This window comes from Micromonospora sp. NPDC049836 (genome assembly GCF_044465125.1).
Classification (GTDB): Bacteria; Actinomycetota; Actinomycetes; order Mycobacteriales; family Micromonosporaceae; genus Micromonospora.
On the sequence record NZ_JBITLH010000014.1, the window covers coordinates 110,646 to 158,823 of the forward strand.

The 48,178-nt window shown below is 72.2% G+C and carries 39 protein-coding genes, 2 tRNA genes and 1 pseudogene (1 of these 42 running past the window's edge); 27 read left to right on the plus strand and 15 right to left on the minus strand.

Going from position 1 to position 48,178, the window contains the following annotated elements:
• On the plus strand, positions 1 to 623 hold the 3' portion of the coding sequence (locus tag ACIBPB_RS28700) for an inositol-3-phosphate synthase (protein WP_046563083.1). Its footprint begins 457 nt before the window's first position; 623 of the gene's 1,080 nt are visible here — the last part of the coding sequence; its start codon lies off the left edge, out of view; the stop codon is at positions 621 to 623.
• Between the two features lie 61 nt (positions 624 to 684).
• Here ACIBPB_RS28700 and ACIBPB_RS28705 read toward each other — a convergent pair whose 3' ends face one another.
• The gene (locus ACIBPB_RS28705) at positions 685 to 1,164 is read right to left on the minus strand and encodes a methylated-DNA--[protein]-cysteine S-methyltransferase (RefSeq protein WP_396842603.1); all 480 of its coding nucleotides are present in this window, start codon (positions 1,162 to 1,164) and stop codon (positions 685 to 687) included.
• A 72-nt stretch (positions 1,165 to 1,236) separates the two neighbouring features.
• Here ACIBPB_RS28705 and ACIBPB_RS28710 point away from each other — a divergent pair, with 72 nt between their 5' ends.
• The 4 genes and pseudogenes from ACIBPB_RS28710 to ACIBPB_RS28725 form a co-directional block, all read left to right on the plus strand.
• Entirely contained in the window at positions 1,237 to 1,749 is a 513-nt protein-coding gene (locus ACIBPB_RS28710) for a SigE family RNA polymerase sigma factor (RefSeq protein ID WP_396842563.1), read from the plus strand.
• The gene (locus ACIBPB_RS28715; protein ID WP_396842564.1) at positions 1,746 to 2,834 is read left to right on the plus strand and encodes a TolB family protein; all 1,089 of its coding nucleotides are present in this window, start codon (positions 1,746 to 1,748) and stop codon (positions 2,832 to 2,834) included. Before ACIBPB_RS28710 ends, ACIBPB_RS28715 begins: the two co-directional genes overlap by 4 nt.
• A 39-nt stretch (positions 2,835 to 2,873) precedes the next feature.
• Positions 2,874 to 3,395, plus strand: coding sequence for a hypothetical protein (locus ACIBPB_RS28720; RefSeq protein WP_396842565.1), 522 nt, complete (start codon positions 2,874 to 2,876; stop codon positions 3,393 to 3,395).
• Between the two features lie 18 nt (positions 3,396 to 3,413).
• Positions 3,414 to 4,925: pseudogene (locus ACIBPB_RS28725) on the plus strand (flotillin family protein); the annotation flags it as partial.
• Between the two features lie 67 nt (positions 4,926 to 4,992).
• On the opposite strand, the gene ACIBPB_RS28730 reads toward ACIBPB_RS28725, so the two are convergent.
• Positions 4,993 to 6,453, minus strand: coding sequence for a CCA tRNA nucleotidyltransferase (locus tag ACIBPB_RS28730; protein WP_396842566.1), 1,461 nt, complete (start codon positions 6,451 to 6,453; stop codon positions 4,993 to 4,995).
• 128 nt (positions 6,454 to 6,581) lie between these two features.
• Here ACIBPB_RS28730 and murJ point away from each other — a divergent pair, with 128 nt between their 5' ends.
• The 7 genes from murJ (at position 6,582) to ACIBPB_RS28765 (ending at position 15,022) form a co-directional block, all read left to right on the plus strand.
• On the plus strand, positions 6,582 to 8,321 hold the full coding sequence (murJ, locus tag ACIBPB_RS28735) for a murein biosynthesis integral membrane protein MurJ (protein ID WP_396842567.1): 1,740 nt from the start codon (positions 6,582 to 6,584) through the stop codon (positions 8,319 to 8,321).
• Positions 8,322 to 8,754: 433 nt separating this feature from the next.
• The gene (locus tag ACIBPB_RS28740; RefSeq protein ID WP_396842569.1) at positions 8,755 to 10,368 is read left to right on the plus strand and encodes a protein kinase family protein; all 1,614 of its coding nucleotides are present in this window, start codon (positions 8,755 to 8,757) and stop codon (positions 10,366 to 10,368) included.
• Positions 10,369 to 10,411: 43 nt separating this feature from the next.
• The gene (gene sigM, locus ACIBPB_RS28745) at positions 10,412 to 11,143 is read left to right on the plus strand and encodes an RNA polymerase sigma factor SigM (RefSeq protein WP_396842570.1); all 732 of its coding nucleotides are present in this window, start codon (positions 10,412 to 10,414) and stop codon (positions 11,141 to 11,143) included.
• Complete coding sequence (locus ACIBPB_RS28750; protein ID WP_396842571.1) at positions 11,140 to 12,141, plus strand: hypothetical protein; 1,002 nt, start codon at positions 11,140 to 11,142, stop codon at positions 12,139 to 12,141. The genes sigM and ACIBPB_RS28750 overlap by 4 nt, the downstream gene beginning before the upstream one ends.
• A gap of 180 nt (positions 12,142 to 12,321) precedes the next feature.
• On the plus strand, positions 12,322 to 13,275 hold the full coding sequence (gene trxB, locus ACIBPB_RS28755; protein ID WP_396842572.1) for a thioredoxin-disulfide reductase: 954 nt from the start codon (positions 12,322 to 12,324) through the stop codon (positions 13,273 to 13,275).
• A 38-nt stretch (positions 13,276 to 13,313) separates the two neighbouring features.
• Positions 13,314 to 13,637, plus strand: coding sequence for a thioredoxin (trxA, locus tag ACIBPB_RS28760; RefSeq protein ID WP_357319100.1), 324 nt, complete (start codon positions 13,314 to 13,316; stop codon positions 13,635 to 13,637).
• Positions 13,638 to 13,861: 224 nt separating this feature from the next.
• Positions 13,862 to 15,022 carry an N-acetylmuramoyl-L-alanine amidase gene (locus ACIBPB_RS28765; protein WP_396842573.1) on the plus strand — a complete coding sequence of 387 codons (1,161 nt, stop codon included), beginning with the start codon at positions 13,862 to 13,864 and terminating at the stop codon, positions 15,020 to 15,022.
• 93 nt (positions 15,023 to 15,115) lie between these two features.
• Here the strand turns inward: ACIBPB_RS28765 and ACIBPB_RS28770 are convergent, their stop codons facing one another.
• A complete protein-coding gene (locus ACIBPB_RS28770) occupies positions 15,116 to 15,784 on the minus strand; it encodes a GNAT family N-acetyltransferase (protein ID WP_357319107.1) in 669 nt (222 codons plus the stop codon).
• A 300-nt stretch (positions 15,785 to 16,084) separates the two neighbouring features.
• Between ACIBPB_RS28770 and ACIBPB_RS28775 the strand changes: the two genes are divergently transcribed.
• Both ACIBPB_RS28775 and ACIBPB_RS28780 read left to right on the plus strand, forming a co-directional pair.
• Positions 16,085 to 17,398 (plus strand): PLP-dependent aminotransferase family protein, encoded by a 1,314-nt coding sequence (locus ACIBPB_RS28775; protein ID WP_396842575.1) that lies wholly within the window; start codon positions 16,085 to 16,087, stop codon positions 17,396 to 17,398.
• 7 nt (positions 17,399 to 17,405) lie between these two features.
• Complete coding sequence (locus ACIBPB_RS28780; protein ID WP_396842576.1) at positions 17,406 to 18,404, plus strand: D-alanine--D-alanine ligase; 999 nt, start codon at positions 17,406 to 17,408, stop codon at positions 18,402 to 18,404.
• A gap of 391 nt (positions 18,405 to 18,795) precedes the next feature.
• Here ACIBPB_RS28780 and ACIBPB_RS28785 read toward each other — a convergent pair whose 3' ends face one another.
• From ACIBPB_RS28785 to rpmH, 9 genes are all read right to left on the minus strand, one after another.
• On the minus strand, positions 18,796 to 19,848 hold the full coding sequence (locus tag ACIBPB_RS28785) for a hypothetical protein (protein WP_396842577.1): 1,053 nt from the start codon (positions 19,846 to 19,848) through the stop codon (positions 18,796 to 18,798).
• 3,131 nt (positions 19,849 to 22,979) lie between these two features.
• On the minus strand, positions 22,980 to 24,002 hold the full coding sequence (locus tag ACIBPB_RS28790) for a ParB/RepB/Spo0J family partition protein (protein WP_396842578.1): 1,023 nt from the start codon (positions 24,000 to 24,002) through the stop codon (positions 22,980 to 22,982).
• A 27-nt stretch (positions 24,003 to 24,029) separates the two neighbouring features.
• On the minus strand, positions 24,030 to 25,382 hold the full coding sequence (locus ACIBPB_RS28795) for an AAA family ATPase (protein ID WP_396842604.1): 1,353 nt from the start codon (positions 25,380 to 25,382) through the stop codon (positions 24,030 to 24,032).
• A gap of 244 nt (positions 25,383 to 25,626) precedes the next feature.
• Entirely contained in the window at positions 25,627 to 26,382 is a 756-nt protein-coding gene (rsmG, locus tag ACIBPB_RS28800) for a 16S rRNA (guanine(527)-N(7))-methyltransferase RsmG (protein WP_396842605.1), read from the minus strand.
• An 898-nt stretch (positions 26,383 to 27,280) separates the two neighbouring features.
• A complete protein-coding gene (locus ACIBPB_RS28805) occupies positions 27,281 to 27,886 on the minus strand; it encodes a protein jag (protein ID WP_396842580.1) in 606 nt (201 codons plus the stop codon).
• Positions 27,887 to 28,102: 216 nt separating this feature from the next.
• Complete coding sequence (yidC, locus tag ACIBPB_RS28810) at positions 28,103 to 29,098, minus strand: membrane protein insertase YidC (protein WP_396842581.1); 996 nt, start codon at positions 29,096 to 29,098, stop codon at positions 28,103 to 28,105.
• The gene (gene yidD, locus ACIBPB_RS28815; protein ID WP_156312959.1) at positions 29,099 to 29,338 is read right to left on the minus strand and encodes a membrane protein insertion efficiency factor YidD; all 240 of its coding nucleotides are present in this window, start codon (positions 29,336 to 29,338) and stop codon (positions 29,099 to 29,101) included.
• Between the two features lie 41 nt (positions 29,339 to 29,379).
• Positions 29,380 to 29,793, minus strand: coding sequence for a ribonuclease P protein component (gene rnpA, locus ACIBPB_RS28820; protein ID WP_396842582.1), 414 nt, complete (start codon positions 29,791 to 29,793; stop codon positions 29,380 to 29,382).
• Positions 29,794 to 29,827: 34 nt separating this feature from the next.
• The gene (gene rpmH, locus ACIBPB_RS28825) at positions 29,828 to 29,965 is read right to left on the minus strand and encodes a 50S ribosomal protein L34 (protein WP_074478258.1); all 138 of its coding nucleotides are present in this window, start codon (positions 29,963 to 29,965) and stop codon (positions 29,828 to 29,830) included.
• A 571-nt stretch (positions 29,966 to 30,536) separates the two neighbouring features.
• Here rpmH and dnaA point away from each other — a divergent pair.
• The 5 genes from dnaA to ACIBPB_RS28850 all read left to right on the plus strand — a co-directional run bounded on the left by dnaA (position 30,537) and on the right by ACIBPB_RS28850 (position 37,301).
• A complete protein-coding gene (dnaA, locus tag ACIBPB_RS28830) occupies positions 30,537 to 32,339 on the plus strand; it encodes a chromosomal replication initiator protein DnaA (RefSeq protein ID WP_396842583.1) in 1,803 nt (600 codons plus the stop codon).
• A 1,125-nt stretch (positions 32,340 to 33,464) separates the two neighbouring features.
• The gene (dnaN, locus tag ACIBPB_RS28835; RefSeq protein WP_396842584.1) at positions 33,465 to 34,598 is read left to right on the plus strand and encodes a DNA polymerase III subunit beta; all 1,134 of its coding nucleotides are present in this window, start codon (positions 33,465 to 33,467) and stop codon (positions 34,596 to 34,598) included.
• A gap of 40 nt (positions 34,599 to 34,638) precedes the next feature.
• Complete coding sequence (gnd, locus tag ACIBPB_RS28840; protein WP_357319136.1) at positions 34,639 to 35,511, plus strand: phosphogluconate dehydrogenase (NAD(+)-dependent, decarboxylating); 873 nt, start codon at positions 34,639 to 34,641, stop codon at positions 35,509 to 35,511.
• A gap of 16 nt (positions 35,512 to 35,527) precedes the next feature.
• Entirely contained in the window at positions 35,528 to 36,661 is a 1,134-nt protein-coding gene (recF, locus tag ACIBPB_RS28845; RefSeq protein WP_396842585.1) for a DNA replication/repair protein RecF, read from the plus strand.
• Positions 36,651 to 37,301 carry a DUF721 domain-containing protein gene (locus ACIBPB_RS28850; protein WP_396842586.1) on the plus strand — a complete coding sequence of 217 codons (651 nt, stop codon included), beginning with the start codon at positions 36,651 to 36,653 and terminating at the stop codon, positions 37,299 to 37,301. The genes recF and ACIBPB_RS28850 overlap by 11 nt, the downstream gene beginning before the upstream one ends.
• Here the strand turns inward: ACIBPB_RS28850 and ACIBPB_RS28855 are convergent.
• The gene (locus ACIBPB_RS28855; protein ID WP_396842587.1) at positions 37,292 to 37,528 is read right to left on the minus strand and encodes a hypothetical protein; all 237 of its coding nucleotides are present in this window, start codon (positions 37,526 to 37,528) and stop codon (positions 37,292 to 37,294) included. The genes ACIBPB_RS28850 and ACIBPB_RS28855 overlap by 10 nt on opposite strands.
• Positions 37,529 to 37,626: 98 nt before the next feature.
• Between ACIBPB_RS28855 and ACIBPB_RS28860 the strand changes: the two genes are divergently transcribed.
• Positions 37,627 to 38,112, plus strand: coding sequence for a MarR family winged helix-turn-helix transcriptional regulator (locus ACIBPB_RS28860; protein WP_396842588.1), 486 nt, complete (start codon positions 37,627 to 37,629; stop codon positions 38,110 to 38,112).
• On the opposite strand, the gene ACIBPB_RS28865 is transcribed toward ACIBPB_RS28860, so the two are convergent.
• Positions 38,097 to 38,651: a hypothetical protein gene (locus tag ACIBPB_RS28865; protein ID WP_396842589.1), complete on the minus strand. Its 555-nt coding sequence runs from the start codon at positions 38,649 to 38,651 to the stop codon at positions 38,097 to 38,099. The genes ACIBPB_RS28860 and ACIBPB_RS28865 overlap by 16 nt on opposite strands.
• Before the next feature lie 535 nt (positions 38,652 to 39,186).
• Between ACIBPB_RS28865 and gyrB the strand changes: the two genes are divergently transcribed.
• The 6 genes from gyrB to ACIBPB_RS28895 all read left to right on the plus strand — a co-directional run bounded on the left by gyrB (position 39,187) and on the right by ACIBPB_RS28895 (position 46,702).
• A complete protein-coding gene (gene gyrB, locus ACIBPB_RS28870) occupies positions 39,187 to 41,133 on the plus strand; it encodes a DNA topoisomerase (ATP-hydrolyzing) subunit B (protein ID WP_357319153.1) in 1,947 nt (648 codons plus the stop codon).
• A gap of 130 nt (positions 41,134 to 41,263) precedes the next feature.
• Complete coding sequence (gene gyrA, locus ACIBPB_RS28875) at positions 41,264 to 45,055, plus strand: intein-containing DNA gyrase subunit A (RefSeq protein WP_396842590.1); 3,792 nt, start codon at positions 41,264 to 41,266, stop codon at positions 45,053 to 45,055.
• Positions 45,056 to 45,058: 3 nt separating this feature from the next.
• Complete coding sequence (locus tag ACIBPB_RS28880; RefSeq protein ID WP_396842591.1) at positions 45,059 to 45,997, plus strand: DUF3566 domain-containing protein; 939 nt, start codon at positions 45,059 to 45,061, stop codon at positions 45,995 to 45,997.
• 342 nt (positions 45,998 to 46,339) lie between these two features.
• Positions 46,340 to 46,413, plus strand: a tRNA-Ile gene (locus ACIBPB_RS28885).
• A 41-nt stretch (positions 46,414 to 46,454) separates the two neighbouring features.
• Positions 46,455 to 46,583 (plus strand): DLW-39 family protein, encoded by a 129-nt coding sequence (locus tag ACIBPB_RS28890; RefSeq protein WP_357319161.1) that lies wholly within the window; start codon positions 46,455 to 46,457, stop codon positions 46,581 to 46,583.
• Positions 46,584 to 46,626: 43 nt separating this feature from the next.
• Positions 46,627 to 46,702: transfer RNA gene (locus ACIBPB_RS28895), tRNA-Ala, on the plus strand.
• A gap of 15 nt (positions 46,703 to 46,717) precedes the next feature.
• Here the strand turns inward: ACIBPB_RS28895 and ACIBPB_RS28900 are convergent.
• Positions 46,718 to 46,888, minus strand: a complete 171-nt coding sequence (locus tag ACIBPB_RS28900) for a hypothetical protein (RefSeq protein WP_396842592.1) — start codon at positions 46,886 to 46,888, stop codon at positions 46,718 to 46,720.
• A 164-nt stretch (positions 46,889 to 47,052) separates the two neighbouring features.
• On the opposite strand from ACIBPB_RS28900, the gene ACIBPB_RS28905 reads away from it, so the two are divergent.
• Positions 47,053 to 47,469 carry a carboxymuconolactone decarboxylase family protein gene (locus ACIBPB_RS28905; protein WP_396755719.1) on the plus strand — a complete coding sequence of 139 codons (417 nt, stop codon included), beginning with the start codon at positions 47,053 to 47,055 and terminating at the stop codon, positions 47,467 to 47,469.
• The last annotated feature ends 709 nt before the right edge of the window (positions 47,470 to 48,178 follow it).

Genomic DNA, 48,178 nt, shown 5'->3' on the forward strand with positions numbered 1-48,178 from the left:
GCTGCGCGTTCGTGAACGCCCTCCCGGTCTTCATCGCCTCCGACCCGGAGTGGGCGCAGAAGTTCACCGACGCCGGTCTGCCGATCGTCGGTGACGACATCAAGAGCCAGGTCGGCGCGACCATCGTGCACCGCGCCCTCGCGAAGCTCTTCGAGGACCGCGGGGTCGAGCTGCTGCGCACCTACCAGCTCAACTTCGGCGGCAACATGGACTTCATGAACATGCTGGAGCGCAACCGCCTGGTCTCCAAGAAGATCTCGAAGACCCAGTCGGTGACCTCGCAGATCCCGCACGAGATGCAGAAGAGCGACGTGCACATCGGCCCGTCCGACCACGTGCCGTGGCTGGACGACCGCAAGTGGGCGTACATCCGGCTGGAGGGCCGCTCCTTCGGCGACACCCCGCTCAACGCCGAGCTCAAGCTCGAGGTCTGGGACTCGCCGAACTCGGCCGGCGTCATCATCGACGCCGTCCGGGCCGCGAAGATCGCGCTGGACCGGAAGATCGGTGGCCCGATCCTCTCCGCCTCCTCGTACTTCATGAAGTCCCCGCCGCAGCAGTACGCCGACCACGACGCGCACGCCGCCGTCGAGGCGTTCATCGCCGGCGAGGTCGAGCGCTGACCCGCTGACGAGCAGGAAAGGAGGCCGGGTCCGCACGGACCCGGCCTCCTTTCTCGGTACGTCAGGACCAGGCGCGCCGCAGCGCCACCCCGGCCTCCAGCTCCAGCAGGGTCACCTTGCGCGGCAGGCCGCCACCGAAGCCGACCAGCTTGCCGCCCGCCCCGACGATCCGGTGACAGGGCACCAGCACCGGCACCGGGTTGCGGTTGCAGGCCACCCCGACCGCCCGGGCCGCGCCCGGCTCGCCGACCGCCTGCGCCACCTCGCCGTAGGTGAGCGTCTCGCCGTACGGGATGCGGGTCATCTCCCGCCACACCGCGCGTTCGAACTCCGATCCGCGGGAGACCAGCACCGGCACGGTGAACTCGGTCAGCTCGCCGGCGAAGTAGGCGCGCAACTCCGCCAGCGCCAGCCGGGCGACCGGGTCGCCCGGCCGCTCGGTGGCCGACTCCATCCGGCCGAAGTGCGCCGCCCGGACGGCCGCGCCGTCGGTGGCCACGGAGAACTCCCCGATCGGCGAGTCGAGCACGGTCCAACGCATGGTTTCCATTCTTCCTCGCGCGGAGAGGCAAAGTTTCCACCGCCCCGGGCGTCTGAGCTACGGAGGTGGACGGTGACAGAGGTCATCGACGGGGAGTTCACCGCGTTCGTCAACGAACGGGGTGCCGCCCTGCTGCGCGTCGCGTACGCGCTCGCCGGCGACCAGCACGCGGCGGAGGACCTGTTGCAGAACGCGCTGGCCAAGGCGTACGCCCGCTGGCCCCGGATCCAGGGCGACGCCGAGCCGTACGTGAAGCGGATTCTCTACCACGACCAGGTCTCCGGCTGGCGACGGCGGGCCCGGCGGGCGGAGGTCCCGGTCGCGGAGCTGCCCGAGCGGCCGGCGGCCGGCCCGGACACCGACCTGCGGCTGCTGCTGCGCGACGCGCTGCGCGGCCTACCGCCCCGCCAGCGGGCCGTGCTGACCCTGCGCTACCTGGAGGACCTCAGCGTCGAGCAGACCGCCGCCCTGCTCGGCTGCCGGGCCGGCACGGTGGCCAGCCAGACCGCCAAGGCGTTGACCCGGCTCCGGCAACTGGTGCCCGGCCTGGACGAGTTGACCAGCCGTACGGAGGTGACGCGGTGACCAGCCTGCTGGACGAGACCCTCCGGGCGGCGGTGCGGGACCTCGCGGGCGGCGCACGTCCCGCGCCGGACCTGGCGGTCCGGGCACTGGGCCGGGGGCGCCGGCTGCGCCGCCAGCGGCGGGTCGCGGTCGCGAGCGCCGCGCTGGTGGCGGTCGCCGCGATCACCCTGCCGTTCGTGCTGCTCCGGCCCCGGCCCGCCGCACCGCCGGCGACACCGGCCCCGCCGTCGCCGTCGCTGCTCGCCCCGCCCGGGGCGGACTGGACCACCAGGCCGCTGGTGCTGCCCGGTGGGTGGGTGCTCACCCGGGCCCAGGCCAAGGGCGGTTCGGGCAGCGGCTTCCTGCTGGACCGGGGGCGGGGTCGCTACGTCACCACCGACCGTTACGACGGCATCTACCCCGCGCCCACCGGCTCGCTCGTCGCGGTCCACGACGACGACCGGCCCAAGGACGTCGGGCTGATCGACCTGGCCAGCGGGAAGACCCGGTGGTACCGGGTGGACGGGGCGCTCTCCCGGCCGCGCTGGTCGCCGGACGGCCGGCGGCTGCTCTTCACCACCCACCGGGTCGACCACTTCGGGTTCATCGTCCTGGACGCGGCGGACGGCGCCAAGCAGACCCACCTGGTGGGCCCGCTGGGCTGGTCCTGCTCCGACTTCTGCGACTTCACCTGGACCCGGGACGGGCGGCAGGTGGGACTCACCCTCACCAAACAGCGGGCCGGTGAGCGGGGGCCACGGGACCTCGCCAAGGGGGTGCAGCTCTTCTCCGTCGACGACGGCCGGCCCACCCGCCTCGTCGAGATGCCCGGTGCGCCGGCCGGCCCGGACGCCTGGTCGCCGGACGGGAAGCTGGTGGTGGTCCAGGGGCAGCAGGAGCCGCTGCTGGTCGAGACGGCCACCGGGCGGGTGGTGAACCCGCTGCCGTCGGCCGAGGTGGCCTGGGTCTCCGACGACCGGCTGCTCTACCGCCGGCCACTCGGCGCCGGAGACTTCGTCCTCGCCGACCCGGCCGGCCGGGAGTTCGTCCGCCAGCCGCTGCCCAGGGAGCTGGTCGGGCTCGAGGTGACCGTCGCGCCGGGTTGACCGTTCGGCCGGGCCGCAACGTTGCACGATGTCGATACCGTGCAGGTCGTGGCCACGGGGACGCTCATCTTTCTGATCATCGGTGGGGCAGGGGTCGGCGTGCTGGCCCTCGCCCTCGTCGGTGCCGGGCTGCTGCACATCGGGCACCCGGACGTCGACGGTCCGGTGTCGCTGGAGGCGGTCGCCGGGTTCACCGGCGCCTTCGGCTTCGGCGCGGCGATCGTCAACGAGCTGCTCGGTGGGCGTACCCCCGGAATGATCGCCGGGGCGGCGGCCGGTGGGGTGGTCGCCGCCGTGCCCACCGCGTGGCTGGCGGCCCGGCTCAGCCGCGCCGCCCGCAACATGCGCACCGACGCCACCCCCACCCGGTCCCACCTGGTCGGCGCGACCGGCCTGGTGGTCACCCCGGTGCCGGCGAGCGGCTACGGCGAGGTCCGGGTACGCCTCGCCGGCCAGCCGGTCAAGCTCAACGCCCGGGCCGACCGCCCACTCCCGGTCGGCGCCCGGATCTTCGTGGTCGAAGCGCTCAGCGAGACCAGCGTGCACGTCGAAACGTACTGATCCCCCCTTCCACAGACGGGAACACCCATGCCCCTGCTCGTCGCCATCGGCGGCGCGGTTCTCCTCGCCGTCCTCCTCGTCCTGTTCGTGCTGTCCCGGATCAAGGTCGCCGGCCCGAACCAGGCGTTCATCGTCACCGGCCGCAAGGGCCGGACCACCCAGACCGCCGACGGCGGCCGGTCCACCGACATGTCCGGGCAGAAGGTCGTCCTCGGCGCGTCGGTCTTCGTCCTGCCCGTGGTGCAGAAGTTGCAGTCGCTCGACCTGTCCAGCCGGCGGATCGACGTCGGCATCAAGGGCGCGGTGAGCAAGCAGGGCATCCGGACCGACCTGCACGGCGTCGCCATCGTGAAGGTGGGCGGCACCGAGGACGCGATCCGGGCCGCCGCCCAGCGCTTCCTGAACCAGCAGGAGGAGATCGACAACTTCACCCGCGAGGTGCTGGCCGGTGCGCTCCGCTCGATCGTCGGGCGGCTCACCGTCGAGGAGATCATCCGGGACCGGGCGGCGTTCGCCAGCGCGGTCGCCGAGGAGGCCGAGCACTCGATGACCAACCAGGGCCTGGTGCTGGACACCTTCCAGCTCCAGGACATCCTGGCCGAGGGCTCCTACCTGCAGGACCTCGGGCGGCCGGAGGCGGCCCGGGTGCTCAAGGACGCGGCCATCGCCGAGGCGCGGGCCCGCCAGCAGGCCGAGCAGGAGCGGCTGCTCGCCGAGGAGGCGATCGCCGAGGCGAACCGGAACCTGTCGCTCAAGCAGGCCGGCATCCAGGCCGAGATCGACGCCGCGAAGGCGAAGTCGGCGGCGGCCGGACCGCTCGCCCAGGCCGAGCGGGACCAGGCGATCCTCTCCGAGCAGCAGAAGGTCGCCGAGCGCAACGCCGAGCTGAAGCAGCGTCAGCTCGACACCGAGGTGCGCAAGCCGGCCGACGCGGCCCGCTACAAGGTCGAGCAGGAGGCCGAGGCGGCCCGCAACGCGGCCGTGCTGACCGCCGACGCGCAGCGGCAGGCGACCATCGCGGCCGCGCAGGCCGCCGCCGAGCAGGCCCGCCTCACCGGTGAGGGCGAGCGGGCCCGGCGGGCCGCGCTGGCCGAGGCGAACGCGATCGAGGGCGCCAAGGAGGGTGAGGCCGAGCAGCGCCGGCGCAGCGCCATCGCCGAGGCCGTCGAGCGGGAGGGTCAGGCCGAGGCCGCGGCCATCCTGGCCAAGGGGCAGGCCGAGGCCGACGCGATGGCCCGCAAGGCCGAGGCGTTCGCCGCGTACGGCGAGGCCGCCGTGCTGGACCTGCTGGTCAGGGTGCTGCCGCAGGTGGTCGAGGCGGCGAGCGCTCCGATCGGCGCGATCGACAAGATGACCGTCATCTCCACCGACGGCGCGTCCTCGCTGACGAAGTCGGTGGCCGGCAACGTGGCCCAGGGCCTCCAGCTCGGCAGCGACCTCACCGGCATCGACCTGCCCGGCCTGCTGGCCAAGCTGGGCGGCGCGCACACCACCAACGGCACCACCACCAAGCCGGCCGTCGAGGCCTGAGCGACAAGGACGGGCCCCCGGTCAACGCCGCGCGTTGTGCCGGGGGCCCGTCCTCGTGCGTACCGGGTCAGGCGATGATCTCCTGCTCGCGGGCCCACCGCAGCAGCTCCGCCTCGGCCTCGTCGCGGTCCAGCGGGCCGCGGTCCAGCCGCAGCTCCTTGAGGTACTGCCAGGCCCGGCCCACCACCGGGCCGGGCGGGACGCCGAGCAGCTCCATGATCGCGTTGCCGTCCAGGTCGGGGCGGACCCGGGCCAGGTCCTCGTCGGCGGCGATCCGGGCGATCCGCTCCTCCAGCGCGTCGTAGTCGGCCGCGAGCTGGGCCGCCTTGCGCCGGTTGCGGGTGGTGCAGTCGGAGCGGGTGAGCTTGTGCAGGCGGGCGAGCAGGTCACCGGCGTCGGTGACGTAGCGGCGCACCGCCGAGTCGGTCCACTCGCCCCGGCCGTAGCCGTAGAAGCGCAGGTGCAGGCCGACCAGCTTGACCACCTGGGAGGTGACGTCCTTGGGGTACCGCAGGGCCTTCATCCGGGCCTTGGTCAGCCGGGCGCCCACCACCTCGTGGTGGTGGAAACTGACCCGGCCGTCCGGGCCGACGGCCTTGGTGGCCGGCTTGCCGATGTCGTGCATGAGCGCGGCCATCCGCAGCACGAAGTCGCAGCCGTCGGTCTCCATCGACATGGCGTTGCTGACCACGGTCAGGGTGTGCTCGTAGACGTCCTTGTGCTGGGCGTGCTCGTCGATCTCCAGCTTGAGCCCGGTCAGCTCCGGCAGGAAGCGTTCGGCCAGCCCGGTGTCGACCAGCAGCCGCAGCCCGGTGACCGGGTCGGCGCCGCAGAGCAGCTTGGTGAACTCGTCCCGGATCCGCTCGGGGGTGATCCGGTCCAGGTCCGCCGCCATCCGGGTCATCGCCGCGCGGACGTCCGGGTGCACCGCGAAGCGGAGCTGGGCGGCGAACCGGGCGGCCCGCAGCATCCGCAGCGGGTCGTCGCCGAACGACTCCTGGGGCGTGCCGGGGGTACGGATGATCTTGGCGGCCAGGTCGGCCAGCCCGCCGTACGGGTCGGTGAACCGGTGGTCGGGAAGGCTGACCGCCATCGCGTTGACGGTGAAGTCCCGGCGTTGCAGGTCGTCGACGAGGTTGGTGCCGTACTCCACCACCGGGTTCCGGCTGACCTGGTCGTACGACTCGGCTCGGAAGGTGGTGATCTCCAGGCTGAGCCCGTCGCGCTGGCAGCCGATGGTGCCGAACTCCCGGCCGGTCTCCCAGACCGACTCGGCCCAGCCCCGGACGATCTTCAACGTCTGGTCCGGGTGCGCGTCGGTGCAGAAGTCGAGGTCGTTGCCGAGGCGGCCGAGCAGCGCGTCCCGCACCGAGCCACCCACCAGGTGCAGTTCGTGGCCGGCCCGGGCGAAGCGGCGGCCCAGCTCGTCGGCGACCGGCGAGACGCGGAGCAGTTCGGCGACGGCGTTGCGCTGGGCGCCGGTCAGCTCACGGCGGTCGGCGGCGTGGGATGCGGAGGCTTCGGACATGGGATCGCCAGCCTATCGGGCCGGGGCGGGAACAACTGCGCCGGGCGCGGGTATGCCACCGAGGTTGACTAAGGTCTCGGTGTGCGGGCCCGCAGGTCCGGCTGCGACGTACCCCTGGGAGGCTGGAGATGAGCGGCGGCCTGTACCGCAGCGCCAACGCGCACGGCGGCGCCCAGCCACCGGACGACGAGGCCACCTTCATCTCGGCCGAGCCGCTCAACCAGCCGGCCGTCGAGGCCACCGCGCCGCCGCAGGAGGTGGTCGCCGAGACCAGCGCCGCGGCGAACAGCGCGGTGATGGCGATCGGCAGCCTGGTCAGCCGGGGTACGGGTTTCATCCGCAACCTGCTGATCGGCGCCGCGCTCGGCAACGCGGTCGGCGACGTCTACACCACCGCCCAGTTCCTGCCGAACCAGGTGTACGAGTTCCTGCTCGGCGGCGTGCTCACCAGCGTCCTGATTCCGGTGCTGGTCCGCCGCCGCAAGATCGACCCGGACCGGGGTGAGGCGTACGCCCAGCGGCTGCTCAGCCTGGCCGTGCTCGCCCTGGCCGCCGCCGCGCTGATCGCGGTGCTGCTCGCCCCGGTGATCACCGCGATCTACGCCGCCGGCAAGGACGACACGTACAAGGGGCTGGTCAACGACCTGTCCTATCTGATGCTGCCGATGCTGTTCTTCACCGGCCTGAGCGCGCTGATCGCCGCGGTGCTGAACACCCGGGGGCACTTCGCCGCCCCGATGTGGGCGCCGATCCTCAACAACCTGGTGGTCGCCGGCACCTTCGGCCTGTACATCGTGGTGTACGGGGCCCGGGCGCTGCGGCCGGAGCAGATGGACGCGGGCCGGATCCTGCTGGTCGGCGGCGGCACCCTGCTCGGCGTCGCGGTGCAGGCCGCCGGCCTGCTGCCGTCGCTGCGCAAGGTCGGCTTCCGGTGGAAGTGGCGGTTCGACTTCCGCGCGCTCGGCCTGCGCGAGCTGGCCCGGCTCGGCGGCTGGATGTTCTGCTACGTGGGGGTCAACCAGCTCGGCCTCTTCGTGGTGGTCAACCTGCTCACCCGGGTCGGCGGCGGGAAGAACGCCGGTCTGCTGATCTACAACTACGTCTTCCTGCTGCTGATGATGGCGCACGGCATCATCGCCGTCTCGATCATCACCGCGCTGATGCCCCGGATGAGCGCGGCCGCCGCCGAGGGCCGGTTCGGCGACGTCACCGCCGACCTGTCCCGGGGCACCCGGATGGTCACCGCGGTGCTCGCCCCCATCGCGGTCTGCTACGCGGTGCTGGCCGGCCCGATCTCCGTGGTGGTCTTCCGGTACGGCGCGTTCACCGGCGACAACGCGGTGGCCACCTCGACCGTGCTGCTGGTGGCGGCGCTGGGCCTGGTCCCGTTCGCGATCAGCCAGCTCTTCACCTTCGCCTTCTACGCGCTGCCGGACACCCGCACCCCGGCCCTGATCAACATCCCGGTGGTGGCGCTGCGGGTGCTCCTGCAGGTCGGCCTCTTCCTGGCCTTCTCGGCCACCTTCGCGGCGGCCGGCATGATGCTCGGCAACGCCGTCTCGTACGTCGCGGCCGCGATCCTCTCCGCGGTGCTGCTGCGTCCCCGGGTGGGCCGGATCGGGCTGGGCGGGATCATGCGCACGATGGGCCGGGTGGTGGTCGCCGCGCTCGGCGCCGCCCTGGTCGGCCTGCTGGTGGTCAAGCTGCTCCCCGGCGACCCGGCGCACCTGAGCTGGCTCGCCGCGGCGGTCCAGCTGGTGCTCGGCGGGGCGGTGATCGGCGCGACGTACCTCGGGCTGGCCATGGTGCTGCGGATCGGTGAGATCACCGAGGTCGTCGCGATGGTCCGGCGTCGCCTGGGCCGATGAGCCCGACCAGCGGCTATGACGGAGGGTGAACGAGGATCACCAGCCTGGGGATACGGCTGTGGATAACTCGGGCTTCCGCCGCCCAGTGGGCCTACCGGCCTGTGGACAACCAGCCGTAAGGATGAGGGTGACCAGCTGGACGCGGGGGAAACCGCAGGTCGCTGGAGGGGTCGCCACACCGGTCCGCCCCTGCTTCCGCCGCCCGACCGCAACCTTTAGATTGGCGGGAGCGTGTTGTCAGTCGACGCGGCGAGACGCAACCGGGCCGCGGCCGGCCGCCGTGGTCGCTGGCGTCCCACCGGCTCCGCCGGGAAGATGACATGTCGGAGAACCGGGCATCCCGGGTAAGGTCGCTCTCGACGGGTACGGCAGGTGCCGACGCGGGCGTCGACACCGGCCTGCCGGTTCCTTCGAAGGCAGAGCGGACAGCCACATGCCCAGCAGCACGGGTCCATCGATCGACACGATCACCGAGGGAGGACGGGTGACCCAGGTCGGCGAGGGTCAGGAGGCGGAGGAGAACGCACCTCCGGTCATGACCTTCGGTGCTCCCACGGCCGGTGAGGTCCTTGCCGAGCGGTACGAGCTGGTCGAGCACATCAACAACGACAGCGCCGGCCGCCTGGTCTGGCGCGGGGTCGACGTCGTGCTGCGCCGTCCCGTCGCGGTGGTCCTCCGCTACCCGGGTGGTGACTCCGCCACCGAGATGCTCCAGGCCGCCGTCGCGGCCAGCCGGGTGATCCACCCGAACCTGGTCGGCGTCTACGACGCGATCGACGAGGCCGACCGGGCGTACGTGGTCCGCGAGTGGGTGGACGGGCATTCCCTGCGCGAGCTGGTCGCCGTCGACGGCGCGCTCGACCCGGTGCGCGCCACCGCCATCGGCAACGCGGTCGCCAGCGCCCTCGCCGCCGTGCACGCCACCGGCATGGTGCACGGCAACGTCCACCCCGGCACCGTCATGATCAGCGACGACGGCCGGGTGGTGCTCGCCGACGCACGGACCGACGGCGCGGACAGCCAGGAGACCGACATCCGGGCGGTCGGCGGCGTGCTCTACTTCGCGCTCACCGGCCACTGGCCGCACGGCGAGGCCCCGCTGCACGGCGCCACCGCCGGCCACGGGCGGGCCGCCCTGCCCGACGCGGTACGCGACGCCAGCGGCTCGATCGCCGCGCCCCGGCAGGTCCGCGCCGGCGTGCCGGCGTACCTCGACGACCTGACCATGGACCTGCTCGACCCGGAGATCGCCCCGCCGTCGTCGGACGTGTTGGCGGCGGAGCTCGGCCGGCTGGACGTGCCGGCCGACGAGCACTTCCTCGAGCAGGCCGGCCCGCTGCGGTTCACCGCGGACACCGGCGAGGAGCCGTCGCCGCTGGCCTCCGCCGGTGGCCGCAAGGTCGCCCTGGGCATCGCCGGCCTGCTGGCGGTGGCCCTGGTCGGGCTGCTCGTCGGGATCAGCGTCCTGGGCGACGACAAGGACCCGAAGACCAAGCCCGTGGCCCGCCCCTCCAGCAGCGCTCCGGCGGCCGGTGACGCCACGCCGACCAGCGCTCCGGTCCGCAAGCTGACCATCCAGGACGTGCGGATCATCGACCCGGACAGCCGGGACCGCGCCGAGGTGCGCAACGCCGAGAAGGTGATCGACGGCGACGAGAACGAGGGCTGGGAGACCCAGAGCTACCGGAACAACGGCAAGTTCGGCGGCCTGAAGAAGGGCATGGGCATCTGGATCGACCTGGGTGCCCCGCACACGGTCAAGTCGCTCCAGGCCACCCTCTCCTCCACCGGCGCCTCGGCCGAGCTGTTCGCCGGCACGGCCGAGTTCCCGTCCAGTTCCTCGGGCGACAAGCAGCTCGTGGCCGCGTACAGCACCCGGATCGGGCAGCCGTTCGAGGACCACGACGGCACCAAGATGGCGTTCAACGGGTTCGACCCCGAGCGGAAATACCAGTACCTCCTCTTCTGGATCACCGAGCTGCCGCAGAAGGACAGCGGCGACGGCTGGAAGCTGGGGGTCCAGGAGATCACGGTCCAAGGCTCGTGAGCCGACCGCCACGGCCGACGCACCGCCTCCGCCGGACGTGGTGATGTCCGGGCGCGCCGGGCACCCGCCCGAGCCGGTGACCGGGGCCGGGCCGCTGGCCGGGACGTCCGACCTCGACCTGCTGCGGGCGCACGTCGCCGGCGACCGGGACGCCTTCACCGAGCTGTTCCACCGGCACCGGGACCGGCTCTGGGCGGTGGCCCTGCGTACCGTCGGCGACCGGGAGGAGGCGGCGGACGCCCTCCAGGACGCCCTGCTCTCGGCGCACCGCGCGGCCGCCCGGTTCCGGGGCGACTCGGCGGTGACCACCTGGCTGCACCGGATCGTGGTGAACGCCTGCCTGGACCGGATCCGACGCCGGCAGACCCACGCCACGGTCCCGCTGCCCGACGGCGTGCACGGCGACGGGGAGTCCGGCCGGCACACCGGCGGGGTGGAGCCCGCCGCGCCGATCCACGACCACGACACCGCCCTGGTGGTCCGGCAGGCGCTCGCCCAGCTGCCGGCCGAGCAGCGGGCCGCGCTCGTGCTGGTGGACGTCCAGGGCTATCCGGTGGCCGAGGTCGCGCGGATCCTCGGCGTCGCCGAGGGGACGGTGAAGAGCCGCTGCGCCCGGGGCCGGGCCCGCCTCGCCGTGCTCCTCGGGCACCTGCGGACCGGGTCCGACGAGACCGCGGACGTGCGCCCGGTCACCGGGGGGAACCCGCGACCGCCCGAGGGCGTCGGATCGACGTCGGGGTGGTCCCGGCGGGACGCCAGCCAGGAGGACACGTGACTGCCCGGGAGTTCAGCGGGGTCGACCACGACCTGCTCGCCGACTACCTCGGCGGGGCGCTGGACGGTACGCCGGAGCAGGCCACGGTGGCCCGACTGATCGATGACGACCCGGCCTGGGCCGAGGCGTACGCGGCGCTGGCCCGGGCGGTGGAACTGGTCCGGGCCGACCTGTCCGGCTGGGCGGCCGCCCCGGCCCCGCAGCTGCCGCTCGCCGTGGCGGACCGGATCACGGCGGCGCTGGCCGGCGCCGGTCCGGCTCCGGTCGACGCGCAGCGGAAAGCCACCGGGCCGGAGGTCACGGCCGGCGTCTCCGGGGCACCGGACGGCGGGCCGGCCCCTCGGCCGGGGGCCGTACCCGCGCAGCCCACCGGTGGCACCCGGCCGGCCGGCGGCACGGGCCACCACACCGGTCCCGGCCGGCGGGCGCGCCGCTGGGTCCGGATCGCCGGACCGGTCGCCGTGGCCGCCGCCTCGGTCGCCGCGGTCGGTCTCGGGGTCGGCAACCTGGTCGGCGCCGGCGGCGGCTTCGCCGGCTCGGTGGCCGACGGCGGCCGGCCCGCGGCCGACGAGGCCGCGCCGATGGCGGCCGCCGCGCCGTTCCGCACGACCGGACCCCCGCAGCACAGCGGCACCGACTACGGCCAGGAGCGGCTCTCCGGCGGGACCGGCACGTTGGGCGTTGGCCCGCCGACCCCGGCGGGCGGCAAGGACGCCACCGGCGACGCCCCGCAGGACCAGCGCGTGCCGTTCGCGACGCGGCTGGACCGGCTGGGCCAGCCGGAGGCGCTGACGGCCTGTCTCACCGCGATCAGCACCGAGCACGCAACCGGGCCGCTCACCGTCGACCTGGTCGACTTCGCCACCTACCAGGGGGTGCCGGCGCTGGTCGTCACCTTCGTCGACGGCGGCGGCGCGCGGTGGGCGTGGGTGAGTGGACCCGAGTGTGGCGTCCCGGGCTCCGGCGCGGACACCCGGTTCCGTACCCGGGTAGGGTGAGGATCACGGTCACCCGGACGTGTCCCGCCACGTGACGTGACCCACCGGATGACCGGCTCGGGAATCCCCACTTCGTACGATGACGTTCTGCAAATCAGGCGCCGGGGCCGTTGAGCCGCCGGCACTCGGGATCGGCATCGGTGCGCGGCCGGTGACGAACACACACATCGGGAGACGGCAGTGGACGAGGTCCGCAACCTGATCATCATCGGCTCCGGGCCGGCCGGTTACACGGCGGCGGTCTATGCCGCGCGCGCCAACCTCAAGCCGCTCGTCATCGAGGGCGTGCAGTCCGGCGGTGCGCTGATGACGACGACCGAGGTGGAGAACTTCCCCGGGTTCGCGGACGGCATTCTCGGCCCCGAGCTGATGGACAACATGCGCAAGCAGGCCGAGCGGTTCGGCGCCGAGTTCCTGACCGACGACGTGACCCGGGTCGAGCTGCAGGACACCGGCGAGGTGGGCTCGCCCACGCTCAGCACCGTCTGGGTCGGCGAGACGGCGTACCGGGCCAAGGCCGTCATCCTCTCCACCGGCTCGGCCTGGCGCCCGCTGGGTGTGCCGGGCGAGCAGGAGTACCTGGGCCACGGGGTGTCGTCCTGCGCGACCTGTGACGGCTTCTTCTTCCGTAACCAGCACATCGTGGTGGTCGGCGGCGGCGACTCGGCGATGGAGGAGGCCAGCTTCCTCACCCGGTTCGCCGAGTCGGTGACGATCATCCACCGGCGGGACGAGTTCCGGGCCAGCAAGATCATGGCCGACCGCGCGCTGAGCAACGACAAGATCAAGGTCGAGTGGAACAGCGTGGTCGAGGAGGTCCTCGGCGCGGACGGCAAGGTCAGCGGTGTCCGGGTCCGTAACGTGCACACCGGCGATACCAAGGTGCTCGACGTCACGGGCGTCTTCGTGGCGATCGGCCACGACCCGCGCAGTGAGCTCTTCCGGGGCCAGGTGGACCTCGACGACGAGGGGTATGTGAAGGTGCAGGCGCCCAGCACCCGGACCAACATCCCGGGTGTCTTCGCCGCAGGCGACCTGGTGGACCACACCTACCGGCAGGCGATCACCGCGGCGGGCACGGGCTGTGCCGCCGCCCTCGACGCCGAGCGCTTCATCGCCACCCTGAACGACTGAACAATTCTCAGAAAAAAGTCCCGGAGGAGGGGTTCATAGTGGGAGCAACCAAGGCGGTCACCGACGCCAGCTTCGCCAGCGACGTACTCAAGTCCGACAAGCCGGTCCTGGTCGACTTCTGGGCGGAATGGTGCGGTCCGTGCCGCAAGGTCTCGCCGCTGCTCGAGGAGATCGCCGGTGAGATGGGCGACCAGGTCAGCATCGTCAAGCTGAACATCGACGAGAACCCCGAGACCGCCCGCACCTACCGGGTGATGTCCGTGCCGACCCTCACCATCTTCAAGAACGGCGAGCCGGTGCAGTCCATCGCCGGCGCCAAGCCGAAGGGCGAGCTGGTCAAGCTCATCGAGTCGGCGCTCTGAGCCGACCCCGTACCCCACGGAACCCCGTCACCCGGCTTGGGTGACGGGGTTCCGGCTCTCCGGCGACCTCCGCGAACCCGCAGCTCCGGGTGATCGGTCACGGTACGCTCCGTAGGCGTCCCCCGGGTCGGGGGAGCAGCACCTCCGTCGGAGTCTCCGGCCAGCCACCAGCAGCACGTCCTCGGAGTCTCCGGCCAGCCACCATCCGCGCAGAGGGGGTCGTCGTGCGTCCGATCCGACCCGGTGACCGGGGCCCCGCGGTGGCCGAGATCCGCACCGTCCTCACCACCCTCGACCTGCTCCCGTCCGACGGGCGGGGCGACGAGTTCGACACCGCGACCGAACGGGCCGTCCGGGCGTTCCAGCAGTCCCGTGGGCTCAGCGTGGACGGACGGGTGGGCGCGGAGACCTGGCGGGCGCTGGACGCCGCCCGCTGGCGGCTGGGCGCCCGCACCCTCTACCACGCCGTGCCCGAGCCGCTCACCGGCGAGGACGTCCGGTCGCTCCAGGAACGCCTCCTGGAGATGGGCTACGACGTGGGCCGCGCCGACGCCATCTACGGCGTGCGTACCTCCCGGGCGGTCGCCCAGTTCCAGCGCGAGATGGGGCTGAAACCGGACGGGGCCTGCGGCCCGCACACCATGAACACGCTGCGCCGGCTCGGCCGCAAGGTGGTCGGCGGACGCCCGCAGTGGCTCCGCGAGTCCGACGCCATCCGCCAGGCCGGGCCGACCCTGGTCGGGCGCACCGTGGTGATCGACCCCGGGCACGGGGGCACCGACCCGGGCGAGGTGGTGCCCGACGGCCCGCTCCGCTGGACCGAGGCGGACATCGTGTACGACCTGGCCAGCCGCCTGGAGGGGCGGCTCGCCGCCGCCGGCGTGCGGGTGCAGCTCACCCGGGGCCCGTCCCCGGCGACGTGCCTGCCCGACGCCGACCGGGCGCAGCTCGCCAACGCCCTGGGCGCGGACGTCTTCATCTCGCTGCACACCGACGGGCACGCCAACCCGGCGGCGAACGGGGTCGCCACCTACCACTACGGCACCGACAACGGCGTCACCTCGGCCACCGGGGAACGCCTGGCGGGGCTGGTACAGCGGGAGATCGTCGCCCGGAGCGGGCTGCGCGACTGCCGTACCCACGCCAAGTCGTGGGACCTGCTGCGGCTGACCAGGATGCCCGCGGTCCGGGTCGAGGTGGGCTACCTGACCTCGCCCGAGGACCGGGGCCGGCTGGTCGACCCCCGGTTCCGGGACACCATCGTCGAGGCGATCGTCGCCGCCGTGCAGCGGATGTACTTTCCCATCGAGCGGGACGTGCCGACCGGCTCGATCGACGTGAGCGAACTGCGGGCGATCGTCGCCGCCGGCACGGTGGTGGACTGAACCCGACGGCCCTGGGCCCTGCGGCGCTTGCTCTCAGGCGCTTGCTCGGTGGCGTTGGTCCGACGGCCCTGGCCGGGCGGATCGGGGCGGTGGTCAGCTCGTCGCGCGGGTGGCCGGGGCCGGGCGCACCGGGCGGAGCAGCGACTCCGGGCTCATCGAGCCGAGCAGCTTCTCCAGCGCGTACTCGACGTCGGACTTCCAGCTCAGCGCGGTGCGCAGCTCCAGCCGCAGGCGCGGATAGCGGGGATGCGGGCGGACGGTCTTGAAGCCCACCGAGAGAAAGAAGTCGGCCGGCGCCACACAGGCCCGGGTCGGGTCGTCCGCCGCGCCGTCACCGAACTTGGCGTCACCGAACGCCTCGATCGCCTTGATGCCGCGCTTCGTGAGATCCCGGGCGACGCCCTGGACCAGCATCCGGCCCAGCCCCCCGCCGGCGAAGGCCGGCACCACGTTCGCGGTCATCAGCAGCGCGGCGTCCGCCGAGACCGGCGAGGTCGGGAAGGCCATCGAGCGCGGAACGTACGCGGGCGGGGCGTACATGACGAAACCGGCGGGCATCCCGTCGACGTACGCGAGCTTGCCGCAGGAACCCCACTCCAGCAGGGTCTGCGAGACCCAGGCCTCCTTCTCCAGCCCAGGGTCACCGGCGGCGCACGCCCGATCGGCCGAAACCGGATCCAGCTCCCAGTAGACGCACTCCCGGCACGGACGGGGCAGATCCTCAAGGGTGTCGAGGGTCAGACTGACCAGACGTCGCGACATCAGCGCATCCCCACCAATAGGCTCAGGGCGGTAACCACCGCGGTGCACACGTTCCGCCGCTCTCCCCTGCCCCCGACGAGCGATCGTACGCCGCCGCTCCGCGGTTCGGGAGGGGACGCGCGAACCCCCACCCGGCGGCGGGACGGCCCGTCCGGGATGTGGACGTACCCGGATGGCTGGTCCGGGCCGGCTGCCCGCGGACTACGATCGACCAACCGGCCGTCCCGCGCCGCCATGGATGTCGGTATCGGGGGTACCCACCGGACGGCCGCTTCGCCGACACCCGATCGAGGTGATGTCATGACCGGCACGACGCTCGACGACTACACCGACCGGTACGCCCGCCGGGTCCGGGGGATGACCGCCTCCGAGATCCGGGCGCTCTTCGCGGTGGCCAGCCGGCCGGAGGTGGTCTCGCTCGCCGGCGGGGCACCGTACATCGCCGCGCTGCCGCTGGACGCGGTCGGCGAGATGCTCGGCCGGCTCGGCGCCGAGCACGGCGCGACCACCCTGCAGTACGGCATCGGCCAGGGCACCCCGGAGCTGCGCGAGCGGATCTGCGAGGTGATGTCCCTCTCCGGGATCGACGCCGCCTGCGGCGCCTCGCCCGAGGACGTGGTGGTCACCGTCGGCGGTCAACAGGCGCTCGACCTGGTGGCCCGGCTCTTCCTCGACCCGGGCGACGTGGTGCTCGCCGAGGGCCCGACCTATGTCGGCGCGCTCGGGGTGTTCCAGGCCGCCCAGGCCCAGGTGGCCCACGTACCGATGGACGACGAGGGGCTGATCCCGGAGGCGCTGGAGACGGCCATCGCCGACCTGGCCCGGGCCGGCCGGCGGGTGAAGTTCCTCTACACCATCCCCACGTACCAGAACCCGACCGGCGTGACGCTGAGCGAGGAGCGGCGCGAGCGGGTGCTCGACATCTGCGAGCGGGCCGGCCTGCTGGTGGTCGAGGACGACCCGTACGGTCAGCTCGGTTTCGAGGGCGAGGCGCCGGCTCCGCTGCGGGCCCGGCGGCGCGACGGGGTCTTCTACCTGAGCACCTTCTCCAAGACCTTCGCCCCCGGCCTGCGCGTGGGCTGGATCCTCGCCCCGCACGCCGTCCGCGACAAGCTGGTGATCGCCAGCGAGGCGCAGATCCTCTGCCCCAGCGGGTACGCCCAGGCGGCCGTCGCCACGTACCTCGGCACCATGCCGTGGCGGCAGCAGCTCAAGGTCTACCGGGAGGTCTACCGGGAGCGCCGGGACGCGATGCTGGACGCGCTCGCGGACCTGATGCCGGCCGGCACCAACTGGACCACTCCCGGCGGTGGCCTCTTCGTCTGGGCAACCCTCCCCGACGGCCTCGACTCCAAGGCGATGATGCCGCGTGCCATCGCCGCCCGCGTCGCGTACGTGCCGGGCACCGGCTTCTACGCCGACGGCACCGGCACCGGCAACATGCGCCTCAACTTCTCCTTCCCGGCCCCCGAGCGGATCCGGGAGGGCGTGCGCCGGCTGGCCGGCGTGATGGAGCAGGAGATCGCCATGCGGAAGGTCTTCGGGGCGGTCGGCGGTGCCGGGCCGCGGCGCCGGCAGGGTGGCGCGGACGCGCCCGGTCCCGACTTGGCATGATGCCGGCATGGCCGTCAGCCCCGCCGCTCAGGATTCCGTGACCGACCCCGCCGCTACCGACGAGTTGCACGTGCTGGTGCTCGCCGGCGGCCTCTCCTACGAGCGGGACGTATCCCTGCGGTCCGGCCGGCGGGTACTCGACGCGCTGCGCGCGGTGGGCGTGGAAGCCGAGCTACGTGACGCGGACGTGGCCCTGCTGCCCGCGCTGGCCGCCGACCCGCCGGACGCGGTGGTGATCGCGCTGCACGGGGCCACCGGCGAGGACGGCTCGCTGCGCGGGGTGCTCGACCTCTGCGACATCCCCTACGTGGGCTGCGACGCGCGCGCCTCCCGGCTCGCCTGGGACAAGCCGTCGGCCAAGGCGGTACTGCGCGAGGCCGGCATCCCCACCCCCGACTGGGTGGCCCTGCCCCACGACCGCTTCTCCGAGCTCGGCGCGGTCGCCGTGCTCGACCGGATCGTCGATCGGCTCGGCCTGCCGCTGATGGTGAAGCCGGCACAGGGTGGCTCCGGGCTGGGCGCCGCCGTGGTCCGGGACGCGGCGTCGCTGCCGGCCGCCATGGTCGGTTGCTTCGCGTACGACCAGACGGCGCTCGTCGAGCGGTACGTGCCCGGGATGGACGTGGCGGTGTCCGTGGTCGACCTGGGCGCCGGCCCGCAGGCGCTGCCCCCGGTCGAGATCGTGCCCCGCAACGGCGTCTACGACTACGCGGCCCGCTACACCGCCGGCCGCACCACCTGGCACGCGCCGGCCCGGCTCGACGAGGAGACCACGCGGCGGGTGTCCGAGGTGGCCCTCGCCGCACACCGCGCGCTCGGCCTCCGGGACCTGTCCCGGGTCGACCTGATCGTCGACGCGGACGGGCAGCCGCACGTGTTGGAGGTCAACGTCTCACCGGGGATGACCGAGACCTCCCTGCTGCCGCTGGCCGTGCAGGCCGCCGGGCTGGACTTCGGCCGGGTACTCGGGTCGCTGGTCAGCCGCGCAGCGGGCCGTCGCCCGTAGCTCCGCTCTCAGGTCACCCGCCAGCCGGCCGCGTTCCCGATCCTGTTGCTAGCTGACGCGGCCGGCGCGTTTCGGCGCGGGTCGGCGTGGCCCGGCGCGGGTCGGCGTGGCCCGGCGCGGGCCGGCGTGGCCCGGCGCGGGTCGGCGTGGCCCGGCGCGGGCCGGCGTGGCCCGGCGCGGGCCGGCGTGGCCCGGCGCGGGCCGGCGTGGCCCGGCGCGGGCCGGCGTGGCCCGGCGCGGGCTGGCGCGGCCCGGCCGGCGGGTCGGCCCGGCTTTGGGGGACGCTCGGGCAGCTTCCTCGCCTGGATCGGCCGCGACGACCTGCTCGATTCACAGCGCTGCCGCGCAGGGAGGGCGACCCCGGCTGCGGTGTGGCGGACGGGTGCCTCGGTCAGCCTGCGCTCGGTGCCGGCTTGCTCTGCTCCGCTTCGAACCGGTCCTGCTGCGCTGGTACCTCCATCGGTTCGACCTGGTCCGCGTTGCCGGCCTGCCCTGCCGACGTGGCCTGCCCTGCCGACTCGGCCTGCCCCGCCGGCTCGACCCGGTCTGCCGAGCCCGGGCGCCCCGCTGGCTCGGCTGGCTCCGTCGACATGGTGTCCTCAGCCGCGGGGTCCTCCACCGGCCCGGGATGCCCGGTGGAGGCGGTGTGGCCGGCGGGCGCGAGGTCCTCGCCCGATGCGGGATGGTCATCGGTCGGCGGGACGTTCCCTGACGGCGGGACCTTCCCCGCCGGCGCGGCGTGCTCGGCCGGCTCAACTGGTTCCGGCTCCGGATTTTCCTCAGCGGCTTCGATCACCGAAACAGCTTCGTCCTCCGGCCCGCTGTCGACGCTCTCGCTCGCCGAGGAGGAGAAGCGGGACGGGGCCTGCCACTGAATGCGCGGCGGCTCGGCGAGCGGTCGGCCACCGAACTCGGCCAGCCAGGCGGCGACCATAGCCAGATTCTCCCGCCACTGCGACTCGGAGATCGGCGGCAGAATCGAGTCCCAGAGGGACAGGAAGGTGCCCCGCAACTGCAGTCGCCCGTAGGGCCGCGCCAGGAACCACAGATGCAGGTGCGCTGAGCCGTCGCCCCAGCGGTTGACGTGAACGCGGGCCACCCCGTCCAGCGATCGGATGGCGCGTTCCAGCCGTACCGTCATCACGCCGAGCTCGGCGGCGAGCAGGTTCGGAAGGTCGCCGAGATCGAGGTGCGAGCGGGACTCCAGGATCAGCACCATCGGCAGGCCGGTGGGCCGGTCCATGGTCCGTACCCGCCATCGTTCGCCAACCCAGATGTACGCCTCGTCCGGCGCGGCGCAGGCGGTGCACTCCCGGTTGCCCTCCCCACGGCGGGGAGGTTCGACCGGCACCGGATCGTCGAGCTGCTTGACGTGGAGGTCGCCCTCGAAGGGAAAGGAGGGCCACTGGGTGAAGTCCGGGACTGAGGGAGGGGTGTCCTGCACGACGCTGACCCTAACCGAGTCAGCGACGCCTGTCCCTACCCGATTCCCCCGGTGGTCGGCGGAATCCAGATGACCGTCCACTGGTTGTCCACCGGGTTGTCCACAGGCAGCTGAGGTCACCACCACACCGCGTCATCCACAGCTCAGCAAGGCTTTCAGCGTGTTGTTTCACGTGAAACGACGGCACCCTGTGGAAAACAACTGTGGATAACATGACGCGGCGCCCGATGGCGTTCTGCACCGGACGCGGCCCGTACTTCCTAACGACGGAGTCGGGCATCGGCACCGGCCCTTGGAGGCCCGATCGCCCCTCCACTGCTGAGCCGTTACGGATCTCCGCCGCACCCGAAGGCCCAGCCGGTGACACGCCGACGAGGGCGGACTCGGGCGCTCGCAGGCGAAGCGTCACGTTGAGTCGGAGCGGTCCTGGCCCGGTCGTCTCGGAGGTGGCGATCGGGCCGGCGCGGATCTGGCGCCCCGGGCCGGACGGACCAGACCCGGAACGGACTGGGTGCCCCGAGCCCGACGGATCACGCCGGGAGGGCAAGCGCTGGACCGTGCGGACACGACGGGCGCGCCGCGGCCACGGGAGGGTGCTCCCGCGGGCGGTAGGCGGGTGAGGACGTCCGACACCAGACCGACGGGCGGTGGCTCGCATTCCTCACGGTCCGGTGGAGCGGCGGTACCGCCGGGATGGCGTCGCCGTCAGCCACGGCTCGCCTTCGGTACCGGGTCGGGCGGCGCGGGCCGTCATCCGGTGCCTGGAAGCGCGGTCCTCGGCGCCTGGCCGGAGGTCCGGTTCAACGTCGACGCCACGGTAGCGTCGGCGACGTCGGCGGTCGCGCTACTCGACATCCGGAAGTGGCTCCCGCCCGAACTACCGGCCGCGACCGAGCCTCTGGATCGTCGCCGGGCGCGGGCAGTCGCCGACGCCGCTCCGCGCGGGGAGGTGCCGATGACGCGGTGGTGAGGTTGCCCGCCTTCCGCGGCGTGTCATTTGTCGACCCTGACGGCCGTCCCACCGGCGCACTCCTTGGTGGTCTGCTGGTTCGACACCGGCCGGCTATAAGCAGCTCGACACGGGACGGGCGACCCGTTACTACGGCGCGATGGCCAGCGCTCGGTGCTCCCTGAGCCCTGTTTCACGTGAAACGGCGGCTCAGTCCGATCGCCGCCCCATCCAGTCAAGGGTTGGACACCACGCCCCAACCCAGGCGTAGTTTCACGTGAAACGGCACGCCCCGGTCCGGTGTCCACCCTGTCCAGCCGAGCTCAGGCTGGCTGCTGCGCTAGCTCGGCGTGCGTCGGCGCGTCGGCGCGTCGGCGTGCTTCGGCGCGCTGTGGTCGTCGCCAGCAGTCCCCGTGGCCGGCAGCCGCCGTCGGGTCCCCCGGCCGGGTCCCCGGCGTTCACGTGCCCAACGGCACATTCACCCGACCCGAGATCGAAGTCTCCGCCTCCTGGCGCTGACATCCTGCGGGATCGGCGGCGGTACGGCGCAAGACGTTGGGCTCCCGGCTCGTCGCACACTCCCAGGCCGCTTGAGCGCCGGGCAGCGCACCCGTCACCGATCCCATTCGAGAGTCGACTCCCGACAACCGCACGCCGCCGGCCACACCAGAGGACCGGCGGCTTCATCTCCGCCGGTCGTGACCGATCCCGAAAAGCCCCCGCCGCCCGGTCCCCAATCGAGCCGAATCCGAATCCACCACCGCTCTACCTCCGGAACGATCCACCGATGCGGTATGCCACCGCCGCCTCGTGACCGCGGCGCGGACTCGATCGCGCGTGCGGGTTTTCCAGATCGCCCTTCGCCGCGCCAGCGGACTCAATCCGGCGTGCGGGTCTCCCAGATCGCCCCTCGCAGCGCCGGGGACTCAATCCGGCGTGTGGGCTTCCCAGATCCCCCTCTCGCCGCTCCGCCGGTGGTGGCGCGTGCTCGGCACGGCGCTGCTTGGCCCATGGCCTTCGTTTCACGTGAAACAGAGCCCACCTTCGTCCATCCGCACGCCGGAGGGCCTACCCACGCCCCTGAGCCCCACAGCGCCGATCGAGGCGCCCACCCAGCGGGCCGGACACGGCAGTCGAAGTAGGCCGGCAGGAGACGTCTCAGCGGGTCCTACGGCATTGGTTCCGTGGACCCGCAGCAGCACGGAGTCCAGGTGCGGTCCGGCTCGCCCAGCGGCAGAGGGCGGGGCCGCAGCCCTGTCGTGGCGACGGACACAACCGTGGTCTGAACGGTGCACGAAACCTCGCGGTCGCGATGCTGCCAGCGGTCGCCACGGTGCGGCCCACCTCCGCGGCGACGAACAAGGCCCGGCGACCGTTTGCGGCAGATCGCGGTCCGGTTGCACCCTCGGATGGAACGGAACCGTCACTTGGGAGCCCGCCGGACCCGACCCACCTTGATCCGGACCACGCGGCTCGGACGTCGGAATGGCATGACTCGCCCCGCGAGCGCACGGCGCACCCACGCCAATGGCGCACCTCTCCGACCGGCTCGCCCGGAAGGCATGGGGAACCCACCCCAGGGGCCGCGCCTCTCCGACCGGCTCGGCTCGGGCCGCCTCCGCGCTGCTTCGCCCGGTCGCTGCGCCTGCGGCGACTCGCCGCCGCCCCAGGACGACTCGGCACCGCCCGGGACGACTCGGCACCGCTCGGCTGGCCCGCTGCGGCCGGCTCGGGTACTTATTCGGCCGACCCGCGGCGCCAGCGGCCGGCTCGGCATCTCGGCCAGCCCTACTGCAGCGCGGCTCGGGTACGTGCTCGGCCGGCCCGCAACACCGGCGGCCCGCTCGGCATCTCGACCGCCCACAGCACCCAGCTGGGGGTGGCTGCTCGCGACCCACTTAGTCCCGCAGCCATCTCGGCACAGCCCGGACGACCAACTTGCGCCAGCGGCCGCCTCGGGCGCTCGGCAAGCCAGCCGTGACAGGGCCCGGCCAGCCGTCTCGATTGTCCGACCAGCCGTCTCGATTGCCCGGCCAGCCCGGCGGGCGTAGGAGGCCGACTCGGCCCGTCTGGCCGGAAACACCGATAGCCGGGCCGGGCCGGCCCGCTTCCGGCTACCCCGGATACGACTCGGCCGCGTGGTCCGTACGGGATCCACGCGGCCGGGGTCGAGGCGGGGCGGCTACTCCGTCGGCGGCTCCTCCTGGCCCACGCCGATGATGCCCACGATCCGCTCCAGGTCGTCGACCGTCGCGAACTCAATGGTGATCTTGCCCTTGCTCCGGCCGATGTCGACCTTCACGCGGGTGTCGAACCGGTCGGAGAGGCGGTCCGCCAGATCGGAGAGCGCCGGCGCGTGGGGCTTCGGTCGGCGCTTGGCCGCCGGGGCCTTCGCCGGGCCGTCGGCCAGCGCCAGTGCCACCAGTTCCTCGGTGGCGCGTACGGAGATGCCCTCGGCGACGATCCGCTTGGCGAGCTGCTCCTGGGCCTCGGTGTCGTCGAGGCTGAGCAGCGCCCGGGCGTGGCCGGCGGAGAGCACTCCGGCAGCGACCCGCCGCTGTACCTGGGCCGGCAGGTTCATCAGCCGGATGGTGTTCGAGATCTGCGGCCGGCTCCGCCCGATCCGGCGGGCCAACTCCTCGTGGGTGGCCCCGAACTCCTCCAGCAACTGCTGGTACGCGGCCGCCTCTTCGAGCGGGTTGAGGTTGGCCCGGTGGATGTTCTCCAGGAGGGCATCCCGGAGCATCGCGTCGTCCTTGGTGTCCCGGACGATCGCCGGGATGCTGTCCCGGCCGACCGCCTGGGCGGCACGCCAGCGCCGCTCACCCATGACGAGTTCGTACTTCTCACTGTCGAGTTGGCGCACCACGATCGGCTGGAGGAAGCCGACCTCCTGGATGGAGGTCTTCAGCTCCTCCAGGGCGTCCTCGTCGAAGACCTGCCGCGGCTGCTTCTGGTTGGGCACGATCGCGTCGACCGGGATCTCGGCGAAGCGAGCGCCGGGCACCGGGCTCAGCTGTGGCTCGGGCTCGGCCGGCGGGGTCGGCGGGCCGACGATGGCCGCGGTCGCACCGGTCGCCGAGGGGACCGGGACCGCCGACGTCGTACCGCTCTCGGGCTCGGCGGTCGTCGCACCGGGCGCGGGCCCGGTGGGGATGAGGGCGCCCAGCCCTCGGCCCAGTCCGCCGCGAGGACGGTTCTTCATGCGACGCCTCCCAGCGACTTCTTCGCACTACGCATTCCGGCTCACCGGCTCCTTGACGCCCCGTTCGGCAATCTCCTGGGCGGCCTCGAAGTAACTCGTCGCCCCCCGCGAACCGGGATCGTAGGTCATCACCGATTGGCCGTAGCTGGGTGCCTCGGAGACCCGTACGTTCCGGGGGATCACCGCCTGGAGCACCTTGTCGCCGAAGTGGTTCCGGACGTCCTGCTCCACGGCGTCGGCCAGCCGGGTACGCCGGTCGTACATGGTCAGCAGGATGGTGGAGACCTCGAGCTTCGGGTTCAGGTGCTGACGGACCAGGTTGATGTTGTTGATCAGCTGGTTCAGGCCCTCCAGCGCGTAGTACTCGCACTGGATGGGGATCAGCACCTCCTGCGCGGCGACCAGCGCGTTGACGGTCAGCAGGCCGAGCGAGGGCGGGCAGTCGATGAAGACGTAGTCGAAGTGCCCCGGGTACGCGGCGATGGCCCGGGCCAGCCGGGACTCCCGGGCGACCACGGAGACCAGCTCGATCTCGGCACCGGCCAGGTCGATGGTGGCCGGCACGCACCACAGGTTCGGGATGCCCTCGACCGCCTGGGCCACCTCTTCCAGCGGCACGCTGTCGATCAGGCAGTCGTAGACGTCCGGTACGCCGGTGTGGTGCGGGACGTTGAGCCCGGTGGAGGCGTTGCCCTGCGGGTCGAGGTCGACCACGAGTACCCGGTTGCCGTGCAGGGCGAGCGCCACCGCGAGGTTCACCGTGGTCGTGGTCTTGCCCACGCCGCCCTTCTGGTTGGCGACGCACATCACCCGGGTCCGCGCGGGACGAGGCATGGTCACCTCGCCACTGGGATTCAGGATCTGCACGGCACGCATCGCCTCCATAGCCAACGGTGGGTCATCCTCTTCGCGCGTCGGGGTTTCACGTGAAACGTACGTGCTGGGGGCGGCCTCGGTCTCGTAGCCGGCGGCCGGTGGCGTGTCGGTCGGAATCACGACACCCGTCACCGCGTCCGGAGCGGCCTGCGGCGCCGGCTGGTGCGGCACCCCCGACACCGGCGGCTGCGGCTCGTACCGCGCCGGCACGGCCGCGTTGCCCCGCGCCGGGCCGGGACGCGCGCTGGGCGCGTTCGCCGGACCATCGGTCGGGTCGTGCGGCTCGCGGCTCAGCGGCACGTTCGCCGGCACCGACGAGATCGGCCGGCCCGGCACGTCCCGGCGTACCGCCGGATCCCCCTCGGGCCCACGGGGGGACGGGCCGCGCGGGTCGCCCACCGGCCAGCCCGGGTGGTCGGTTTCACGTGAAACGGGATCGTCGGCAGAGGGTCGTCCTCCTGAACCGGTCACCCGTGGATCGTCGTACCTGCCGTCGTCATGCACCTGCATCCCTGCCCGCTCCGGATGGTCGGTCCGCACCCCGTCAATCAGGCCCTCGCGCTCGACGCGCTCTGCACGGCCCGCGGGAACGGTCGGGTTCGGGTGCCGTCCCGGCACCGCCGCTCCACACTATCGACGCGCGGTCAGCCTACGGCGGACGGGCGCGGCCGGTCCACGTCGGGTTTGCTCGATCACCTGTCCCGAGGCCGATCCGGCCGCCGAAACGACACCGGGAAGCCCTGCCGGGTCAGCGATCCCCGTCCCGGCCGCCGCGCCGGCGCCCACCACGCGAGCGCTTCGGACCCTTCTTCCGGGCCGGACCCACGACCCGCTCCCGGACCACCTCGACCACGGTCGCCGGCGGATCGATCACGCCGACCCCGCACCGGTGCAGCTCGGGTTCGCCGCCGCCGAGCCGCGTCACGGCGGCGGCGTGCTCGGTGATCTCCTCGGCGGCTGAGGCACCCTTGAGCGCGATGAGCCGGCCGCCGGGTACCGCGAGCGGCAGGCACCACGCGGCGAGCCGGTCCAGCGCGGCGACCGCCCGTGCAGTCACCACGTCGGCGCTCAGCGGTGCCGTGTCGCGGCTGCTGGCGGCGGCCTCCTCGGCGCGTCCCCGGAAGACCCGGACCGTGCGGGCCAGGCCGAGCCGCTCGACCGTTTCAATGAGGAACCCGGTCCGCCGGGCAAGCGGCTCGACGAGCGTCACGGTGAGGTCGGGCCGGGCGATCGCCAGCACGAGGCCGGGCAGCCCGGCGCCGGAGCCGACGTCGATGACGCTCGCCCCGTCCGGGATCCGCTCGGCCAGCGCGGCGCAGTTGAGCAGGTGCCGCTCCCAGATGCGCGGCGTCTCGCGGGGGCCGATCAAGCCGCGCAGCACACCGTCCGTCGCCAGCAGTTCGGCGTACGCGGCGGCCAGGTCGAGCCGGTCGCCGAAGAGGGTACGGGCGGCCTGGGCCAGCTCGGGCGGGAGCGTCACCTCGGCCGGCGGCGGCGCCTCGATGCCTCCGTCCGCCCCGGCAACCCGGTCGGCCCCAGCGACCCGATCCGACCCGACGCTTCCGTCGGACCCCACCGGTCCATCCGGCCCGGCGACCCCGTTGGAACCGGCAACCCGATCCGACCCGGCAACCCGATCCGACCCGGCAACCTGGTCCGACCCGGCAACCTGGTCCGATCCGACAGCGTCCGCCGACCCGGACCGTTCGGCACGATCGGCCGGACGGGCAGGCTCGGACCGTTCGACACCACGGGCCGGACCGGCAGGCTCGGACCGTTCGACACCACGGGCCGGACCGGCAGGCGCGGACCGTTCGACACCACCGGCCGGAGCGGCCGGCGCGGACCGTTCGACACCACCGGCCGGAGCGGCCGGCTCGGGCCGTTCGACACGACCGGCGGGCTCGGACCGTTCGGCCCCGCCGACGGACTCGGAGGCGTCGGCTCGTCCGGCGGGCCTACGCGGTTCGCCTCGGCGGTCACCGTCCACAGCGGACGGACGTGGGGCGGCGCCGGCCCGCGCCGGCGCCGCGGCCGCGGCGGGCGCGGCGAACAGCGATGCGACGTCGCCCACCGGAGCCAGGGTGCCCGCCGGGTCCGACGGTCCGGTGGCTCCGGTCCCCGCCCCGGGGCCGGGTCGGCCGGAGAAGGGCGGTGGCACCTCGGCGGGTGCCTCCCCACCGCCGGGGTACCTCTCGATCTCGGGCTCGGCCGGCGCCGAGAAGGCCGGGTCACCTGGCGCCGGCGCGGCACCGGGGCGCACCGGGTCGGCCGCCGTGCCGGTGTCGCGGTCGGAGAAGACCGGGTCGGTGGCCGGATCCGGCTGCACAGGCGACGGCCCGGGCGGCGTGCCACCCGGGCCGGACCCAGCACCCGCCGGCGTCTCGTCGTGGGTCACCCCGTCAGTCCGCCACCGGCCGGACGACGATCCGGCGGCTCGGCTCGACGCCCTCGGACTCGCTCTCCACCCCGCTCATCGCGTTGACCACGTCGTGCACACACTTGCGCTCGAAGGCGGACATCGGCTCCAGGCGCACCGGCTCGCCGTACTCCTTGACCTTCTCCACGGCGTTGCGGGCCACGGCGGCGAGTTCCTTGCGCCGGGTGGCCCGGTAGCCGCCGACGTCGAGCAGCAGGCGGCTCGGCGAGCCGGTCTGCCGGAAGACGGCGAGCCGGGCCAGCTCCTGGAGCGCCTCCAGGGTCGCGCCGCGCTGGCCGACCAGGTTCTGCAGCCGGCCTCCGACCACCTCGACGACCGGGCGACCGCCGGAGACCAGTTCGTCGATGTCGCCGTCGTAGTCGAGGATGTCGAGCAGCCCTTCGATGTAGTCGGCGGCGATCTCGCTCTGCCGGAACAGCTCGCTCTCGGCCGGTGCCTTCTTCTCCCGGGCGCCCTCGGCCTCGGTCTCCTCGGTCTCCTCGGCCTCGTCGGGCTCGTCGGCGACGGCAGCCGGCACGGTCTCCTCGTCCAGGGACTGGTCGGCGCTGGGGATGCTGGTGTCGGTCACGGTCTCATCTCCGTACTCGCTCGGCCGGACCGTCGGGTCCGCTGGTCTCCCGGGGCCGGCGGGAGGTTCGCCGATGCCCTCGGGCACGTCTGTACGGGCCAGTTTCGCCCGTGACCGCGCTCCGCGCGGCGGTTCCGGCCCGGCGCCGGCCATACGGCGGCAGCTCGGGGGCCGGAACGGGCCGCCACCGGTGGTACCGGCGGCGGCCCGGCGGGGTCAGCCCTGCCGCTTGGCGGGCCGACTGCCCTTCTTCGGGTTGAGCGGCTTGGCGCCGGGCTTCGGGGCCGCCACCTTCGGGGCGGCCGCCGGGGCCTTGGCGGCCGGCTGCACGGTCTTGCGGCCGAGCAGGCCACCGGTCTTGGCCGGCTGGGCGGTGGTCTTCCCGGCGGTGCTGGTCTTGCCGGCATTCTTCGGCGGCACCAGCGGCGGGAACTTCCGCAGCACCCACTGCTGCTGGCCGAGGGTGAAGAGGTTGTTGGTGACCCAGTAGATGATCACGCCGATCGGGAAGATCGAGCCGGAGACGAGCAGCGAGACCGGGATGCCGTAGAGCATCAGCCGCTGGACCATGCGCTGCTGCGGGTCCTCCGCCCAGCCGGTCTTGAGGATCATCTGCCGGCTGGTCAGGTAGGTGGTGGCGATCATGATCAGCACCAGGATGCCGGCGACGATCTTCACCGTCGTGCCGTTCGCCCCCAGCTTGGCCAGGTCGTCGGCGGTGGAGCCGAACCGGCCGGAGATCGGGGCGGTGAAGAGCGTCGCGCTGGAGGCGCTGTGGAACTGGTCGACGGTCCAGCCGTACAGCGTCTTGCCCTGGTTGTCGGGGTTGAGCCGCTTGAGGGTGTGGAACAGGCCCAGGAAGACGGGGATCTGGAGGAACATCGGAAGGCAGCCCATCAGCGGGTTGGCCTTTTCCTTCCGGTAGAGCTCCATCATCTCCTTCTGGAGCGTCTCCCGGTCACCCTTGTGCTTCTCCTGGAGCTCCTTGACCTTGGGCTGGAGCGCCTGCATCGCCCGCTGCGACTTGATCTGCTTGACGAAGACCGGGAACAGGATCACCCGGACCGTGACCACCAGGAAGATGATGGACAGGATCCAGGCCCAGTTCGTGCCGATCACGGCCCCGACCGGAACTCCGATGGCGTCCCAGGCCGAGTGCCAGGTCAGCAGGATCCACGAGATCGCGTAGTAGATCCAGTCGAGACTAAACACTCAGGCTCCAGTCACGTCGACGCGGCGGCGGCCGCCCGGCTCCGGCACCGGGTCGTGTCCACCTGGGTGGAAAGGGTGGCAGCGCGACAGCCGCCGGACCGTCAGCCAGGCTCCCCGCAGCGCACCGTGCCGGGTCACCGCCTCCACGGCGTAGGCACTGCACGACGGGTAGAACCGGCAGCGGGCCGGCAGTGCCGGACTTATCCACCGACGGTACGCGATGATGGGTGCCAGCAGCATCCGGGCACCGGTTGTCGGCCGCGCTGCGGCAGTGGGGCGGGTCACCGGGACCGCCGGCCCCGGGCGGTCCGCGCGGCCGCGATCGCGGCGTCCAGGTCGGCCCCGAGTCCGGCGTACGACGCCTCGGCGGCCGGCGGCAGGGCCCGCACCACGAGGGTGCTCCCGCCGGGCAGCTCGGCGAGGCGCTCGCGGACCAGGTGCCGCAGCCGCCGGCGTACCTTGTTCCGGACCACGGCGTTGCCGACCGCCTTGGACACGACGAAGCCGGCGCGGCTCGGTGCGGAGGACTCCGCACCGCTGTTCCGCGCCGGCTCCGGCGAGGTTGTCGCGGTGACTCCGGTCTGGGCGGGGAGGGTCAGGTGGACCACGACGGCGCCACGGCCGACGCGCCGGCCACCCCGGACCGCTGCGGCGAAGTCACTACTGCGCCGCAGTCGCTGCGCGGCGGTCAGCACGACTGCCCACGTCCCCGGACCGGACCGGTCGGCCTCAGGCCGACAGGCGGGTGCGGCCCTTGGCGCGACGGGTCGAGATGATGGCGCGGCCGGCACGGGTGCGCATGCGCAGCCGGAAGCCGTGGGTCTTCGCGCGCCGGCGGTTGTTCGGCTGGTAGGTGCGCTTGCTCACGTCAGGCTCTCCGTTGTCGTCGGCCCCGCACGAGGGAACGCCCGGGGTCGTGTGGTGGTTCAGGCCACCTCGGCGGTGACCTCCGATCGGTGCTGCCCGGCGGCGCCGGTCCTCGTGGATCCGGGACGCCGACCGCGGACAGCAAGCACCCGTCACCCTAGCAGAGGGCGAGAGAGCAGCCGCTCCAGCCTACGCAGGGGGGCAATGACCGTCAAACATCACAGCCGGGGCGTTCCCCGCCCCGGAACACGACCGAAGGGGCGGTTTTCACTGATGTTGACAAGGCTGCCCCGGTGTCGACGGTTGATGGCGCGGGGTCCGCGCTGTTAGCGTGCCCGATTGCGGTCAGCGTCGGGGGTCCGTGTCGCCGGCCGGCAAGACCGGACATGGTGGTGAATCGTTCGGCACGGTGAACCCGCTTCAACGCCTCCGGGGCATGGGGGGCAGGTCCGACCCGCGTCCGGTGGGCGGCCACAATCGGTCGGTACACACAGGCTGTGGATAACTTGTGGATGACGACCGGTCAGCCGTCCGGGCGGGCGTGAGTAGAGGCGAGGGGGGTGGCACGACGGTGACCGGAGCGACCGACCTTGCCGCGGTGTGGACGGCGACGACCGACGAACTCGCCGACGAGATCATCTCCGCGCAGCAGCGGGCGTACCTCCGGCTCACCCGGTTACGGGCCATCGTCGAGGACACCGCGCTGCTCTCCGTGCCGGACGCGTTCACCCGGGACGTGATCGAGTCCCGCCTCCGCCCGGCCATCACCGAGGCGCTGAGCCGCCGGCTCGGCCGGCCCATCCAGGTGGCCGTCACCGTACGGGTCGCCGAGGACGGCCGCCCGGCCGGCACCGTCTACCGCAGCGGTCCCGAGCCGACCGAGCTGGACGCCCCCCAGGACCTGCTCGCGGGCTTCGCCCAGCCCGGCCCGCTGGCGGAGCCACCCGGCTTCCCCGAGTTCGGCTTCCCGGCCCGGCCCGACAGCGCCGGCTATCCCGAGCCGCCGGCCGAGGAGTCCGACCCCTGGCAGCGCGCGCCCGAGGCGACCCGACCACCGCTCATCCCGGCCAGCCGGGACGGCCAGGAGACCTTGTTCAGCGCCGCCTTCGGCGACCCGATGCGGGCCGCCCCCGAGCGCCGAGGCTTCGAGGATCGCGCCGCGGACACGCCGGCGCCGGTCGGCCGGGGCTTCGAGCCGCGGTACCGGGAGAACCCGGCGGCCGCGCCGCCGCTGCGCGGCCTGCCCGGCGACGGGGCCACCGACTCGGGCCCGGGGCGCGGTGGCGCGGATCACCGCCCCGGCGGCTCGCCCGACCGGCGGCTGCCCGGCGGGGCGGAGAGCGGCGGCAACCGGCTCAACCCGAAGTACATGTTCGAGACGTTCGTCATCGGCTCCTCGAACCGCTTCGCGCACGCCGCGAGCGTCGCGGTGGCCGAGTCGCCGGCCAAGGCGTACAACCCGCTCTTCATCTACGGCCACTCCGGGTTGGGTAAGACCCACCTGCTGCACGCCATCGGGCACTACGCCACGACACTGGGCAACGCCCGCTCGGTCCGGTACGTCTCGACCGAGGAGTTCACCAACGACTTCATCAACTCGCTCCGGGACGACAAGACCAGCGCCTTCCAGCGCCGGTACCGGGACGTGGACATCCTCCTGATCGACGACATCCAGTTCCTGGAGAACCGGGAGCGGACCCAGGAGGAGTTCTTCCACACCTTCAACACGCTGCACAACGCCAACAAGCAGATCGTGATCACCTCTGACCGGTCACCGCGCCAACTCGCCACCCTCGAGGACCGGATGCGGACCCGGTTCGAGTGGGGGCTGCTCGCCGACATCCAGCCGCCGGACCTGGAGACGCGGATCGCGATCCTGCAGAAGAAGGCGGCGCAGGAGCGGATGTACGCCCCACCGGACGTGCTGGAGTTCATCGCCTCCCGGGTGTCGAACTCGATCCGGGAACTCGAGGGCGCGCTGATCCGGGTCACCGCGTTCGCCAGCCTCACCCGTTCCTCGGTCGAGCTGTCGCTGGCCGAGGAGGTGCTGCGGGACTTCATGCCGGACGGCGCCGGCCCGGAGATCAACGCCGACCAGATCATGGCCTCCACCGCGGACTACTTCGGGGTGAGCCTGGAGGACCTGCGCGGGCACTCCCGCTCCCGGGTGCTGGTCAACGCCCGCCAGGTGGCCATGTACCTGTGCCGGGAGCTGACCGACCTGTCGCTGCCCCGGATCGGTCAGGCCTTCGGCGGCCGGGACCACACCACGGTCATGCACGCGGACCGGAAGATCCGTCAGCAGATGGCCGAGCGCCGGTCGCTCTACAACCAGATCGCCGAGCTGACCAACCGGATCAAGCAGACCACCTGATCGCGGCTGCGGAGCCGACGGCCCGCAGCCCGCAGCCCACGGCCGACGGCGTGACCGACCCGGCCAACGGGCGTGACCGACACGACCAACGGGCGTGACCGACACGACCATCGGCGTGATCGACACGGAATGCGGCAGAACGGGGCCTCCCCGCATCGGGAAGCCACGACATACCGCAACTCGCGATCTCAGCTCATGACCCCAGCTCGTGACCCCAGCTCGTGACCCCAGCTCGCGATCTCACCTTGCGACCCCGACTCGCGACCCCAACTCGTGACCCAACTCGCAACCTCAGCTCGCGACCCCAGCTCGCGACCCCAGCTCGCCCGGCGCCGCCCGGCTGGATCTCTGCGCGTCCGGGCGCAGCGGGCGGGCCTGGGCGGGTCCGGCCGTCGCGGGCGGGCACTCCGCACCGGGCCGGTGGACAGCCGCGACTTGACCCTCAACCCGGTTCAGGGCCCACCATCGGTGTCGTGTTCGTCCACAGCATCGGCCGGTTGTCCACATCCCCTGTGTCACAGGCGGTGGAAAACCACGCTCCGTCCCGGGCCAGTTACCCACAGACTGTGGACAAACCCTGGGGACGGTGCTGTGGACGCCTGGGGACGACGGGTCGGTTGTCCACCGACGACGGTCGGCCTGTGGGCTACCTGTTGAAGGTTCTGGGGACGACGCGGATCGACTCGCTCCGCGTCATCCACAACGCTGGGGAGAAACCCGGTGGATTAGCGGTGGACAACCGGTGGACAACCGTGGACAACCTGGGGGCAGCGCCCGGCTGTGGACCGGGACACGGGTTCTACCCCTGGTTCTCCACAGTCAAACCACCGGTGGATAACCTGTCTGAGCTGCGCGGACGTCGGTTCTCCACAGTTTGCACAGGTGCGATGAAGACGATGAGTTATCTCTTCTAAACAACAAAAACCAATCATCACCGTTGGACTTCCTGTGGATCGGGCCGTGCACTGCCGCCGGCAGTCGCCCGGGGCACCTGGATCCACGGGGTCGGGCGCACAGCCGATGCCCACGCGCCCTAAGGTGCGATGGGTACCCGCACGGTCGGGCGGGGCGGGTGGCAGCGGTCGGCATGAGAGAGTTGTCGCTGACGTCGACGCGGAGGCATTGATGAAGTTCCGAGTGGAGCGCGACGCGCTCGCCGAGGCGGTCGCCTGGACCGCCAAGAGCCTGCCCAACCGACCCTCCGTGCCGGTGCTGGCCGGGGTGATGCTCCGGGTCACCGACGGCAACCTCCAGGTTTCCGGCTTCGACTACGAGGTCTCCAGCCAGGTCACCGTCGAGGTGCAGGGCGATGCCGACGGCGCCGCTCTCGTCTCCGGCCGCCTGCTCGCCGAGATCACCAAGGCGCTCCCGGCCAAGCCGGTGGACATCGCGGCCGTCGGGGCGCACCTGGAGCTGGTCTGCGGCAGCGCCCGCTTCACCCTGCCGACCATGCCGGTCGAGGACTACCCGAGCCTGCCGGAGATGCCGGAGAGCGCCGGCACCGTCGACGCCGCCGCCTTCGCCGCCGCGGTGGCCCAGGTGGCCGTCGCCGCCGGCCGCGACGAGACGCTGCCGATGATGACCGGCGTCCGGCTCGAGCTCTCCGGCAGCACCCTGGCGATGCTCGCCACCGACCGCTACCGGCTCGCCCTGCGCGAGATGGAGTGGAACCCGGACGACCCCGAGATCAGCATCAACGCCCTGGTGCCCGCTCGCACGCTGCACGACACCGCCAAGGCCCTCGGCCCGCTCGGCGGCCAGGTGACCATGGCGCTCTCCCAGGGCGGCGCCGGCGAAGGCATGATCGGCTTCTCCGGTGGCACCCGCCGGACCACCAGCCGGCTGCTGGACGGCGCCAACTACCCGCCGGTGCGCTCGCTCTTCCCGGCCAACCACAACGCCGAGGCCCGGGTGCCGGTCGCCACGCTCATCGAGGTGGTCAAGCGGGTGGCCCTGGTCGCCGAGCGGACCACTCCGGTGCTGCTCAGCTTCAGCGCGGACGGGCTGGTCGTCGAGGCCGGCGGCACCGAGGAGGCCCGGGCCAGCGAGGCGATGGAGGCCACCTTCACCGGTGACCCGCTCACCATCGGCTTCAACCCGCAGTACCTGATCGACGGCCTGGCCAACCTGGGCGCCCAGCACGCCCTGCTGCGCTTCGTCGACGCCTTCAAGCCCGCGGTGATTTCCCCCGCCGGCGAGGATGGCGAGGTCATCCCCGGGTACCGGTACCTCATCATGCCGATCCGCGTGTCCCGCTGATCGCACGCCGCACCACCCAGACGTACGGAGGTAGGAGCAGATGCAGCTCGGCCTGGTAGGACTCGGCCGGATGGGCGGCAACATGCGCGAACGGTTGCGCGCCGCCGGTCACGAGGTGGTCGGTTACGACCGCAACGCGGAGCTGAGCGACGTCGCGAGCCTCGCGGAGCTGGCCGAGAAGCTCGAGTCGCCGCGGGCGGTCTGGGTGATGGTGCCGGCCGGGGTCACCGACGCCACCATCGACGAGCTCGCCGGCGTCCTCGGCGCGGACGACATCATCATCGACGGCGGCAACTCCCGGTTCAGCGACGACGCCCCGCGCGCGGAGCGCCTCAACGAGCAGGGCATCGGCTACATCGACGTCGGCGTCTCCGGCGGCGTCTGGGGCAAGCAGAACGGCTACGCCCTGATGGTCGGCGGCGCCCAGGAGCACGTCGAGCGGCTCATGCCGATCTTCGAGGCGCTCAAGCCGGCCGGCGAGTTCGGCTTCGTGCACGCCGGCCCGGTCGGCGCCGGTCACTACGCCAAGATGGTGCACAACGGCATCGAGTACGGCCTGATGCACGCCTACGCCGAGGGCTACGAGCTGCTGGCCGCCTCCGAGCTGGTGACCAACGTGCCGGGCGTGTTCAAGTCGTGGCGCGAGGGGACCGTGGTCCGGTCCTGGCTGCTCGACCTGCTGGACCGCGCGCTGGACGAGGACCCGGAGCTGGCCGAGCTGAGCGGCTACACCGAGGACACCGGCGAGGGGCGCTGGACCGTCGACGAGGCGGTCCGGCTGGCCGTGCCGCTGAACGTCATCACCGCCTCTCTGTTCGCCCGGTTCGCCTCCCGGCAGGACGACTCGCCGGCGATGAAGGCCGTGGCCGCGCTGCGCCAGCAGTTCGGCGGGCACGCCGTCCACAAGCGCTGACGGCAGCCACCCGCCTGTGTACGTCCGCCGGCTCGAACTGGTCGACTTCCGCTCGTACGAGCGGGTCGGCGTCGACCTGGAGCCGGGCCCGAACGTGCTGATCGGCGCGAACGGCGTCGGCAAGACCAACCTGGTCGAGGCGCTGGGCTACGTGGCGACCCTGGATTCGCACCGGGTCGCCACGGACGCCCCGCTGGTCCGGCTGGGCGCGGCCGCCGCGGTGATCCGCTGCGCGGTGGTGCACGAGGGGCGCGAGCTGCTGATCGAGCTGGAGATCGTGCCCGGCAAGGCCAACCGGGCCCGGCTGGGACGCTCGCCGGCCCGGCGTGCCCGGGACGTGCTCGGCGCGCTGCGGCTGGTGCTCTTCGCCCCGGAGGACCTGGAACTGGTCCGGGGCGACCCGGCGGAGCGCCGGCGCTACCTGGACGACCTGCTGGTCACCCGGCAGCCCCGGTACGCCGGCGTGCGGGCCGACTACGAGCGGGTGGTCAAGCAGCGCAACGCGCTGCTGCGCACGGCGTACCTGGCCCGCAAGACCGGCGGCTCGCGGGGCGGGGACCTGTCCACCCTCGCGGTCTGGGACACCCACCTCGCGCACCACGGGGCGGAGCTGCTCGCCGGCCGGCTGGAGCTGGTCGCCGCGCTCACCCCGCACGTCGCGAAGGCGTACGACGCGGTGGCGGCGGGGCGGGGCGCGGCGGGGATCGCGTACCGGCCGTCGGTGCCGCTGGCCGAGCCGACCACGGACCGGGCGGTGCTGACCGAGGCGCTGGCGTCCGCGCTGGCCGAGCAGCGCTCGGCGGAGATCGAACGCGGCACCACCCTGGTCGGTCCGCACCGGGACGATCTCGCCCTCACCCTCGGCCCGCTGCCCGCGAAGGGGTACGCCAGCCACGGCGAGTCCTGGTCGTACGCGCTCGCGCTGCGGCTGGCCGGGTACGACCTGCTGCGCGCCGACGGCATCGAGCCGGTGCTGGTGCTGGATGATGTCTTCGCCGAGCTGGACGCCGGGCGCCGGGAGCGGCTGGCCGAGCTGGTCGGCGGGGCCAGCCAGTTGCTGGTGACCTGCGCGGTGGACGACGACGTGCCGACCGCGCTGCGCGGGGCCCGGTACGCGGTGGGCGAAGGGACGGTGCGCCGTGTCGGATGAGGTGCAGCTCCCGCCGGCCCGGCTGGGGCCGGGACGCGGTGCGCGTACCCCTGAGGGGGTGGACGGGACCGGTCGGGCCCGTACCCCCGGGGGGCCGGAACCGGCGCCGGGCGGCGCGGCCGGTGGTGATCCGCCCGACGGGGCGGCCGGGCCGGAGCTGGCCCGGGCGGTGCTGGACGCGGCGAAGGCCCGCCGGCAGGCGGCGGCGGGCACCCGGCGGCGCAGCGCGGTGCGGGGCGAGGGCGAGAAGCGGCTGCGCGGCTACTCCGGCCCGGGGCCGGACCCGCGCGATCCGCAGCCGCTCGGCGCGGTGCTGGACAAGCTGGTCAAGGCGCGGGGCTGGCAGCAGCCGGCGGCCGAGGCGACGGTCTTCGGGGCCTGGGAGCGGGTGGTCGGGCCGGAGGTGGCGCAGCACAGCCGCCCGGTGAAGCTGGAGGACGGCGAGCTGACCGTGGAGGCCCGCTCGACGGCGTGGGCGACCCAGCTCCGGCTGCTGGCCGGCTCGCTGCTGCAGCAGATCGGCCGCGAGGTCGGCCACAACGTGGTGCGCAAGCTGCACATCCACGGCCCGGCGGCGCCGTCCTGGGCGCGCGGGCCGCGCCGGGTCCGCGGCCGCGGCCCGCGCGACACCTACGGCTGACCGTCACCGCCGCGCCGGGCCGCCCGCTCGGCGCGCCGGCGTTCCCGCTGCTCCCGGCTCCACTGCTTGCGGAGTTCGAGGTCCCGCTTCCAGGCCTCCCGGGCCTGCTGCGAGCCGCCCTGCACCGCGCCGTGCACGTCGGACGGGCCGGCGAGGTTGCGGAAGACCCAGCCCATGAGCCGGCCGCCGTCGCCGGGTCTCGCGTCCGCCTGCTTCTCCTCGCTCATCGGGCTCGTCTCTCCTCCGCCACGGGGATAAAGTTGGTGTGCAAACTGTTTGTACCCCAATCATTGCTAGGATCGCAACGACCAGGAGGAGGCGCCCGGTGTCCGACCAGCTCGACGGGGATCCGCTGGCGCTGGAGGAGCAGGTCTGCTTCGCGCTCTCCGTGGCGGCGCGCGGGGTGGTCGCCGTCTACCGGCCGCTGCTCGAGCCGATGGGGCTCACCCACCCGCAGTACCTGGTCATGCTCGCGCTCTGGCAGTACGCGCCGCTCTCGGTCCGGGAGCTCAGCCGGCTGCTCCAACTCGACCCCGGCACGCTGTCACCCCTGCTCAAGCGCTTGGAGGCCGCCGGCTACGTACGGCGGGAACGGGACGCCGCGGACGAGCGCAGCCTCGCCGTCTCGCTCACCGCCAGCGGGCAGGCGCTGCGGGCCCGCGCCGAGCAGATCCCGCCGGCGGTCGTCGAACGGCTCGGCCTGCCCCTGGCCGAGCTGCGGCACCTGCACACCGTGCTGACCGGTGTGATCGCGGCGGCCAACCGGGCGGTCGCCGCCCCGGCCGACCGGCCCGGTCAGACGTCGGCGTAGACCGCGAAGCCCCGGTCGGCGCAGCGCCGGTAGAAGGCGGCCAGCACGCTCAGCTCGGCGCAGGTGAAGTTCCACTGCGGCGGCTCGCCGTTCTCGTCGCGCAGCCGGTCCAGCCGGGTCTCCAACCAGCGCAGCTGCTGCTCGGCCAGCCGGCCGTCGCCGAGCAGCGAGCGCAGCACCTCGCTCACCGACTCGAAGGTCACCGGCTCGCCGATCGGCCGATGACGGGCGATGAACTTCTCCACGCCGTCGGCGATCCAGGCGCACCCGTCCGGGTCGATCACCGGGTCCTCGTCCTCGGCCGCGTTCTCCGTGGCGTAGAGCACATTTTCCAGGCCGAGGATCAGGTCGACCAACTCGGTGTACGCGGTGGCGCGTACCGTGCCGGTCTTGGCGATCAGCTCGGCGAGCGCCGCCGTGGGCGCGGAGATCCGTGGCAGATCCACGATCTCGCCGAAGTCCACGAACTCGGCCGGCGCGACCGGGTCGTAGAAGCGGCCGGTCCGCGGCCAGTGCACCGCGACGTTGTCCAGCCCCATCTCGCGTCACCTCTCACCAAGCGCGTTCACCACCGATCGGGTCGATCGTCCCGGTTCGGTCCGTGAAAGATCAAGGCCGCAGCGGCGGCGCCGCAAAGGTACGGCACGGCCGATCCCGCCGCGACCCCCGGTCGGTCAACTGCCGGTACCGATCCGTCGGGCCGGTCTGACGCCCCGCCCCGACCGGAAGCCCTCCGTGGCGTGTAGGGGGAGTCGCGGACAGCGCGGTTCGGCCGGCTACGGAGTTCTCAGCCGCCCCGCAGGGGTGCCGAGTGGCGGTTTGGTCGGCTGCGCACAGTAAGATTGGAGGCGAGACGAAAGACCCGACACGGAGCGACGGACACGGGCCCGCAGGGCCCTTGATCATTGTCCCGGATCGGGTCGAGCCGATCGCGATCCGCGGGCAACCGCGGCGACCGGCGCAGCGATCCGTGACCTGGACGCCCGGGGACCGGTTTGTGCGCCGACGTCGCGTCCTGTCCGCCGAACCCGCGCCCCGCGCCTTGGCGCGGTCGGTGCGAGAAAGTGGCCGAGGGTGGCAGCGGAGGACAACAAGAAGTACGGCGCGGAGTCGATCACCGTCCTCGAGGGGTTGGAAGCGGTCCGGAAGCGGCCCGGTATGTACATCGGGTCCACCGGTGAGCGCGGTCTGCACCACCTCGTGTGGGAGGTCGTCGACAACGCGGTGGACGAGGCGCTGGCCGGGTACTGCGACACCATCGACGTGGTGCTGCTGGCCGACGGCGGCGTCAAGGTCACCGACAACGGCCGTGGCTTCCCGGTCGACCTGCACCCCAAGCTGAAGAAGCCCGGTGTCGAGGTCGCGCTGACCGTGCTGCACGCCGGCGGCAAGTTCGACGGCAAGGCGTACGCGGTCTCCGGCGGTCTGCACGGCGTCGGCGTGTCCGTGGTGAACGCGCTCTCCACCAAGATGGCCGTGGAGATCCACAAGGACGGCTTCGTCTGGCGGCAGCAGTACCACAACTCCAAGCCGACCCCGCTGGAGAAGGGCGAGCCGACCGACCGTACCGGTTCGGCGGTCTCCTTCTGGCCCGACTCGGACGTCTTCGAGACGGTCGACTTCGACTTCCAGACCATCTACCGCCGGCTCCAGGAGATGGCCTTCCTCACCCGCGGCCTCACCATCCACCTGCTCGACGAGCGGGTCCCGGATACCGAGGAGGGCAAGCCGCGCGAGGTCACCTTCCGCTACGAGGGCGGCATCGCCGACTTCGTCCGGCACCTCAACGCCTCGAAGAACCCGATCCACAAGACGGTGGTCGAGTTCTCCGCCGAGGAGGAGGGGATGTCCGTCGAGATCGCCATGCAGTGGAACGAGTCGTACGGCGAGTCGGTCTACACCTTCGCCAACAACATCAACACGCACGAGGGCGGCACCCACGAGGAGGGCTTCCGCGCCGCGCTGACCAGCGTCGTCAACCGCTACGGCGCGGAGAAGAAGCTGCTCAAGGGCGACGAGCGGCTCTCCGGTGAGGACATCCGGGAGGGGCTGGCCGCGATCATCTCGGTCAAGCTGACCAACCCGCAGTTCGAGGGCCAGACCAAGACCAAGCTCGGCAACACCCCGGTGAAGAGCTTCGTGCAGCGGGTCTGCAACGAGTCGCTGGTCGACTGGTTCGACCGGAACCCGGCCGAAGCCAAGATCATCATCACCAAGGCGTCCCAGGCCGCCCGGGCCCGGATCGCCGCTCAGCAGGCGCGCAAGCTGGCCCGACGCAAGTCGCTGCTGGAGTCCGGCTCGATGCCGGGCAAGCTGGCCGACTGCCAGTCGACCGACCCGCGCGAGTCCGAGGTGTTCATCGTCGAGGGTGACTCGGCGGGCGGCTCGGCCAAGCAGGGCCGCGACCCGCGCACCCAGGCGATCCTGCCGATCCGCGGCAAGATCCTCAACGTGGAGAAGGCCCGGATCGACCGGGTGCTGAAGAACAACGAGGTCCAGGCGCTGATCACCGCGCTGGGCACCGGCATCCACGACGACTTCGACATCGAGAAGCTGCGCTACCACAAGATCGTGCTGATGGCCGACGCCGACGTCGACGGCCAGCACATCCAGACGCTGCTGCTCACCCTGCTGTTCCGCTTCATGCGGCCGCTGGTCGAGCTGGGGCACGTCTACCTGGCCGCCCCGCCGCTCTACAAGATCAAGTGGAACAAGAAGGGCGACGACGCGCAGTACGCGTACTCGGACCGGGAGCGGGACGGGCTGATCGCGCTGCGCCAGCAGAAGAAGGCCAACGCCCGGCCGGACGACATCCAGCGGTTCAAGGGTCTCGGCGAGATGAACTATCCCGAGCTGTGGGAGACCACCATGAACCCGGCCACCCGCACGCTGCGCCAGGTGACCCTCGACGACGCCGCAACCGCCGACGAGCTGTTCAGCGTGTTGATGGGCGAGGACGTCGAGGCGCGCCGCTCCTTCATCCAGCGCAACGCCAAGGACGTGCGGTTCCTGGACATCTGACGGACCACGCCGGGCCGGCCGGAGATCCACCGGTCGGCCCGGCGGTCCACAGAGTTATCCACAGCCAGGCCGGTTTCCACAGCCGTTATCCACAGCACGAACACGACTCTGAGTCTGATAAGGGTTAACAGTGACCGATACTCCCGAGTCCACCCCGAACGAGCCGGAGACCCCGGAGACACTGGCCGCGGTCGTCCAGCACGACCGGATCGAGCCGGTCGGCCTCGAGGTCGAGATGCAGCGCTCGTACCTCGACTACGCGATGAGCGTGATCGTCGGGCGGGCCCTGCCGGACGTCCGGGACGGGCTCAAGCCGGTCCACCGCAAGATCCTCTACGCCATGTTCGACTCCGGCTACCGGCCGGACCGCGGCTACGTGAAGTGCTCCCGGGTCGTCGGCGACGTGATGGGCCAGTTCCACCCGCACGGCGACTCGGCGATCTACGACGCGCTGGTCCGGATGGCGCAGCCCTGGTCGCTGCGGTACCCGCTGGTCGACGGCAACGGCAACTTCGGCTCGCCGGGCAACGACCCGGCCGCGGCCATGCGCTACTGCGTTACCCCCGATGTCCGGATTCGTACCGCTGAGGGCAGCATCCGGATCGGTGACGTCGTGCCGGGCGTCGCGCCGAGCAGCGAGACCGACATCGAGCTGAAGGTCCGCGACCGCAACGGCGACCTTGTCCGCGCCACCAAGTTCTTCCACTCCGGCGAACACCCCACGCTGCGGCTGCGCACCCGAGAGGGGTACGAGCTGACCGGCACCCACAACCACCCGGTGCTCTGCCTGGTGGACGTGGCCGGCGTGCCGACCCTGCTCTGGAAGCTGCTCGCCGAGATCACCCCGGGCGACCGGGTGGTCCTCCAGCGCACCGTGCCGGACGAGATCGGCTACCCGATGCTGGAGCACGTCGAGGCGGCCGTCCTGGCCGGCGCGTTCGTGTCGGAGGGCTGGGTCTCGGCGGCGCGGGCGGGCTTCAACAACGTGGACCGGGACTTCTTCCTCCGCGTCCTGGCCGCCTACGACCTGGCCGTCGGTGGTCCCCGATACGTCAGCGAGCGCGTGATCGCCTCGGGCAGCACCCTGCACGAACTGGACGTGCAGGACCTGTCCGCGCTGCGCGCGAGCATCCTCGGCGAGCTGGTCGGGGCGCGCAGCGCCGACAAGTTCGTCCCCGAGTTCGTCTGGCAGGGGCCGGCGGCCGTCAAGCGCGCCTTCCTGCAGGCGCTCTTCGAGGGCGACGGCTCGTCCTCGCTGCTGCCCCGCCACACCATCCAGATCTCGTACTCGACCCGCAGCGCCCGGCTGGCCCGCGAGGTCCAGCAGCTGCTGCTCGAGTTCGGCGTGATCAGCCGCCAGTGCCGGTACGACAACGGCGAGATCAAGGTTGTGATCACGAACCGGCGGGACGCCCGGATCTTCGCGGCCCACGTCGGCTTCCTCGGCCGCAAGCAGGCGAAGCTGGAGTCGGAGCTGGCCCAGGTGCCGGCGAGCAGCACGGCGCTCTCCGGCGATCACGTGCCGCTGGTCGGTGACTTCATCCGCGAGCACGGCGCGGACCGCTGGACCGAGCGGGACTGGCTGCGCCGGCACAACGTGGACCGGGTCGAGCGTTGGGAGCGGGACCGCGAGGAGATCGCCGCGCGGATCACCAACAGCGAGGTGCTCGACGTGGTCGAGCCGCTCGTCGACGGCCGCTTCTACTACGCCGAGGTGGCCGAGCTCGCCGACGCCGGCGTGCAGGCGGTCTACAGCATCCGGGTCGACACCGAGGACCACTCGTTCGTCTCCGACGGGTTCGTCAGCCACAACACCGAGTGCAAGCTCGACCCGCTGGCCATGGAGATGCTGCGGGACATCGACGAGGACACCGTCGACCTCCAGGACAACTACGACGGCCGGGCCAAGGAGCCCACCATCCTGCCGTCCCGCATCCCCAACCTGCTGATCAACGGCTCCGAGGGCATCGCGGTCGGCATGGCCACCAAGATCCCGCCGCACAACCTGCGGGAGATCGGCGCGGCCGTGCAGTGGTGCCTGGAGCACCCGGAGGCCGACGAGGCGACCACCCTCGAGGCGCTGCTGGAGATCGTCAAGGGCCCGGACTTCCCGACCCACGGCCTGATCGTCGGCCAGGCCGGCATCCAGGACGCGTACCGGACCGGGCGTGGCTCGATCCGGATGCGCGCCGTGGTCGAGGTCGAGGAGGACAAGCGGGGCCGGCCGGCGCTCGTGGTCAGCGAGCTGCCGTACCAGGTCAACCCGGACAACCTGGCGGAGCGGATCGCCGAGCTGATCAAGGAGGGCAAGCTCGCCGGCATCGCCGACATCCGCGACGAGTCCTCCGGGCGTACCGGCATGCGGATCGTGCTGGTGCTCAAGCGCGACGCGGTCGCCAAGGTGGTGCTGAACAACCTCTACAAGCACACCCAGCTCCAGGAGACCTTCGGCGCCAACATGCTGGCGCTGGTCGACGGCGTGCCGCGCACGCTCAACCTGGCCCAGTTCCTCCGCTACTACGTCGAGCACCAGATCGAGGTCATCCGCCGGCGGACCGCGTTCCGGCTGCGCAAGGCGGAGGAGCGGGCGCACATCCTGCGCGGCCTGGCCAAGGCGCTGGACGCGCTCGACGAGGTCATCGCCCTGATCCGGCGCTCGCCCACGGTGGAGGACGCCCGGCAGGGCCTGATCCGGCTGCTGGAGATCGACGAGATCCAGGCCACCGCGATCCTGGACATGCAGCTGCGCCGGCTGGCCGCCCTGGAGCGCCAGCGGATCCTGGACGACCTGGCCAAGCTCGAGCTGGAGATCGCCGACCTCAAGGACATCCTGGCCAAGCCGGAGCGGCAGCGGAAGATCGTCTCCGACGAGCTGGGCGAGATCGTCGCCAAGTGGGGCGACGAGCGGCGCACCAAGATCATCCCGTTCGACGGCGAGGTCTCCATGGAGGACCTCATCGCCCGCGAGGACGTGGTGGTCACCATCACCCGCACCGGCTACGCCAAGCGCACCAAGGTCGACCTGTACCGCTCGCAGCGGCGGGGCGGCAAGGGGGTCAGCGGGGCGACCCTGCGGCAGGACGACATTGTCAGCCACTTCTTCGTATGCTCCACCCACGACTGGATCCTGTTCTTCACCAACAAGGGCAGGGTCTATCGGGCGAAGGCGTACGAGCTTCCGGAGGCCAGTAGGGTGGCCAAGGGCCAGCACGTGGCCAACCTGCTCGCCTTCCAAGCGGACGAGCAGATCGCGCAGATCATCGAGATTCCGAACTACCAGGTGGCGCCCTACCTGGTACTGGCCACGAAGAACGGCCTGGTGAAGAAGACGCGGCTCGAGGAGTTCGACTCCAACCGTTCCGGCGGCATCATCGCGATCAACCTGCGCGATGAGGACGAGCTGGTCGGTGCTGCCCTGGTGGGCCCGGAGGACGACCTGCTCCTGGTGTCGAAGAACGCCCAGGCCATCCGCTTCGGTGCCACGGACGAGACGCTGCGGCCGATGGGCCGGGCCACCTCCGGCGTGATCGGCATGCGGTTCAGCGAGGAAGACGTCCTGCTCGCCATGGAGGTCATCCACCGGGAGGGCATGGAAGAGAAGGACGTGCTGGTAGCGACGAACGGGGGATACGCGAAACGTACCCCGATCGAGGAATACCCGGTCCAGGGCCGGGGAGGTAAGGGCGTGCTGACTGCGAAGATCACCGAGCGACGCGGTGGTCTGGTCGGTGCGGTGGTGATCAGTCCGGACGACGAGCTGTTTGCCATCACCAGCAACGGCGGCGTCATCCGGACTCCGGTGAAGCCTGTACGCCGTACGCGTGACCGGAACACAATGGGGGTCAAGCTGATGGACCTCCCGGACGGCGTGACTATCGTGGCGATTGCTCGCAATGCCGACGAGCCTGACGAACAGGACTAGTTGATGACGGAGACACAGGCGAAGTCGGGGAACAAGGGGACCTCGGCCAACCCGGTCGACGAGGAGGCCGCGCAGGGCGGTACACCAGCGACCGGCCGCGCGGCCGTGGGCCGGGCCACGGTCCCCGCCGACGCGCCTGCCCCGAAGTTCACCCGGGCCCCCGGCATGGCTCCGCCACCGGACAAGCCCGGGGAGGACTCGGCCGCCGGCGACCCGACCGAGCAGGCCACGGCCGACGCCCCGGCGTCCGCCGACGGCACGGCGACCGCCCCCGCGGTCACCGCCACCAAGCCCGTCACCGCCACCCAGCCGATCAAGCCCACGGGTACGGCGAAGCCGTCGACCGGCACCACCGGCACCCAGCCGCGCGTCGGCGCCGGCCTCGGCACCGCCCCGAAGCCCTCGCCGGACGGCGCCCGCCCCGGCACCCCCGGCACCCCCGGCACCGCCGGCCGCCCCGCCAACGGGGGCGGCCTGCCGCCGGGCATCAGCGGCGCGGCGGCCGTCGGCGCCGCCCGCGTCGGTGAGGCGGTACGCGCCGCGCGTACCTCGGTCAGCTCGGCCGCGTCGCGCGGACCGCGCCGAGCCCGGCTGAATCTCAAGCGGATCGACCCGTGGTCGGTGATGAAGTTCGCGTTCGCGGTCTCGGTGGTGCTCTTCATCGTGGTGGTCGTCGCCACCTCGGTGCTCTACCTGGCCCTGGACGCGATGGGCGTGTTCAAGAGCGTCAACGACAGCCTGACCGACCTGGTGAACGCCGGCGGCCAGTCCGGTGGCGGCGGCTTCCGGATCACCGCCAAGGGCGTGATCCTCAGCTCCGCGCTGATCGGGCTGGTCAACGTCGTGCTCTTCACCGCGCTGGCCACCCTCGGCGCCTTCGTCTACAACGTCTGCGCCGACCTGGTCGGCGGGATCGAGTTGACCCTCGCCGAGCGGGACTGAACGACGACCGACGCCGGGCAGCCGCCGACCGCGGCCGCCCGGCGTCGCCGTATCCACCGGCCCGCGGTGGCTGGCCCGGGTTGCGGCGGGTTGGGCATTCGTCGGCGGGTGATGGGGCGGGTTGGGTTTTCGTCGGCGGGTGATGGGCCGGAGTGCGGCGGGTTGGGCCTTCGTCGACGGTCGATGGCACGGGCTGCGGCAAAGTGCGTGGATCATGGCTGGCGGGGGAAAGCGGTGGCCGCTCCGGTTGGCTGCCGGTACGGTCGAAGACACGCGGGCAGCGCCGTCGACCCCGATTTGGGAGCGGCGGCGGCGATGGGTTAACCTTGCTCGTCGCTACGCGGGGCTATAGCTCAGTCGGTTAGAGCGCAGAGCTGATAACTCTGAGGTCGCTGGTTCGATTCCAGCTAGCCCCACCGCAACGTCCGACGGTAGTCGAGCGCAAGGGGTTGCCCCAATGTTCAAGAAGCTCCTGATCCTGGTCGGCGTCGTCGGCGTGGCCGCTGTCGTGGCCAAGAAGGTGAAGGCCGCGAACGACGAGCGCGCGCTCTGGCACGAGGCGACCACCTCGCCCGACCTGCGCTGACCGTCCCTCCGACTGCCAGCACCGGGCGGCTCCGCCCGCCCCCGGGGCCCTAGCTCAACTGGCAGAGCACTGCCTTTGCAAGGCAGGGGTTAGGGGTTCGAGTCCCCTGGGCTCCACCACATCATTTGGGCAGGTCACGGCCTGTTCTTCTCCTCCGCTGAATCGCTCTTGGATTGAGGGCCATCTCTGGTCTTCAGCGGATCGTCAGCAGAGCCGCCGAAGACCCTGCGCACGGACTCGTGGAAATCCGCCGGGGTATGCGTGTAGCGGTTGAGCGTGGTCGATGCCTGCTCGTGGCCCATCACCGCCCGGACGATGTTGACCGGGACTCCGCGGGTTACCGAATGAGCACGAACGCCGAGATTGATGCTGATCTCACTTGCACCCGGCTATGTCTCGGTGGCCTTTAGCTGCGGTCGAAGTGCCCGTTCTCGCCTGCTTTGCCCTGGTAGATGGAAGAGTAAGCATCATGGCGACGGACCATCAGGCAACGGCGGCGACAGACCCGGGATACGCCGCCGCGCTGGACACGGCTGAGCGCCTGCTGGGCTTCCGCTTGGAGCGCTTTCTTGGCGCTACCCCTGGTGAGCCAGCTAACGGCGCAGACTTCAAGCGGATCGCGACGATGCACGCCTTCGGCGACGTTTGGCCGCGCACCGAGCACCTAGATACGCAGACGCGGGCACTGGTATCTGTAACCATCGCGGCAACACTCGGCGTCCTGGAGCCGCTACGCGGTCAGCTCCGCATCGCGCTCAACGCCGGCGCCACCAAGGAAGAGATCGCCGAAGTCTTCCTTCAGGTCGCGGTCTACGCCGGCGTAGCACGCGCGTTCGACGGCTACCAGGTCGCGGCCCAGGTCTTCGCAGAGGACCCGGAACGCTAAGGTACGGGTTTTCGTGATCGCACGATCCGGCAGTCACGGACAACTCCACCAACGCTCGGCGGAGTGTCACCCATCATGTGAAGTCGACCTGTAACGCATCAAGCAAAGTCGGACACACCGGACTGCCGGCGATGTGGTTCAAAGTTTCTGTACGTCTTCAAGGCGGCCCTGAGCGGGCCGCAGCCGCGCCGCCGCCTGGGCGCGCGTCCGTCGCTCCGCTGGCGCTCCGACTCCGGCCACGCAACACGCCCGGCGGCTGGCGCGGAAGCGGGAAAGCCCGGAGGGCCGCCCAGAACGACAGGTGGTTGACCGGGTGGTGGTGGGCTGGCAGCCGGCCGGGCCGCGCGGCCACGAGCCCGCGCGGCGTAGGGGAGCGCACGCCGGCCGCGTCGGCGAGCTGGCGGCGTTCGAGGGGTTGCGGTTAGGGCGCCGACGTGAAGAGGTTGACGGTTTCCGCTCTGCCCACACCCAGGTGAGGCGACTTGATGTGCGGCGGCCCGGCCCCAGGGTTGCCGAGTGATTGACAACGTCCGCCGCGACACGTCGAGAGACGCCGAGGACCGGCCCGCTGGCCGGCTGGTTGGTCAGTTCGGTTTGGCTGATGTTTCGTACGCTGTCGGCTCCGCCTGAAAACTAACCCCGTGGTTCCGGCTGAAGGTTGACCCCCTCCGGAAGCATCGGGAGGTGCTGAGCGTGGAGGACTGGGCGG

Bases quoted from the DNA above. Each gene is read 5' to 3' on its own strand.
- ACIBPB_RS28705 (WP_396842603.1), bottom strand. From the start codon at position 1,164: ATGCGTTGGACCGTGCTCGACTCGCCGATCGGGGAGTTCTCCGTGGCC.
- ACIBPB_RS28730 (WP_396842566.1), bottom strand. From the start codon at position 6,453: ATGTCCGAAGCCTCCGCATCCCACGCCGCCGACCGCCGTGAGCTGACC.
- murJ (WP_396842567.1), top strand. From the start codon at position 6,582: ATGAGCGGCGGCCTGTACCGCAGCGCCAACGCGCACGGCGGCGCCCAG.
- ACIBPB_RS28740 (WP_396842569.1), top strand. From the start codon at position 8,755: ATGCCCAGCAGCACGGGTCCATCGATCGACACGATCACCGAGGGAGGA.
- sigM (WP_396842570.1), top strand. From the start codon at position 10,412: ATGTCCGGGCGCGCCGGGCACCCGCCCGAGCCGGTGACCGGGGCCGGG.
- ACIBPB_RS28770 (WP_357319107.1), bottom strand. From the start codon at position 15,784: ATGTCGCGACGTCTGGTCAGTCTGACCCTCGACACCCTTGAGGATCTG.
- ACIBPB_RS28775 (WP_396842575.1), top strand. From the start codon at position 16,085: ATGACCGGCACGACGCTCGACGACTACACCGACCGGTACGCCCGCCGG.
- ACIBPB_RS28780 (WP_396842576.1), top strand. From the start codon at position 17,406: ATGGCCGTCAGCCCCGCCGCTCAGGATTCCGTGACCGACCCCGCCGCT.
- ACIBPB_RS28790 (WP_396842578.1), bottom strand. From the start codon at position 24,002: ATGAAGAACCGTCCTCGCGGCGGACTGGGCCGAGGGCTGGGCGCCCTC.
- yidD (WP_156312959.1), bottom strand. From the start codon at position 29,338: ATGCTGCTGGCACCCATCATCGCGTACCGTCGGTGGATAAGTCCGGCA.
- dnaN (WP_396842584.1), top strand. From the start codon at position 33,465: ATGAAGTTCCGAGTGGAGCGCGACGCGCTCGCCGAGGCGGTCGCCTGG.
- gnd (WP_357319136.1), top strand. From the start codon at position 34,639: ATGCAGCTCGGCCTGGTAGGACTCGGCCGGATGGGCGGCAACATGCGC.
- ACIBPB_RS28855 (WP_396842587.1), bottom strand. From the start codon at position 37,528: ATGAGCGAGGAGAAGCAGGCGGACGCGAGACCCGGCGACGGCGGCCGG.
- ACIBPB_RS28865 (WP_396842589.1), bottom strand. From the start codon at position 38,651: ATGGGGCTGGACAACGTCGCGGTGCACTGGCCGCGGACCGGCCGCTTC.
- ACIBPB_RS28880 (WP_396842591.1), top strand. From the start codon at position 45,059: ATGACGGAGACACAGGCGAAGTCGGGGAACAAGGGGACCTCGGCCAAC.
- ACIBPB_RS28890 (WP_357319161.1), top strand. From the start codon at position 46,455: ATGTTCAAGAAGCTCCTGATCCTGGTCGGCGTCGTCGGCGTGGCCGCT.
- ACIBPB_RS28905 (WP_396755719.1), top strand. From the start codon at position 47,053: ATGGCGACGGACCATCAGGCAACGGCGGCGACAGACCCGGGATACGCC.